This is a genomic window from Haemophilus sp. SZY H53 (genome assembly GCF_054332375.1).
The window spans coordinates 1-57671 of sequence record NZ_JBTGNV010000006.1 but is presented as its reverse complement, the minus strand read 5'-3'; the positions used below and the strand labels follow the sequence as shown (position 1 = coordinate 57671).

The following is a 57671-nucleotide window of genomic DNA, read 5'->3' as shown; positions in this document are numbered from 1 at the left end:
CAAGCGAGTCTTAAACATCAAGAAAGCAAAATTAACAGTGTTGTCGGTGAATTACGCGAAACAGAATTAAGCTTAAAAGAAATTCGCAAGCAAATGGCGGAAACCGAAAAGCAAATCAAGCAATTAGAAAAGCAAGAGCGTGCGCAAAAAGTGAAGCTCGCACAGCAAATAGACGCTATTTATCGCTCAGGTGTAAATCCTTCTACCTTAGAAAGAATGCTTTCAGAAGATGCGAAAAAAGCGGAACGCATGAAACTGTATTATCAGCACTTAAATCAAGTTCGCATCGATATGATCAACAATCTGAAAGCGACACAAGAGAGTTTAGCGAAACAGCGCGAAGCGATTTCAGGGCAACAAAAAAATCATCGCGATCAACTTTCTACGCAAAAGAAACAGCAGCAAGAATTACAAAAAGCGCAGCAAGAACGCCAATCTACGTTAAATGAACTCAACAAAAACTTAACGAAAGATCAGAATAAGCTGGAAACGTTGAAAGCGAACGAAAATGCCCTTCGCCAAGAAATTCAACGTGCAGAACAAGCCGCTCGCCAACAAGAACAACGTGAGCGTGAAGCCCTTGCACAGAAAAAACAAGCAGAAGAAAAACGGACCTCAAAACCTTACCAACCAACCGATCAAGAACGTAAGTTGATTAATAGTACCAGTGGTTTAGGTAGCGCCGCTCGTCAATACAGTCGTCCAGTTTCTGGCCCAACGTTGTATTCCTTTGGCTCAATCCAAGCAGGCGAAGTGCGATGGAAAGGTATGGTTATCGGCGCACCAATGGGGACCGCAGTAAAAGCCATTGCAAGTGGTCGTGTTATTCTCGCCGGCCATCTTAATGGCTATGGTTATATGGTGATTGTGAAACACGGCGATAGCGACTTGAGTCTGTATGGTTTCAACCAAGCGGTATTTGTAAAACAAGGTCAGCTTGTTTCTGCGGGACAAACCATCGCACAAGTGGGGAATACGGGTGAGCTCTCTAAACCGGCACTTTACTTTGGTATCAGCCGTAAAGGGGTACCTGTGAATCCGGCTGGGTGGATTAAATAATGGCAAGGTTCTTTCAAAGTGCGGTCAAAAATACAATTATTTTTTCAACCGCACTTTTCTCTACTTTTAGTTTTGCACAAGGCAAGCTGGCTATTGTGATCGATGACATTGGCTATCATCCGAAAGAAGATGCAGAAATTTTAGCGATGCCAAAGGAAATCTCTGTCGCCATCATTCCTGCTGCACCCTATGCCAAAATTCGCAATCAACAAGCGAAAACGCAAAATCACGATATTCTCATTCATATGCCGATGCAGCCAATCAGTAATATTAAAATTGAGGAAGGTGGTTTGACTTTAGGGTTATCTGAAGCGCAAGTAAATGAACGAGTGAAAAAAGCTAAATCTATTGTGCCAAATGCCATTGGAATGAATAATCATATGGGCAGTGCAGCCACAGCCGATGCCACATTAATGACCTATTTAATGACCGCACTTCGCGAGCAACATTTATTCTTTTTAGATAGCCGAACGATCGGGAAATCAGTTGCGGGAAAAATAGCAAAAGAACAAGGCGTACGTGTATTAGATCGCCATATCTTTTTAGATGACAGTGATAATTTAGTGGATGTGCAACGCCAATTTCAAAATGCAATCCAATATGCACGTAAACATGGCACAGCCATTGCTATTGGGCACCCTCGTCCAAATACCGTAGCTGTATTAAAATCAGGAATAAAAAATTTACCCGATGATATTCAATTAGTGGGTATAGGCAGTTTATGGCGAAATGAAAAAATCTTGCCACCTAAATCATTTATCTTAATTTTTAATGATATTCCTGCACCAACCTCGGTTGCACCGTTTGAGCCAATTCCTTTATTACGGGGCGTGCCAAGATAACAAAAAAGAGCGGTTGAAAACTGCTCTTTTTTATCGTTTTAAACTTGCCTATCGACCATTTCGTTCAAAGAACAAGACAGTTGCCGCAACGCGTGAGTGAACGTTGAGTTTACGAAGTAAATTACGAATATGCACTTTAACTGTTTCTTCAGAAATAAAAAGCTGACCCGCAATTTGTTTGTTCGATAAACCTGTCGCAATTAAACGTAATACATCCATTTCTCGATCGGTGAGTGAATCAATGGGATCAACCGTATGTTTACGCTCTAAAAGTAAATTCTTAATCGAATCGCTTAAAATTACTTCACCTTGTGCAATACGTTTAATTTGCTCAAGTAACACATCTGGCTCAGTATCTTTCAATAGATAGCCATCTGCACCCGCATCGATGAGCGTGAAAATATCATTTTTCGCATCAGACACAGTTAAGATCAAAATTCGTGCGTCAACACCCTCCGCACGCAACCCTTTAAGGGTATCTAAACCAGAGAGGCCTTTCATATTCAGATCTAAAATAATTAAATCTGGGGATTCTTGAATCGCAATGGAAATACCTTCTGTACCGCTTCCTACATCAGCGACAACTTCAAAATTCTCTTCTAATTCCACTAATTGTTTGATACCGCGACGCATCAATGGATGGTCGTCGATAATTAATACTTTTAACTTTTCTTGCATAATTTTCTCCAAGAGATGAGAGGGCGCACATCCTATCGCCTGAAGGCGAAAACGTCCACAGCCTTAGATTATTTCTCAATAGATTTTCAAACGAGGGATTCTATCGGGATTTTGCCTATCTTCCAATGCATAGTTGCAGATATATTTGATTTATCTCAAATCATGCTTGTTTTGATTTAGCTAGTCGCAAGTCCTTTTGCTTTTAAATTTGAACGGCATAATACGCATGCCGCTTTCTGTCGAGTGCAATTGATAAAATTGCGGGTAATTAAAATTCCGTTGCACCATTTTATACGGATTTTTACAACCTTTCGAGCCGAGTGACTGATAAATCTGGTTCACTTCACGCACTTTATCATCTTTTAAGCCCTCGCATTGACGATAAATCTCGAGGCGATTCTTTTCATCTAACAAATAAACATTAAAGCTATTATCGGTATTATCTTCAAAGAAGAACTGTAAAAATCCTTCACTAGCAAATAAATCAATTTCAGGTGGATATCGGCGTGTTTCAGGAATAGTTTCTTTCTCTTCTAACTGAGTTGGTAAAACGTCTTCAAAATTGACCGCACTTTCTTTTCCATCGTCAATCGGTTGTAAGCTAATCCCTTTTTCTTCAAAGAAGAATTGCCAGTTTTTCCCAGCCACTCGTAAACGGGAATGCGTTGTTGGGCGACTATCACCTAATTGAATACTAATGCAACGATTAACCAAGGCACTTACTAAATTTCGTAATGTACGATTATAATGTTTACTGTAACAAAAAATCTGTACAGAACGAGGTTTATTTACGCCTTGATAAATTTTATTAGAAAGCACCTTTAAAGCTAGCAAAATCGCATTTTGGCCTTCAAAATGTAAGGTTCGAATTTCATTCCACATATTACGGTAAGTGAAATCAATGCTACCGACCAAGCTCTGCTCTAATTGACCAAAACTGAATAAATCACTTGGCGAGATATTGGATTTAAGTTCTTCCACTTGTGCTGTTGGATCATTCACCAAGTTCACCGCAATGAAAAGATCTCGGATTTCACATTGCGAAGAAAGTGCCTCATTTGTCGGTACTTGACCATTTGTATGGGGGAAAAACAATCGTAAATCAGCGACAAAATTACGTAAAGTGAGTTGGTCGATATTTTGACTAATTAAATGTAAATGCGTTTCTGCCGTCAACAAGCGATTAAAATAAGCCCATGAAACAACCTTATTTAAACTTTCCCCATATTCCATTACACGTTCTTTCGAAAACATAATATGATGTGGCGGTTGATTGACCACATACCAACCATCTTTAAAGTGTTTATTGCCATGAATTTCAATGAATGTAAGATGATCTTCCGCTAAATTATGCGAAATTTGAGGATTCAGTAGTGTAATTTTACCGGGTAACTCTTCAAATGCCGTATAAAGTTTACGAGAAAGTACCGTGATATCTTGTGGGATCACGCTAGAATTAATTTTATGTTTGCGTGCAAAATCAACCAGGTTTCGATAACTCATCATCAAGAAACTCACCAAATTATTGTGACTTTCTTTCACCCGTTTGATTTTCCAAGTTGGGCGTTGGTCCAATTCTTCAATACGTTCTTTCGACCACCCCCATTCTTGGGCCATCATTTTCATATAAGAAATACGCCAATTTGATGCGTGGTATAATGCAAAATCTTCCGTCGCTTTCACATAAAAACAAGAACGCACAAAATCAAGACGCTTAAATTCTGAATGTGCGGTCAAATATTGGCTAATTCTCTCTAAAATCGCAATATAAGGATCGAAATGATGTATAGCGGTGCTATGGCCAGAAAGCAAATCCTCTTTAAATTGGCGAGCAATTAACTGGGCATTTGGGTATTCTTGGGCATAAGTTTCTAACAATAAGATTTTCATCACCGATTTATAAGGCGAATCAATACCTTTATAAAGTTGCCACAAGCTTGCGCCAAAATATTCACTGGCTGAGAATTGCCCTAATCCACCAAAATCCACCCAATCATTTAAATTAAGCTCACCTGTCGCGACTAAACGCGCAACTTCGGCCTCATATTGCTTTTCATCTTCCACCCACAAGTGCAGCCACAATAATGGTTTACCCGCAAGGCGTACCGCAGAGCGATAAAATTCTTCCAACAGCAACATATATTGCGCAGAACCACTGTTTTCTTTAGTTAGCGGATCGGAATAACGTTCGTTACGGAAACGCTGTTGCGTCATTAAATAGAAGTGCATTTCTACATGAAATGTCGATGCCCATTGGCTGATTTTCTTCGTTTTTTCCGCTAAGCGCTGCTGATCTTGTTTAGACAAATCATCTTGATGGCAGATCCAAATATCTAGATCCGAAGCTGAAGTTTGGCTAATGGAGCCAAAACTTCCCATCACATAAATACCTAAAATCGGTGCAAAAACAGCATCAGAATTGACCGCGCTTTGCACACTTTCTGCAAGTTCAGAATGTTCTTTTGAAAGAAAATCTTGCTGATAATTGGAAAAAATAAAATCGGCGATGCCTGCGGGGGCATCTTCCACATAACCCGGTAGAGTGGGATGATTAAGATGCAACAATAATGGCATCAAAGAGACGATGTGTCGGAAGGCATCTCCAGAGCCCAATAGTGCTCGCTCCAAACGACGTTTGTCTAGTGCGTCAATACTTTTTCGAGCTTCATTGAGATCGTATTTCAAGGCTTCCTACCCATGGCCAAATAACTGGTGTTAATGTATCACTTACCTAATCGGAAATCAAAAATTTAAATGATCTGACTTTTTGCCCTAAAAATGGTAGCATAGGACACATTTCTATTTAAAATCAGCGGTATTTATGGCAGTACTTAAAACCTTAAAAATTGCGACTCGTCAAAGCCCTTTAGCACTTTGGCAAGCAAATTTTGTAAAAGATCAATTAGAAAAATTTCACCCAACACTTTCTGTTGAATTAATTCCGATGGTGACAAAAGGCGATGTCATCCTAGATTCCCCTTTGGCTAAAATTGGTGGGAAAGGCTTATTTGTTAAAGAGTTAGAAAATGCTTTACTCGAAAAACGTGCCGATATTGCTGTTCATTCAATGAAAGATGTGCCGATGGAATTTCCAGAAGGTTTGGGCTTAAGTGTGATCTGTAAACGTGAAGATCCGCGCGATGCTTTCGTGTCTAATACATACCGTTCATTAGATGAATTACCCCAAGGTGCTATTGTTGGGACATCAAGCTTACGTCGTCAATGCCAATTAAAACAATTACGTCCTGATCTTGATATTCGCTCCTTACGTGGCAATGTGGGAACCCGATTAAGTAAATTAGATAATGGCGAATATGATGCCATTATTTTAGCCTCAGCTGGCTTAATTCGTTTAGAGCTAGCAGAACGCATTGCCTCGTTTATTGAAGTGGAACAGTCATTACCGGCTGCTGGGCAAGGCGCAGTAGGCATTGAGTGCCGTGTTGATGATGAAGAAGTGAAAGCATTGCTTGCTCCACTTGCCGATGCAACTACGACGACTTGTGTTTTGGCTGAGCGTGCAATGAATACCCGCTTACAAGGCGGCTGCCAAGTACCAATCGGTGGCTATGCGATTGCGCAAAATGGCGAAATTTTCTTGCGTGCACTCGTCGGAGAAACCGACGGCTCTGCGATTATTCGTGCGGAAGGTAAAAGTGCGGTTGAAAATGCCGAAGCATTAGGCGTGACCATTGCTGAACAACTCCTAGCACAAGGCGCTGATAAGATTCTAGCAAAGATTTATTCAGCATAGGGAATCACCATGGCTGTACTAGTCACTCGCCCTGACGAACGAGGAAAAACCCTAGTTGAGCAGCTGAATCAAGCTGGTGTGGTTGCCTTGCATCTGCCTTTGCTTTCTATTGAAGCGGGTGCCGAGTTGGCACAATTACCGACGAAACTTAATCAGCTAAAACGTGGTGATTATGTGTTTTTGGTTTCAAAAAGTGCGGTCGATTTTGCGGATAAAACCCTGAAAGATATTGGCTTTAGCTGGCGTCAAGATTTACAATACTTTACAGTTGGACATAGAACGGCACAGCATTTTTCCTGTCAAACTGAATGTACTGTTCGTTATCCAATCACGTCGGAAAATACTGAAGGTGTATTAAATTTACCGCAAATGGCAGAATTAACCGATAAGAACTTGTTAATTTTACGTGGCAATGGTGGACGAGAATTATTACGCGAACAGGCCACACTACGCGGTGCAACTGTTGAGACAGTCGAATGTTACCAACGAGTACTGATTAGTTATAACAACGAAGAGCAGACCAGTATTTGTATTCGTTCCGGTGTACAAACCTTGGTGGTCACAAGCCTTGAAATTTTGCAGGCGTTAATCGAATTTGTACCTGAAAATGAACAAAGTTGGCTAAAAAATTGCTGTTTAGTCACGGTAAGTCAACGCATTGCGGATGTTGCAATACAACAAGGTTGGCATCATGTGGTGGTTTCCGCCGGTGCGGATAATCAAAGTTTACTTAATACCTTACTAAATGAAGTAACTCCCCTTTCTCACTAAGGAAAAGATATGGCGAAAGAGAAATTAACCCCAGAAACAACAGATGAAATCCAAGCAACAGATGCAGTGGAAATTCAAACTGAAGATCATGAACCTGTTGCACCTCGTACACAAACCGTTGTGAAGAAAAGTGGTACAGGATTAAGTTTATTGGCTATTCTCATTGCACTTGGCGTGGGTGGTGCAGGTTATTATTTTGGCCAACAAAAAGTGGATGAATTCCAACAAAAATTGACCGCACTTGAAGCTCAAATTAATAATAAAACAGTGGTTTCAGCACCTACTCAAGACGTAAAATTTGATACCACGCAACTTGCTCAATTAGAGTCAGCGAATAAAGCAACGCAAGACAAAATTGCACAAGTAGAAGAGCTCATCAATGCCAAATCACATGAGTTAGTTGGCTTACAATCACAAATCAATAAAGTGAGCGCGCAAGCTAATGCTCAACAACCTACTGATTGGTTATTCTCAGAAGCTGATTTCTTGCTCAACAATGCATTGCGTAAATTAGTGTTAGATAATGATGTGGACACATCGGTTTCACTCTTAAAACTCGCTGATGAAACCCTTGCGAAAGTGAACAACTCACAATCCGCGGCTATCCGTAGTGCTATCAATCAAGATCTGAAACAACTTCTCTCCGTAACTGGCGTGGATCAAAATGCGGTCATGCAAAAATTATCACAATTAGCTAATACGATTGATGAGTTACCTGTGTTGGATGTGAATTTCGGTGATGATCAAAATGCAACAAAATTATCAGATTCCCTGTCTGACTGGGCGGAAAATGCAGAAAAAAGTGCGACCTCATTCTTAAATCACTTTATCCGTATTTCACCGAAACATGGTGCGGATCGCAAAGAATTATTAGCGCCAAACCAAGATATCTACTTGCGTGAAAACATTCGTTTACGCTTACAATTAGCGATTATGGCGGTGCCTCGTCAGCAAAACGAACTTTATAAACAATCTTTAGAAGCTGTTGCATCTTGGATTCGTAGCTATTTTGATACCAATGCTGAAGTGACTCAAAATTTCTTAAAATCAGTGGATGAATTATCTGAAGTATCCATCTATGTGGATGTGCCAAGCCAATTACAAAGCTTAAGTATGCTTGATAAGTACTTAAATCGTACACCTTTAGATGTTCAAAAAGTGGAAATTGAAGCAGAAAAAGCGGTTGATAATTCACCAAGAAAAGAAGAAGTAAAACCAGCACCTGAAGCGAAAGCGGAAGAGCCAAAAGCTGAAGAAAAACCCGCTGAAGCACCAGCTGCACAACCGGCAACTGAACCCCAACAATAAGGATAGATAATGTTTAGAGTTCTCTTTTTAATGATCGCCTTACTTGCCGGATTGATTGCAGGCCCTTACCTCTCCGGTCAGCAAGGTTATGTCAGAGTTGAAACGGCAAACACCGTATATGAAATGTCACTCACCACATTAGTGATTCTCTTTGTAGTTACACTTGCAGTGATTTATTCGTTAGAGTGGTTGGTGACCCGTTTCTTCCGTTTAAGTAGCAATACCTATAACTGGTTCTCTCGCCGTAAACGCGTGAAAGCACAGCGTCAAACCCTTGAAGGCTTGATGAAAATGAATGAAGGCGATTATGCCAAAGCAGAAAAACTGATTGGTAAAAACGCAAAACATTCTGCCGAGCCAGTATTAAATCTGATTAAAGCCGCTGAGGCTGCTCAGCAACGCGGTGATGAATTCAGTGCAAACCGTTATTTAATTGAAGCGACGGAGCTTGCAGGTTCAGATAACCTGGTCGTTGAAATTGCTCGTACCCGTATTTTATTACAACAAAATAAATTACCGGCTGCGCGTAGTTCCGTCGATAGCTTACTTGAAATGTCAGATCGCAACAAAGAAGTATTAAAACTTGCTGCTGAAATTTATAGCCGTTCTAAAGCTTATCAAGCTTTAGATGAAATCTTAGATTTAATCGAAGGTTCAGGCTTATTCTCAGCAGAAGAATTTAAAGCGCTTCAACAAGAAACAGAAAATGGCTTGTTAGATGAGAAAATGAATGAAGAAGGCGTTGAAGGTCTGCTTGCTTGGTGGGAAGCTCAACCACGCCGCCGTCGCAATGACTTAGAGTTAAAAACCGCTTTAATTCAACGTTTGATTGATTGCAACGACCATGAGTCAGCTTATGAATTCACGCTTGAAATTATGAAAAAATTGGGTGATAACACTCCAATCAGCCCTGAACTTTGCACGCAAATCACTCGTTTACAAGCGGAAGATAACAGCAAACTGCTCAAGTTAGTGGAAAAACGTGCAAAACGTGCCGATGAAAGCCAACGTTGTTGCCTCAATCGTGCATTAGGCTATCTTTATGTGCGTAATAACGAGTTTGCTAAAGCAGCAGAAGCATTTAAAGAAGTGACTGCTTGCCCAACCGAACTTCAACCAAATGATGTCATGATGGCGTCTTATGTGTTTGAACAAGCTGGCGACAAAGCAGCAGCGGAAAAAATTCGTCAAGACAGTTTAAAATCAGCCATGTCTATTCAAGATAAACCTGCTGAAATACAAGATGAACCAAAAAAAGACGAAGAACCAACCGCACTTATTGCGAAACGTGATTAAAATAAACAAAGACGGGGCTGAATAAAGCTCCGTTTTTTATTCTTTCTCTCTTGCAGATCTTATTTGAAACGTATCTCTTATTACATTTCATTATAAATAATGCATTTCCATTCTTTTCTCACCGATTCAAAATTTTTTACTATATCGTTACGCAAACGATTAAATTATAAAAAATGAATTGGGATTATATTTTAAGCGTCACCCCACGTTTTATTCACGCCACGCTGATGACGCTTCATCTTGCCTTTTGGGGCATTTTATTGTCGCTAGTGATTGGTGTGATTTGTGCGGTGATTACCACCTACAAAGTCAAATCATTAACTTGGTTAGTAAAAGGCTATATTGAACTTTCTCGTAATACGCCTTTATTAATTCAAGTATTTTTTCTCTATTTTGGGCTGTCTAAAATCGGCCTAAAATTAGATGGGTTTACTTGCGGCATTATCGGCCTGGCATTTTTAGGTGGAAGCTATATGGCAGAAGCCTTTCGTGGTGGTCTGGAAGCAGTATCAAAAGGACAAATTGAATCTGCCTTAAGTATTGGTCTCACCCCTTTTCAAGCTTTTCGCTATGTGATTTTCCCGCAAGCCTTTGCGATTGCTACACCTGCAATCGGAGCAAATTGCTTGTTCTTAATGAAAGAAACCTCAGTGATCAGTGCCGTTGCCGTAGCCGAACTGATGTTTGTAGCGAAAGAAGTCATCGGGCTCGATTACAAAACCAATGAAGCCTTATTTTTATTAGTGGTGTTTTATTTGATCATTCTATTACCGATGTCTCTGTTCATCGGTCATTTAGAACGCCGTACTCGGAGAGCAAAATATGGGGCTTGAGTTATTATTCCAAGGTAGCAACATTGAACGCTTGCTTAACGGTTTATGCGTGACGGCTGAAATTGCGTTCATTTCTGTCTTCTTCGCCTGTATTTTAGGCGTGATTTTTGGCGTAATCATGACGAACAGAAACCCAATTATCAAAGCCATCTGCCGCTTTTATTTAGAATTTGTACGTATTATTCCATTATTAGCCTTACTTTTTCTCGCGTATTTTGGTTTGGCAAAATGGTTTGATATTCACTTAGATGGCATTTCTGTATGTATTTTGGTGTTTATTTTCTGGGGAACAGCAGAAATGGGGGATTTAGTGCGTGGTGCATTAACTTCCATTGAAAAACATCAAGTGGAATCAGCCTACGCTTTAGGTTTAACGCCGTTTCAAACCTTTGTGTATATTTTACTTCCACAAAGTTTAAAACGTGTGACACCAAGTGCGATTAACCTCTTTACCCGCATGGTAAAAACCAGTTCCTTGGCAATGTTAATCGGTGTAGTAGAAGTGATAAAAGTCGGTCAACAAATTATCGAGCATTCATTATTTAGTAATCAATCGGCGGCGCTTTGGATTTACGGTGTCATTTTTAGTTTATACTTTGTGATTTGTTACCTGCTATCCTTATTTTCCCGTTATTTAGAAACCCGTTGGGAAAGTTAATTTTTATTAGGAAAACACATGGCGTTATTAGAAATTAAAAACCTCGTCAAAAATTACGGTGATGTAGAAGCACTCAAATGCATTAATCTTTCTATAGAGAAAGGCGAAGTTGTCGTTATTTTAGGTCCATCGGGTTGTGGTAAAAGTACTTTTTTACGCTGCCTAAATGGATTAGAAGAAATAAAGCGCGGTCAGATTTTGCTGCAAAATGCAGGAGAGTTAGGTAAAGACATTCCTTGGGTCAAAGCACGTCAACGCATTGGGATGGTATTCCAAAGTTATGAACTCTTCGCTCATTTATCAGTGATTGACAATATTTTGCTCGGTCCTTTAAAAGTACAAAAACGCGATCGCGCAGAAGCTGAAAAACAAGCCGATGAGTTACTTAAACGTGTAGGTCTATATGACCGAAAAAATGCCTATCCGCGTGAATTATCAGGTGGGCAAAAACAGCGAATTGCTATTGTGCGTTCACTTTGCATGAACCCTGAAATTATTCTGTTCGATGAAGTCACTGCTGCCCTTGACCCTGAAATGGTACGCGAAGTACTTGATGTGATTTTAGGTCTTGCCAAAGATGGTATGACGATGCTCATCGTTACCCATGAAATGAACTTCGCCCGTCAAGTCGCTAACCGCATTGTGTTTATGGATAAAGGGCAAATCATTGAACAGGCAAAACCGGAAGATTTCTTCACGAATCCAACCACGGATCGTGCGAAAACATTCTTAAATATCTTAAATTATGAACCGAGAGGGACAAACTATGAAGAAAACATTTAAAACATTGACCGCACTTTTAGCCACTGCCACCTTAGCATTTGGCTTAACCGCGTGTAATGATAAAGAGCCCGCTAAAGACGGAGCAAAAACGGTTTCAAGCCTTGAGCAAATACAAAAAGATGGCAAAGTGCGCATTGGTGTATTTAGCGATAAACCACCATTTGGTTATGTGGATGCGCAAGGTAAAAGCCAAGGCTTTGATGTCGAAATTGGTAAAGCGATCGGTAAAGACTTATTAGGTGACGAAAACAAAGTGGAATTTGTTTTAGTGGATGCCGCAAACCGTGCTGAATACTTACTTTCTAAGAAAGTTGATATTATCTTAGCTAACTTTACTGTGACACCAGCTCGTAAAGAAGTGGTAGATTTTGCTAATCCATATATGAAAGTGGCACTCGGTGTCGTTTCAAAAGATGGCTCAGTCATTACTGATCTTGAACAATTAAAAGGAAAAACTTTAATTGTAGATAAAGGTACCACAGCTGATATTTTCTTTACCAAAAACTATCCAGATGTGAAATTATTGAAATTTGAACAAAATACAGAAACCTTTGAAGCCTTACGTGATGGTCGTGGTGATGCATTATCTAACGACAATACCTTCTTATTCGCTTGGGCAAAACAAAATCCAGGTTATACTGTGGGCGTAAAAAACTTTGGCGATCAAGATGTTATTGCACCAGCTGTTCGCAAAGACGCACCTGAATTGTTAAATTGGTTAAATAACGAAATCCAAACCTTAGGCAAAGATGGTCGTTTAAAACAAGCTTACGAAAAAACTTTATTGCCAGTTTATGGTGATACCGTCAGCGAAAGCGATATCGTGGTTGAATATAAATAATTTAACCCCATTCACTTCCCCTGTAATTTCCCCACAGGGGAAGTGAAAAACGCTTTATTTTTGATCGCTCTTTGAAAGATGTGGTGTAAATCTCGCCTTTAATGGCATTCTTTCTTGAATACGTTCACGATTAATCTGTAACGCCGCCTCTGTGGCTTCATAGTCCAACCATAAACTTGGATCATCAGGTAACGTTTCATTCCAAATATACTGCACGTTAAAGCCTCGCGCCTTACATTCCGCATGCAATGCATCATAGCGTTTCTTTAAAAACGCCAATTTATTAAAGAAAAAGCGTACATGCCCTTCACCTAACTTATATTCTGCAGGCTGTCCTTTTAAGTGATATTTACCTTTCGCCACGGCGTTAGGAATGCGGGTTAATTCACGATGCTCCGCTAAAAGATGCTGATCACAAAGCTCCTCAGGTGGAACAAGATTAATTCGAGTCATAAGAGATACCAAATAAAAAGGAACATAGTACGGGGCGTAAAGGTATTTGTCTATCTCATAATAAATACGACTCAAAAGATTAATTATTTTTCTTTGATTTTCACATGAATCAACCTTTGTTAAACTCATTAAAAATATCGCTATTGAAGGAACCCGCATGTCTGTCAAAACATTTGAAAAATTGACCGCACTTTTAGATGAGCATCAAGCACGCTATCGTGTCGTTGAACACCCCACAGCAGGAAAATCAGAAGAAGTGGCTAAAATCCGTGGTACAGAATTAGGGCAAGGGGCAAAAGCGTTAGTATGCAAAGTAAAGGGAAATGGCATAAAACAAGCGGTATTAGTGATATTGCCAGCTGATCAACAATCTGATTTAAGCAAAGTGGCGGCCTATTTAGGTGGCACGAAAGCCTCTCTTGCTAGTCCGGCAGAAGTAGATACCTTAACTGACTGTGTATTTGGTGCAATTCCGCCTTTTAGCTTTCATCCTGATTTGTTTCTAATTGCTGATCCTAGCTTACTGTCTCGTTATGATGAATTGGCATTTAATGCAGGTACGTTAGAACGCTCTATTATTCTCAATACACAAGATTATGCCTCAATCGTTCAGCCCACATTAGTGGATGTAATAAAAACCAAATAGAGAAAAGATTGGTTGTCTTTCATTTGATTGATACAATGCTTCCGTTTTTCTATTAATTGGACATCTCATGAAAAAATATCTTAAAGCATTTATTCTTTTTCCGTTGATTATTCAAATTATTGGCACTGTCGCCTTAACATTCTCGAATAATGATACTGATCAAATTCAGAGCTCGGTGCTTTCTGTCTTTATTGTCGCTGCAGTGCCGACTTTTCTCATTACGCTTTGGGCGGCATTTCACCGTTATGCAAGCTACAACGTGAAAGCTATTGCATTAATTGCAGGATTAATCGGATTTAGTTACACAGTCGTGGCAGGATTCTTTTATGCCACACTCGTTAATGACATGGGATTTGGCGAATGGTTACGCGCAGGAGGATTAGAAATTACCTGCTTAATGGCTGCAGGTTTGGCACTTTATTCTGTTATGGTATTACCGCTCTTGTTACCGAAAGAACGCCCACTATAAGGCGATTTGAGGCGAATATTGAGCAGTTAAATCCACCAAATCTGCTAATGAAATTGACCGCACTTGATTGTTTTCTGGCAAAAGTGCGGTTAAATTTCTAGCTAAAATATCCTGCTCCAACACAAAACATTGCCCTTTGCATTGAGTAAACATTTCCCCATACTTCACAGCTAACAACACGCCATCTTGCCATAAAACCACCGCATCATTTTCCGTGATTTCAGTCAAATAACGTTGAAGGTCTGTCTCAGAATAATGAGCTTGAGAAAAGGTATAAAGCATAATATTCCTTAAAACGTAAACACTTTTTCTGCTTGGCTAAGTTTCTTGATCAACGAAGTGCGGTCAATTTTTTCAGCAGAAATAATGAGTTGTTCTGTTTGCAAATTGTATTGGTCGAGCGAATCGGCACAGACAAAGCGCTGTTCAATATCGTATAAATCTAATAATTTAAAGGTACGAATAAAATCTTTTTGTAACAATAACTCAGGATTTTGCCCATCGAGTAAATTTAATACGCCATCATCGATAAAAAAGACACCAATTTCCTCTTCATCACAAAATGCTGTCGCAGCAAGCAAAGCATCTAAACCTTCACGAGAAATCGCGTTTCCATGCGGTGCGGTACGAAATAAGAATGCTAGCTTCACAATGTCACCACCCGATCCGCTTTTAATGCCATCGCCATAAACTCGCCTAAGCCTGTAATCTCAAAACCTTCTGCAAGATTCGTATGATCCGTATCTTTTGCCGTAAGCGCATCCACTACGCCACGACGTTGTGAAGCCGCCACACATAAATGCAAAGGGATATGATGCTGCGCTGAAAAGGCTTGCCAAGCTTGCGTGAGATTAAATTCATCATTGGCAGGATAAACCAAGCCATTGCCATTACTCACACCGTCTTGGAAAAAGAAAATTTGGCTAATGGCATGCCCTTTTTCGAGTAACGCTTGGGCAAATTGATAGGCAAGAAAAGCCCCTTGTTTTCCATAAACGGGACTTTTCACGGCGAGAACATAGTTCATTATTCTTGCTCTTGTTTGATTTGACGAATATACAAATACACGGTGTGGCGAGAAATCGCGAGGCGATCAGCCACTAAATTGATCGCATCTTTAATATCAAAAATGCCTTTTTCGTAAAGTGAAATCACAATCTGACGGTTCTTATTATTATTCGAAACCGAGCGATCTGCATTCACTTCTTCAATGGTTTTTTCTACCGTTTGTGCCACCAATTCTTCCACTGAACTTGCAAAATTGACGGAAGAGGTTTCATTTTGTTCCTGCGTTGGCATAAAGGCCTGCATAAATTGAGAAACCGGCACATCCAAATTAATATTGATACAAAGTAAACCAATAATGCGTTGTTTGCTATTTCGAATGGCGATAGTCACAGACTTCATCAACACATTGCCCTTCGCACGCGTGAAATAAGGCTTAGACACACTCTCACTTTGCATATTACGCAAGGATTTCAAGGCTAAATCCGTAATCGGTGAACCCACTTGGCGATTGGTATTATGCCCGTTGGCAATACAAATGGCAGAATGCTCAATATCTTCCAAAGAGTGTAATACGATTTCACAATGCTCGCCAATCAACGCGCTCACGCCATCAACTACTGCTTTATAGGAAATCAGAATAGCACGATCTTCATCGGTGAAAGGTTGTCTATCGGTTAGTATCATTTTTCAAATCTGGTAGGGAAAATGACCGCACTTTGGACAAAGTGCGGTTAAATTAAGGCTTATTTTTTAGGATTAACGTCTAATACTTCAACGTCGAAGTAAAGCGTTGCATCAGGTGGAATTGAATCGCCTGCACCTTGTTTGCCATAAGCTAATTCAGGTGGAATCACTAATTCGATTTTACCGCCTTTCTTCACTAACTGAAGGCCTTCAGTCCAACCTTTAATCACTTGGTTTAATTTAAACTCAACCGGTTGACCACGTTCAACAGAGCTATCAAATACTTTACCATCTGGTAATTTACCGGTGTAATGTACTTTCACAGTATCTGTTGCTTTAATCGCATCACCTTTACCTGCTTCAGTGATTTTGTAAAGTAAGCCATCTTTGGTACTTTTCACGCCATCTTTTTTCGAAAATTCAGCGCGGTATTTATCACCTTCTTCTTTTGCGGCTTTCGCTTGTTGTTCTACTTTTGCTTTAGCAGCAGACACTAATTGCTCTTGAATGCCATCTAAGGTCTTTTGAATTTTTTCGTCTTTACGAACATCAACTTTACCTTCTAATGCATCTTTTAAGCCATCTAAAATACGCGCATTGTCGTATTGAATGACTTCTTTTTGAGCATCCACTAAATCTTTTACTTGGTTACCCATTAACGCACCCACAGCATAAGACGCATCACTTGCGCTTGGCGCGGCTTTATCTTCTGCAAAAACAGAACCTGAAACGACCGCACTTACCATAAGTGCAGCAAGAGAAAGCTTTTGAATTTTCAACATTTTGCTTGATCCTTTATAATAGAAACGGAATAGTGAATAGGTTAAATCGGATTGACCAAATTCACAACATTTTTTTAGAAATTAGAGAAATTTTATGCAAAATCAACAAATTTTAGAAGATCGCATCGCTGAACTTGAAATGAAAATTGCTTTTCAAGAACAACTTTTAGACGAACTCAATCAAGCATTAGTTCAACAACAGTTTGATATGGATAAAATTCAACTTCAACTCCGCTATCTCGCCGGTAAATTAAAAGATATGCAACCTTCTAATATTGCTAGCCAAGCAGAAGAAACGCCGCCTCCGCATTATTAAACAACAAACCGCACCTAAAAGTGCGGTCTGTTTTGCTTTCGTTTTTTATTATTGCATACGAGCTTGAATACGTTCTGGCAATCTTAATCCAACGAGAGCAACAAGGACAATTGTCCAGAATAAGGTCACATACACAAGGGCTGAACCCAGTCCTACTCTTTCGCTAAGTGCGGCGGCAATCACAGGAGACACCCCTCCACCGATCGCAGCGAAGTTATAGATGAAACCGATACCTGTGCTTCGCATTTCAGCCGGGAAGAAAGTCGCCATATATTTTGGTACTAAACCGGCAATCCCTAAGTTAGTTGCAAGTAAGAAGAAGAGCAATGCACCAAGGGCTAACACATTATTTTCTGGCAAATAGAATACTGGGAAGAGGAAGAAAAGTGATAACAATAAGCTATATACAAAGGTTTTCTTCTCACCCAATTTATCACCGATAAAGCCTGCAATTAAGGTACCGATGAGGATACCAAAGCCTGCCCAGAACATCAGTGATTTCACATTTTCAGCATAGCCGTTTTCTTTGAGGTAAAGTGGAAGCAAGCCTACTACCAGCCAGTTTACGGAGAAAATTGAATAACAAACTAAGAAAATAATTAAGGTAATTGGTAATTGTTTTTTAGTAAATAGGTCAGTAAGTGGCACTTTATTCACTTTACCCGCAGCTTTCGCTTGCGCCCATTCTTCACTTTCAGGTGCATGGCGACGAACATAGAGTACTAAAGCAACTGGAGCTAAACCAATAAAGAAAGCCATACGCCAACCATAAGTTTGAGATACCCAAGGAATCACTTGAGAGGCAAGAATATTACCAATGGAAAAGCCACTCACTAAGAATGCGCTGGCTTTTGTACGTAAATGTTGTGGCCAGCTTTCAATGGCATAAGAGGAAGAACACGCATATTCACCTGCCATCCCCATACCGATAATCATACGGAAGATGAAAAGCCAAATATAACTGGTGGATAAGCCGCACAAGAATGTGCCAACGGAATACGTGATAATGGAAACAATCATCGCCAAACGACGACCATATTTATCGGCAAAACTACCAAAAATCGCCCCACCTAATGGACGTGCGACGAAGGCCGCAAGTAATAGTGTGGATGTTTCCGTTGTGCTCATGGCGAATTCCTTTTGAATATCCAAAAGCACATAAGTGATAAGCATATAATCGAAGCCATCAAAAACATAACCTAACCAAGCCGCAAATAACGCTTTTTTTTGCGTAGGACTGACTTCTTTATACCATGGTAGTGATGTTGTCATAACAACCTCCTTTCCTTGTATTTGAGAATTTTGTGGTTTAGATCACAGAATTTAAAATCACTGCTAATTTCTGCTTGCATAACCAAAGATAAGACGTATGATGTCTTATGTCAATTGGAGAGAATGAGAGCTGGATCACAAATTCAGAAAATAGATTAGAAAATGAGAACAGAAATGAAAAAAACAAGTAAAAAAGAAGCAAGTCTCGTTTTGCAGGATAAAATCAAATCGCTCATCATTAAACAAAATCTCAAATCTGGCGATTTGATGCCAACAGAAAATGAACTGATTGAACAACTTGGTGTAAGCCGTTCCAGTTTACGTGAAGCCATTAAATCTTTAGAGGCGCTACACATTTTAGACATTCGCCATGGTGTTGGTACCTTTGTGAGTGAATCCTCTCTTGTACCAATGATTCGTGGATTAAGTTTTCACACTCAACTGAATTTGCATAATGATCATAATCAGCTGATTAATATTTTGGATATTCGGGAAATTTTAGAATACGGTTTTGCCCCGATGGTGTTGGGAAAAATTAGCCAAGAACAGACCGTACTTTTGCAAAAATCAGTGGCCAACATGGAAAAAAATGCCCGTGAACAAAAATTTTCCCCTAAAGATGAATACCACATTCATTTAAAACTTTATGAACCATTAAATAACCCATTACTGATTCAATATTTAGATGCGTTTTGGCAAATTTATCAGCAAGTAGAAAAAAGCTTACCACCACCAATACTTTCTCCTGAAAAATTAGCTATGCAACACCGTGAATTAATTGATGCCGTGGAAGCACATGATTTGGTACGGATGCAACGCGCGATCTTGCAATATTTCCAAAGTATTCGCCAACGCTTACAACAAGGAGGGCATGATGCAAACTAATGGATTAAACATCGCCTTAATCGGCTGCGGCTTTTTTGGCGTTCAGTTGGCTTCAGCATTTGATAAAGCCCAAGCAAACTTAATTGCAGTGGCCGATATCAACCCTTCTCTGGCACAAAAACTCGCAGACCAATACGGCAGCCAAGCCTTTTTTAGTGAGGAAGAAATGTTGGCTAAAACTAAACCGGATTTAGTGGTCATTGCCACACCAAACTATGCCCATTATTCCCCCGCTATCTTAGCGTTAAATGCAGGCTGTCATGTCTTTATTGAAACGCCTTTTACCTTAAGCTCTTCTCAAGGCCAACATTTACGCCGTCTTGCTGAAGAAAAAGGTAAAGTCATTTTTGTGGGCCATTTGGAACGTACGTTACCTGGCATGTTAAAAGTCAAAGCGGCTTTAGAACAAGGAAAATTAGGTCGCATTACAGTAGCACGTGCTATGCGTCAGCGTTGGATTGAAAACCTACCAAACAAAGAATGGTGGAAATTAGATGCCAATCTTACGGGTGGTGAGCTTTTCCACCTCATTCATGAACTGGATTTACTCTGTTGGTTATTAGGCGATATTGAGGCGGTCTTTGCTCAAGCCGCTAATCAAGCGCATCACGATACGCCAGACAGCCGTGATGTGTTGCAACTGTTACTACGTTTTGAAAATGGCGTGTTAGGTTCGCTCGAAATGGGTACCGCTTATCGATTACACCAATGGGGCATTCAAATTCATGGTGAAAACGGTGTGATTGAAGTCAATTTCTTTACCTCAAGTGTCACATTTAATTATCTAGATGGAAAAATAGAACACGTTGATTTATTTGATGAATTTGAGGCTGATTTATCTTTACGCGAAAGTGCAAAAGGCACTCAGCAATATAATGTCACCCACGCACCCTGCCAACTTTGGTTAAGCCGAGCGGCTGAAATCGAAGTGCAAAGCGTGGTAGAGCACTTAACGCAAGGAAAAACCAGCCCATTAAGTCTATGTTTAACTGAAGCCATCGAAGTTGCAGAAGCAGCGAAGCAATCCATGGTAACGGAAAAACAAATCTCAGTGAAAAAATAAGGAGTTTATTATGATGCGATATGGTGTTGTTGGCGTTGGCTATTTTGGTGCAGATTTAGCCCGTTTCATGAATGAATTTGATGATGCACAAATTACCGTAGTATATGACCCTGAAAATGGTGAAACCATTGCTCAAGAATTACAATGCGTAGCGGCAAAATCTCTTGAAGAATTAGTCACTTCACCTGATGTGGATTGCGTAATTGTCGCCACCCCAAACTACTTACACAAAGAACCGGTCATCCTTGCAGCAAAAAACAAAAAACATGTTTTCTGTGAAAAACCTATTGCCTTAAGTTATCAAGACTGTGATGACATGGTGCGTGCTTGCGAAGAAAATGGCGTCACTTTTATGGCTGGTCATGTGATGAACTTCTTTAACGGTGTTCACCATGCCAAAGAATTAATCAATCAAGGTGTGATTGGTAAAGTGCTTTATTGTCATACTGCACGTAATGGCTGGGAAGAACAACAACCAACCATTTCATGGAAAAAAATCCGTGAAAAATCTGGCGGTCACTTATACCACCATATTCACGAATTAGACTGCGTACAATTCATTATGGGTGGTATGCCAAAAACCGTTACCATGGCAGCTGCCAATGTTGCCCACAAAGGCGAAAAATTCGGGGATGAAGATGATATGATTTTTGTCACCATGGAATATGATGACAATCGCTTCGCTGTTCTCGAATGGGGTTCGGCTTTCCGTTGGGGGGAACATTATGTATTAATTCAAGGGGAAAAAGGTGCGATCAAACTGGATATGTACAATACCAAAGGCACCCTTCGTGTGGATGGAAAAGACACTTATTTCCTCATTCACGAAACCCAAGAAGAAGATGATGACCGTACCCGTATTTACAACAGCACAGAAATGGACGGCGCGATTCAATACGGTAAACCGGGCAAACGCACACCACTCTGGTTGAGTTCTATCATGAAAAAAGAAATGCGTTATTTAAACGACATTCTGCATGGTATGGAACCAACTGAGGAATTTGTAAAATTACTCACCGGTGAAGCAGCCCGAGCTGCCATCGCCACTGCCGATGCGTGTACCCGTTCTCGTTACGAAAACCGCAAAGTTGATTTATCAGAAATCATCGGTAAATAAAAACAATGTAAAAAAACAACCGCACTTTGGTTGAAAAATCAAAGTGCGGTTGTTTTTTACATATTTTTGAAGAAACTTACGGTGATAACCGCTCTATTTCCCATTTTCCATCATTGAATAAATAACAAATTCGGTCATGCAGTCTACTTGGGCGACCTTGCCAGAATTCGATACGATCAGGAATCACAAGATAACCGCCCCAATGTGGTGGGCGTGGGACGTTTAATGGGTGTTTTGCTGCAATCAGAGCAGCTTTTGCTAATAAAGATTTGTGGCTAGAAATGACCGCACTTTGCTCGCTGGCCCAAGCGCCAATTCGGCTGGTGTAAGGGCGAGTCGCAAAATATTCATCTGATTGTTCAGGCGAGATTTTTTCGGCTTTGCCCTCAATACGCACAGAACGTTCTAATTCAGGCCAAAAGAATGTCAGGGCAACGAAAGGATTATGTTCTATGGCACGACCTTTTCGGCTGTGATAATTCGTGAAAAAGACAAAGCCTTGTTCGTTCACTTCTTTTAACAGTACCATTCGACTTGTTGGACGACCGTCTTCATTGACCGTCGCAACATTAACACCTGTCGGCTCATTGACTTTAGCCGTAATCGCTTCGTTGAGCCATTTTTCAAATTGTTTTATTGGATTGGGATCGCAATCATGCTGAGAAAGCGCCTGTTTGCAATAATCCTCACGAATATCATGTAAGTCCATTTTCTTTCTCCTTTTGCTTGAAAACAAAAAGCCCTTGCAACTGCAAGGGCTAGTATAGTCCGTTAATTATTTACTATCAACACTCACGCCATAAAACGCATCGTAGCCGAATGGGCTTTGTACGTAACCTTTTACGCGAGGGCTAAGTGGTGCAAAACCAACTGAGTGTGCAACTGGAATCCATGGCGCTTGCTCATGGAAAATCACTTGTGCTTTTTTATAAAGTGCCGCACGCTCATCTTTATTGGTTAAGCCAATCGCTTTATCTAATAAGGCATCAAATTCTGCATTTTTGAAACGAGCAAAGTTTGAGTTGCCAGCGTTAGCACTTGCAAGTAACGGAGAAAGGAAGTTATCCGGATCACCGTTATCGCCTGACCAACCAAAGATACCCGCCGTTAATTCACCTGCTTTAGCACGTTTTTGATAGTCAGCCCATTCAAACGTGACTGGATTTGCTTTTACGCCCACTTTCGCCCAGTCTGCCATCACAAGTTCAGCCATACGTTTTGGATTTGGGTTAGACGCACGTACCACCGGTTGAATCCAGAAGTCCGTTTCAAAACCGTTTGGATAACCTGCTTCTGCTAAAAGCTGTTTCGCTTTCTCTGGATCATACGGATAATCTTGGATTTCATCGTTATAACTCCAAATTGTTGGCGGTAGTGGGTTTTTCGCTGCAGTGCCCGCACCTTGATAAACCGCTTCAATAATTGCTTTTTTGTCCACCGCATAGTTCAATGCTTGGCGCACTTTCACGTTATCAAATGGCGCTTTCTCTGTATTGAATGCGATATATGCCACGTTCAAACCTTTTTGTTCCAAAAGTTGTACTTTCGGATCAGTTTTCATCTTGGCTAAATCCGCCACGTTCGGGAAGAGAATTAAATCACAAGAACCCGCTTGTAACTTCGCATAACGCGTCGTCGCATCTGGTACGATACTGATCACTAAACGATCAAGCGGTGTACGACCTTTCCAATAGGTTTCATTCGCTACGTATTGTGCCGCTTGGTCAGTTTTGTAATCCACAAAAATAAACGGACCTGTACCCACTGGTTTGTTATCAATCGTTTCTGGTTTACCCGCTTTCAGCATCGCATCTGCATATTCAGCGGAATAAATAGAGATAAAGTCCATTCCCAAGCTTGCTAAGAAAGTCGCATCTTTTTTATTCAAGGTGATACGAACGGTGTTGTCATCCACTTTCTCAACTGATTTTAATAAATCTGGGAATTTCATCGCTTTGAAATATGGATAAGTCCCTTTCGATACGTTGTGATAAGGGTGGTTAGGATCTAACTGACGTTGGAAAGAAAAGATCACATCATCCGCATTAAAATCACGTGTTGGCGTAAATTCTTTTGTCGTATGGAACTTCACTCCTTTACGTAAATGGAACGTATAAGTTAAACCATCGTCACTGATGTCCCAGCTTTCAGCCAAGGCTGGCTCAAGGTCAGTTGAACCTTTTTTAAATTCAACCAAACGGTTATACACTTGTTGTGAACTCGCATTGTAGGATGTGCCTTCCATTACCAATGCCGGGCTAAAGCCAAGTGGTGCTTTTGCCGTACAGTACACAAACGTGTTATTGCCCGAAGGTTTTGCTGTTTCTGCTTTCGTACTTTCTTTTGCAGCAGAACCAGATTGATCACAAGCCGCTAAAAACAAACTCGCTGCAATAAGAGTTAAGGTCGCTTTTAATTTCATTAGTTGTCCTTCTTTAATCGGGTCAGATACCCAAATATGAATATAAAATTTTACTTAAGATATAAGCAAATCAAACTTTTACGAAATAAGAAAAAGATCTTTCTTATAACAAATTAAACTAAGGTATTCAATATCATCGTTTTTTCCGCAAATGATCCCCGTCTGTTTTGTGCAAATAGCTCAATATCCAAACTAATGCGATCGCAAAAACAGAAGTGGTCAGAAACGTGTAACTGAAAGCATGTTGTAATGCTTCACCTTCGTTACCAATGAATTGACGGTATAACGTTAAAATAATAGATGCTACGGCGATACCAAAACCAATACCCACTTGTTGCACAATGCTCAATACCGTCGAGCCTACACCGCCTTGTTCCTGTGATAGATCCCCGACTGTGAGTGTATTAATTGAGGTAAAAATCATCGACATACAGGCACCGTACCACATCAGATTACATATAATCCATATCGTTGATGATGAGGAATCAAGCCATGACATAGAAACCGTTGAGCCAGCCATTAAAACTGACGATAAAATTAATGTCGTTTTATAACCTAGCCTATTTAAAATACGCCCAATAAAGCGTTTAAATACGACGGACATTAGCGCAATAGGTGCAAGCAACCAGCCTGACACTTCAGCTGAATAACCAAAGGAAAGTTGGAACATTAATGGCAATAAGAATGGCACAGCCGAACCGGAAAGACGGATAAAAATATTGGCTGTAATGCCTAATCGGAATGTTCTTGTATTGAAAAGAGATAACGGCAAAATGGCACGATCATTACCCTTCGCATAAAAATAATAAGCCATCAATAATGCCATGCCAATCGCTAATGCACTGTACGTGGTTATGCGATCACTATGACTTTCACCGAGTAAATCAAGCCCGAGCGTTAAACCCACTAAACCAAATGCAAAGAGTAAAAAGCCCGTCCAGTCTAACTTAGACGCATTACCCTTATGATTTCCCATCACTTTAGCCGCCGTCCAAAAGCCTAACATACCAATAGGAATATTGATTAAGAAAATCCAATGCCATGAGGTATGCACCACAAGCCAACCACCTAAAATCGGGCCAAGAATCGGACCAATGAGTCCTGCTGTCGCCATTAAATTCCAGGCATTAATTAATTGATTTTTCGGTACGGTTTGAATAATCGCAAGGCGAGCGACAGGCATCATAAATGCCCCGCCAATACCTTGGATAATTCGTGCGAGCACAAGGGTTTCAAGAGAGATTGACATCGCACAAGCTACCGAGCCGAATACAAAGGTAAAAACAGCAGAACGGAAAACAGTGAGCGTACCGAATTTCGCTGCCGCCCAAGCAGTTAAAGGAATAAATAAAGCAACCGCAAGAGAATAGGCGATAATCGCCATTTGCATTTCAAAGACAGGGGTTTGAAGATCTGTTGCAATAGTTGGTAAGGCAGTATTTAAAATAGTCGCATCCAAGCTTTGCATAAACAAAGCCATGGAGGCCACCCAAGCCAGCCCTTTATAGTGCTGACGTTCTATTACTGCGTCTTTTTCCACCATTGATAAATAAACTCAACGATCTGTTCAATGTGATTAATATCTAATAAAGTGTGGTCAGTTTCAAGAGAATAATTCGTTGCTAAAGCCAACACGTTTTCATCTAATTCCGGCAAAGGTTTTATCATCTCTTGTCGATGCAACAGAATCTTTGGAATAGGTTCTTGTTTAAAGCCTTCCACCAAAACCAAATCTGTTAAATGACGATCAAATTGTTGGCTTAAATAGGCTAATGAAACCGGCTCTTGAGGCGTTTCTGTCATTAATGCCCAACGAGTATCACATGCCATAATAACTTGTGCAGAACCCGCCTCTTTCATTCGCCAACTATCTTTGCCCTCTTTATCCACCTGAGCGTTGTGATGGCTGTGTTTAATCACTGAAACATGTAGGCCTTTTTTAATTAATTGAGGAAGCAATTTTTCCAGCAATGTGGTTTTGCCACTACCGCTGTAACCCGTAATACCAAGAAGAGGAAGGGGATTATTCATTGTAAAAACCTTAAGAAAAATGACCGCACTTGATAAAACAAAACCCCGCAGGACGGGGTTTAGCTATCAAAATCCATTAGGTGAAGAAAGTATAGCAAGGGGAAACAAAATAGCAACTTTCTTACGTCTACTGAATTATTTTAGGAATGTCACGCCTTGTACAATTTGCTTAGCCGTAGCGATTGGAAGCTGACCAATAAACGTAATTTCTTTATCACCTATTACTTTACTATAAATCGTGTAAGCGCCCTGTCTCCACGTATTTTCTTTTGCTGCAATACGATCTGCTTTATTAACATATAATGTAAAAGTAAAAAGCCCATCACTAAATAACGCATTTTCAATCACTTCTTCATTCATAGAATCTTGATTCTGACTCACCAACTCAAATCCTTGTGGTAACCAATCAGGTTTCCAATTTATTCTAAAGGATGATTCCTGCTTACTTTCATGTAAAAACGGAGGAGTGGAAACTTTATTAAGGTAATCGGTTAAACCACGTAAACGATTATCAATATACAAGGTGACAACACGAAATTGATCTAGTAAATTTCCTTCTCTATCCAACATATCTGCACGTAATAATAATCCATTATCTTCATCTAAAAAAACAAGATATTGATAGCGAAAATCATCTTTAGGCACAATACGAATTGTATCGACAAATCGGCCTGCAATTCGGTCTTTTCCAAGCTTAATAAAATCATAATACTGATTGAGTTTATTAAAATCAGTACGAATAACGGCAGGAAGCGCATCAACAATATATCCACTATTAATCGTAAACGCTTGGGAGCCAGGTTGAAAATAGCTAACTAAATTATCCCGTTGGATAATTTCTTGCTGTTCCCCATCGAGAGTGACTAGCTGAGCATAGACTTTTTGCTCTTGTTTAATATGACGATAACGAAACGAATCCATATTGGTTGGCGATGTTTGTACAAAAGCAACTTCATAATTTAAATCGCTCATAGCTTGTGACATCTTATTTAATGCCTGAAGAGAATCTTCAGCTAATACCGCAAAAGGCAATAAGCATAAGCTCAAAAGAGTCGTCAATTGAGAAGACATTTTCTTCATAAATAAACCTATCCATAAAAAAATTCACCACGCCTAAGGTGGTGAATTCAATTCATTGCAACAACTATTTAGCTTGATTACTACCTACATTTAAACTATCTGCATGAATGCGACGCTGTAATTCATAGTTTTGTAACATCGTACCAATACGGCGATTTTTTTGCTCAACCTGTTCCGAAGTCGCTACATCTTTGGTCGGAGCGTTGTAACTTACTTCTTGAACAGAATTGTTAAATGGTAAGGTTTGTAAAACTGGGTTTTCAGGTGTAACCGAGGTGCTTTTTGCATTGAATGATTGCACACCTACTACTGCCACTAAACACACGCCTGCCGCCACAGCAATTTGTGTCATTGGTGCAAAGAATGCTTTTAATTTTTGCACAAATGGTAAGCTGTCTGCTTCTTCTGGTGTTGGTTGAGAGACAGTAATCTCTACGTGTTTTACTTCTTCTAATTCAATTAAGTCCGCCATTTTCGCCGTAAAATCAGCACCTAATAACACTGGTGACTCTTTACGCATAACCGATCTTACTGTGTGATATGCCGCCCAAGATTTTTGTGAATCTTTATCCTGACAGAGTTGTTCCGTCAACTCGGCACTGACTTCTTCTCCATCCATGTAGGCTGAAAGTAACTCTTTTTGCATTTTATAAACTCCGACTTTATTTTAACGTTGCATAAGCGGTTGTATTTTGTTCTCAATCACTTCCCGAGCGCGGAAAATGCGAGAACGTACAGTGCCTACTGGGCAATCCATTATTTCTGCGATTTCTTCGTAACTTAACCCTTCAAGCTCGCGCAAGGTAATCGCAGTTCTTAAATCTTCTGGCAAACTGTGAATAGTATCAAACACCACTTTTTCTAATTCGCTAGATAACATTTCGTTTTCAGGGGTATCTACATCACGTAGATGAGTTCCCACATCGTAGCTTTCGGCATCTTCCGCCAAAATATCTTCTCTCGGTGGACGGCGCCCCTGTGCCGTTAAGTAATTCTTTGCCGTATTAACGGCAATTCGATATAGCCAAGTGTAGAATGCACTATCGCCCCGAAAGGATTCAATGGAACGATAGGCCTTAATAAAGGATTCTTGTACAACATCTGGAATGTCGTTATGAGAAATGTAGCGGGTTAAAAGTCCGGCTACTTTGTTTTGATAACGAGAAACCAATAAATTAAAGGCTTTTTTATCGCCTTGCTGCACTCTTTCTACCAAAGCCTGATCTGTTAGCTGTTCAGCCATATATCTCCTATGCTACGTCTAACACGCCTTCATATATTCAAGACAGCAAGCTATTGTTGCTTTATCAGACAGAGTTAAAATTGAAAAGTTCCTTATGTATAAAAATTTCAAAAAATTAACGGACATTCGTTTTCTGCACATCTTGGATATATTCAACCATCGCTTGCACTTCAGCATCGTCTGATTGACTGCCATTAAAAAACCACGAAAAAAGTTGTAAATCCGTGGCGGCAAGTAAACGAATAAAAATATCTTTTTTGTCGTCAGTCAGTTGGTCAAAATGCGCTTTATAAAAAGGCATGATGATTTTATCCAGCTCAAGCATACCTCGACGACAATCCCATTCAATGCGGAGTTTATTGTATTTATCCATAATTTCTCCCTAAATCATTGTAATTATACTTGATAAATGAAAAGTGCGGTTACAGATTACCGCACTTTTTAATCAACGAATCTATTATTCTGTCGCCTTCGGCTTAATCACCGCATAAACCACACCGGTTAATAATGCCCCCGTTGCAATTGCACCTAGGTAGAGTAATGGTTCAGAGACAAATGGAATCACAAATAAACCACCATGTGGTGCTTGCAGAGAAATATTCAATGCCATTGAAATCGCACCCGCAGTTGCACCACCGATCACCGAGCTAATAATCACACGCAATGGATCGGCAGCTACAAACGGTAATGCCCCTTCAGAGATAAAACATAAGCCTAAGACAAAAGAGGCTTTACCTGCATCACGTTGATTACTGGTAAATTTACTGCGAGCAATCCAAGTGGCAATCGCCATACCAATTGGCGGCACCATACCGGCTGCCATGGCGGTTGCCATTGGTGTGTGAACTTGAGAAGCTAACATTCCCACGGAGAACGTATAAGCCGCTTTATTTACTGGACCGCCCATATCAATACACATCATGGTACCGATAATCGCGCCTAACACCATCGCATTGACTTCCCCCATGGATTTTAACCAATCGCTTAAGGTGGTCATAATTTGTGAAACCGGTGGGTTAATCACATAAATCATGGCGAGGCCAACAATCAAGGTACCAAAGAGCGGGAGAATTAGAATCGGTTTTAAGGAAGTTAAACTTGCCGGCAATTTAATGGTTGCATTTAATCCTTTCACCACATAACCCGCTAAGAAACCGGCGATAATCCCACCTAAAATCCCGGCGCCCGCCGTGGTGGCTAACATACCGCCAATAAGACCTACTGCAAGCCCCGGACGGTCTGCGATAGAAAAGGCCACATAGCCGGCAAATACCGCAATCATCAAGTGGAATGCTGCGCCACCGCCAATATCCATTAAGGCTTTTGGAATACCATGAAAAATTGTTTCATCTTTGAAGGCTTCGATACCAAACATGAAGGAAATCGCAATTAATAGGCCACCGGCAACCACCAATGGCAACATGTGCGATACACCTGTCATCAAATGTTTATAGACACCTTTTTTCTCACCACTTTCTTCAGATTTTGCAGAAGATTTTGCTGTGCCACCTTCGTAAATTTTCGCTTCTTTAAATGCCTTATCGAATTCCTGTGCCGTTTTCTTTAAAGCCAAACCCGTTGATGTACGATACATCGGTTTACCTTGGAATTTATCTAACGGCACATCAATATCGGCCGCAACAAAGACTAAATCTGCTGCAGCAACTTCTTCAGGGGTAATTTCATTACCTGCGCCCACTTGGCCACGGGTTTCTACTTTGACCTGCCAACCTTGTTTTTTTGCATAGGTTTCAATGGCTTCAGCAGACATAAAGGTGTGTGCCACACCCGTTGGGCAAGCTGTAACCGCAACAATATTTTTGACGCCAGAAACGCCGCCAAATCCAACCGCACTTTGAGCCGGTTGAACATAGTCCACTGCTTGATTGAGTGCATTCGTCAGCGTTGCCTCAGGTGAAGCAATCGCCGTGTCTTCATTAGCTAAAAAGACTTTTTTGCCCACAAGTTCAGCAGCGTTTGGCAAACTGGATCCGAAAGCAATCACTAAATCTGCCTCTTTGGCTTGTTCAACCAGAGTATGATCGGCTTTTTTCGCTGCAACGCTCAATGCTTGGCGAAGTAAATAGGCTTTTGCCGCACCCATTTGCGGAGATTGAGTTAAAAACAAATTCATTACATTATCCTTCAATCACAGAAATTTTGACATTCGCCAGAATTGGCTCAAGCAAGGCGATATCGCTCACGCCCACATTACTTTGTGAAACGGCAAAAGCGGAAACGGCACTTGCAAACGCTAAGGTTTCCGCTTGAGACAAGCCTTTTTCAATACCGTAAATTAAGCCTGCCACCATAGAATCGCCTGCGCCTACAGTGCTCACCACATTTTCACATTTAGATGGTTGAGCTTGAATCACAGCTTGATCACTCAGCCATAAAGAACCGTTCGCTCCCATCGAAATAATGACGTTAGCAATGCCTTCTGCTTTAAGTTTTTTTGCCGCCGCAATAATTTCATCAAGAGAATTTAACGGATGACCAATCCACGCTTCCAATTCGCGATGATTTGGTTTCACCAACCAAGGATACGCTTTCAAACCAGCCGTGAGTGCGGCATTACTGCTATCTAATACGACTTTCACACCAGCTTGATGCAACTGATTAAGCCAATCCGCGAACAATTCAGGACTCACACCACGCGGTAAGCTGCCGCAGACTGCAACGATGTCAAAATTTTGGCAGTACGCTAATGAATCTGCTGTAAATTGCTGCCAAGCTTCTGGAGTGATTTGATAACCTAAGAAATTTAAATCTGTTACATCCGCTTCAGTTTCAGTAATCTTTACATTAATACGAGTTTTGCCCGCAACACGATGAAATTTGTCTTCCAATCCCTGTTTTTTAAATAAGGTTTCAAAATCACCGACGTTGTCTTCCCCTAAGAAGCCACCAACGGCCACCTCTACGCCCAAATCTTTTAATACCTTAGCGACATTGATGCCTTTGCCTGCAGGGAAAATACCGAGCGTTTCAACGGTATTCACTTCGCCGATTTCAATACGCGGCAAACGCCCAACTAAATCATAAGCAGCGTTTAAGGTAATTGTTGCTACTTTTGCCATCACTTACCCCCGACCTTCACCTAAACCACTTTCAATCACTGCACCAATACCCTCAATCGCTTGCTGAGCTTCTTCACCGCTCGCGACGAAACGTAGGCGATGACCTTTCACAACACCAAGTGCCACAATTTTCATCAAACTTTTTGCACTGACTAATTGGGTATCACGATCTAAGTTTTGTACCGCAACCGACGCATTATATTTTTTCACTTCATTAACGAGCACGGCACTTGGACGAGCGTGTAAACCGTGTTCATTACGAATCATAAATACCGCTTCAATGGCATCGGCTGGTAAGCCCGTGTTTTCTTCGTGGATTTGTGGTGCATGCTCGCGGCTTACTTCAATGGTATCCGGTTCAGCCGGTGGTACAGCAGATACGCTTTCGCCAAGTCCACTCGCAATGATCTTACCTAAGGCTTCAATAGCTTGTTTCGCATCATCCCCTTCCGCAACAAAACGTAAACGATGAGCTTGAGTCACACCTAATGCCACAATTTTCATCAAGCTTTTTGCACTAACTGGTGCGGTTTCTCGAGTAAGATTTTGTACCGTGATCTTGGATGTGAATTTTTTCACCTCATTGACGAGCACCGCACTTGGGCGAGCGTGCAAACCATGTTCATTACGAACAGTAAAGGTACCAATCACTGCACCTGTCGCAATTTGGTCTTCAGATTGAGCAGCAGCTGTAACAGGCACTTTACCGCCATTAAGTGCGGTCAAAATTTGCTGCACATTACCACTTAATAAAATATTTTGGACTTCATCATTCAATAAACGCGCTAATGTCTCATTGATTTGGTCACTGACAGCCGAAATCGTCAACACGCCTTTCACCGCTTTGCCATTATGATTAAAAATGGTTTTCGCACGACTGAATGCCAAGGCATTTTTCACATTACCTGAGACGGCATCTGTTACCCATAAACCTTTACCAAGTGGCAAAGCAGAATTGGATATCACTTCAGAAACAAAGCTATTTTCAACCGCACTTTGCTGTTGTAATTTACCTGCATTGATGGCGGTAAGAGTGAGCAAACTTTGTGTTTCAATATCTAAACTTAATGTTTCGTCAGTCATGCTAAAAGAATCACTTTCACCCAACAAAATCGCACGGAATTTTTCAACATCTGTTAATGTCGCTAATTGAGCTGCGGTGTCCTCACCACCTAAAACATGTGTTAATTGACGAAGTAGAGCAAGATGCTCATCAGAACGGGCAGCAATACCGATCACAACATAGACAATATTGCCCTCACCCCACTCAATACCTTGTGGAAATTGGAAAACTTGTACACCGGTTTTTGTCACCATTGAACGGGTTTCTAATGTACCGTGTGGAATCGCAATTCCATTACCTAAAAAAGTAGACGTTTGTTGTTCTCGTCCAAGCATACCTTGCAAATAGCCTTGTTCAACATTGCCAGCTTGCTCTAATGCACTCGCGGCCATTTCAATAGCTTGCTGCTTATTTGTTGCCGTAGCATTTAAATGAATGTTGCTTTCCGAAAGTTCTAACATTCTTGCTCCTTCACATTGATAATTTTCAAAAAAGAAAAACTGCTGATGAGATCGCTCATCAGCAGCTCAAATAAATTATTGGCTAGTACAGGCTTTAAGTAACATTTCGCTACCTTGAGAAATATAGACGTCATTCTCACCTCGCTCTTTGCCATTTTGCAAATCTCGCATTGCATCGTAAATTCCTTGTGTCACACTCAGTGAATCCACTTTTTGCCAACAATTTGCACTTAAACGACTGAAATTAGCTTGCAATGCCTCTGCATGTAGCACACCGCTATAGTAAGCATACACATCTGATTCATGACCACCCGTATAAAGTTTCTCTTGAATTTGTTTAATTGGCACAACGATACGACCGAGATACCAATCATTTGCACCACTTGCAAAATTATCCACAAAGAAATGTTTCGTTACACGACCTTTATACGTTGCTACAGTCGCTTCATAAGAAGCTGCATAAGATTTTTGGTCAATTTTATCTTTATCTAAATCAATAACCTTCTTGTCTTTGCCTATAAACGGAATGTTAGAGGTCATATCTGAAATCGAAGAACAACCTGCTAGCATTACTGCCACAAAGAATACCGAGATTTTTTTAAACATTAAATTTTCCTTATTTATAGGCGATTAAAACCGCCGCTAATTATACTTAGAATGAGGGATTACGCAAGGTAGCACCTAGCACTATACAGATTCTTTAGTCATGCCATTATCTTTGATAATAGAAACTAGAATTTGATCAATTTTAAAATTTTCGGTATCGATGACTTCAAATTTATATTTATCGTATACGACAAAATCGGTTTTTTTGGGGATTTTGCGTAACATATACATCATAAATCCACTGATAGTTTCATAATTTTCTTCATCAGGAAAAGATTCAATATCCAAGACACGCATCACATCTTCAAGCGGTGTTGCCCCATCAATTAGCCAAGAGTTTTCATCTCTGCTCACAATTTGTTCTTCTTCGTTAGAAACCAATTCGCCCATTACAATGCTCATCACATCGTTTAAGGTAATTAAACCTACGACAAGTGCATACTCATTGACGATAATCGCAAAATCTTCACCTGTAGATTTAAATAATTCCAATACTTCATATAATGACAGCGTATCCGGAATGAATAACGCTTTTCGTAATAAACGGTTATCCGTTAAATCCACGACTTCCTGTTGAAGATAGAGCGTCAACAAAGTATGTGATTCTACATAACCTAAAATTTTGTCCAAACCATTATCACAGATCACTAATTTAGAATGAGAATCTGCTGATAAAGTATTCAAGACTTCTTGACGAGTAAAAGTGCGGTCTAAAAACACAATATTTTCACGGGTCGTCATGGTTGAAGACACGGTTCGCTCTTGCATCTCAAAGATATTTTCAATTAAATAATGCTCTTGTGTTTTTAACACGCCTGCTTCTGCACCAGCTTCCACTATCGCGACAATATCTTCGGATGTCATATTATCTTCACGCGTAGTGGAAACTCTCATAAAACGAAATAAGACATTAGAAATACCGTCAAAAAACCATACAATAGGTTTTAAGAAAAAAATAAAGGCTTGCATAATGCCCACTGTCCGAAGCGCCACAGTTTCAGGGTTAATTAGCGCAAGGCGCTTCGGAATTAAATCAGCTAATAAAATAAATGTCGTGGTGACAATAAAAAAGGCAATCCATGATGAAGCCGGCTCAACCCACTCTGCCTTGGTATATTCATACAAAAAGTTTTGTAAATGAAGACTGATCGTCGCCTCACCAATCACACCACCAAGTACAGCGACCATATTTAACCCAATTTGCACTACCGTAATAAAACGGCCTGGATGCTCTTGTAGCTGTAAAACCTTTGCAGCATTGATATTGCCTTCATTTGCTAAAGTTTGTAATTTAATGCGTCTTGCCCCTGCAAGAGAAATCTCTGCTGATGACATAATTGCACTAATAATAATTAACACGATTAAAATAAAAATCGCGGCGGATAAACTCATAATATTCTCTTTATTGATTTAAAAGAGTGGTCAATATACCACCTGTTTTTGATTCGAAATGTATTTAGGGCGCAACCTGCGCCCTGATAATTGATAGGTCTAGTTTTCGCTGTCAAACCAGCCACGCACAAATTGTACGGAAAGGAAAAGGGTAACTAATAAGAAAGCATAGAATACCCAAGATAAAATTGGATAGCTTGGTGTAATATCTCCACTAATTTCTTTCACCGAAACCGCGTTGCGATATTCATCAAACATCGTCATACGCCAACCGTAATACTTGATTTGTACCAATTTGTTTTCATTACCCAAAGCTTGTACTTGAGCCTGCAAGTTGGCAGAACCAAATTTAAAATAGAATGGGAAACCCCAACGAGTATCTTCATTACGATACACCATGATTTTGCCATCATCATTTTGTGTATTAATAAAATACACATCGCGCGTTGGGCCATCCGCTGGATTTACCTTAGTAATCGGACCATCTTTATCGACACGTTTGACCTCAACCCCAGTGACTCGAGTAACATCATAGTGGGGAAAAACATAGTTTACTACCGCAAACATCACACCATGAAAACTAAACACGACTAAAAATAAAAAATACTTTAAAAATTTCCGCATAAGACTCCCTTATTTATAACGAAGATTTATTGTACATTAATTTTAAACAAACGCTCGAAGTTTTGTGTACTAATTTGCGCAAATTCTTCTGCTGATAGCCCTTTTAACGCTGCCACATACTCACACACTTCACGTGTATAGGCAGGTTGGTTCTCTTTGCCACGATAAGGCACGGGTGCTAAGTAAGGTGAATCGGTTTCAACTAACAAACGATCTGCCGGAACATAACGAATGGCTTCACGAATACTTTCCGCATTTTTAAAGGTAATAATGCCAGAACAGGAGATGTAAAAACCTAGATCAAGTGCCTTTTTCGCAAAATCCAAGGTTTCCGTAAAACAATGAATTAATCCACCGCACTTTTCAGCATGATGCTCACGCAACATGGCAATGGTATCTTCTGGCGCTGAACGAGTATGAATAATCACGGGTTTATCCACTTCATTAGCAATTCTGATTTGATCCGCAAAAACCATTTGCTGCAATGCCTTATTATCTGCACTGTAATAATAATCCAAACCAATTTCGCCAATTGCAATCACTTTTTTATCTTGGGATAAACGTAATAAACGCTCGGCATCGTAAGGTTCTTCTTCAAGATCTAATGGATGCACGCCGCAAGCTAAAGACACATTCGGAAATTTGGCTAATTCAGGATACGCTTTTTCAAAACGGCTTAATGTTACGCCAATGGCGAGTAAATGCTTCACATCTCGTGCGTGGGCTTTGGCCACCACATCAGCAATATCTTTGTGTAAATTTTCATAATCCAATGCATCTAAATGGCAATGGGAATCTACGATAAACATAATTTATTTAGTCCTTAAATACGTCAGTAATTAATTTTGTTAAACCATCCAATAACATTAATTCAATATTAACGCCATTAATAGTGAGTAAATCCGATCTTACTTTGTGCATAATTTTATTTGCAGTTAATAATTCAAGGATCGTTTGCTCATCTGCAAATTGCGTTACACCTGTTTTAAGATCGAGTGTTTGCCAGCCACTTTGTATTTCGAGTTTGTATTTAATGGCATCGCTTAAAAACGCTAAAATCCAATCCACTTGCTGTAAAGTGCGTTCTTTTTCAAAGAAAGGCAAAATTTCCAAAGGCGAACGACGACGATAAAACAGCCAAAATTGACGTAGGAAATTCTTCCGTTGTTCAATTAGTCCTTGCTGAAGTGTGTCTAATGCTAACAGTGGACGCCCCAAATTCATCGCAAGTGCGGTTAATAATTCTGATGTTTCTGCCTGAAATTGAGAAGAAAGCCAAGTTAAGGCTTCCGCTTCCGTTGGCAAACTCACATTCCACACTTGGCAACGGCTGTAAATAGTTGCTAATAATGAAGAGGAAGGCTCTGTTTGCAACAAGAAATACGTGTTCGGACGTGGCTCTTCTAAGGTTTTAAGCAATGCATTCGCTGCCGCTTCCGTAAGACGTTCTGCCTCTTGAATATATACTAATTTATTGCCGTTTTGTTGCGCATGTTGGCTGACAATCTCATTAATCGCCCGTACCTGATCAACCCCAATGTCTTTGCCTTCTTGAGAGGCTAAAACATGAAAATCAGGGTGACTGTGCGCTGCTATTAAATGGCAAGCATGGCAATGGCCACAAGGTGCATTACCTGGCGTTTGACACATAATGCGTTTTGTTAAAGCCTCAAACAAACCTTCAGCACCGAGACCTTGATCAGCTTTAATCAATAGTGCATGATGCCCCAAACCTTCGCTAAAAGTTTGGCTGATTTTGTGATAAGTAGGCACTAACCAAGGATAAAGTTCGCTCATTTTGTTTGTGAAACCCACCAATTTTTGACCGCACTTTGAATGTCTGCTTGTACTTGTGCCAAAGGCTGACCCGCATTAATAATGGCGGCTTTCGGGTTGTTCTGCACCAATTCCAAATAACGTTGGCGAGTACGATGGAAGAAATCCAGTCCTTGTTGTTCAATGCGGTCTAATTCTCCACGTCCTCTTGCACGAGCTAAACCTTCAGCTGGATCAATGTCTAAATACAGTACAAAATCAGGCTCAAAATCGCCTAATACCATATTTTTTAAATTCGCCATCAGCGTTTGGTCAAACTGACGTCCACCGCCTTGATAAGCCTGTGAAGACATATCGTGACGGTCACCTACCACAATTTTGCCTTCTGCCAATGCCGGCTTAATCACATTTTCTACCAATTGAATTCGTGCCGCATAAAGCATCAATAATTCTGCTTTATCCGTAACAGGTTCTTCTGTTTCATGTTTAATTAAATGGCGCAATTTTTCTGCTAAAGGGGTACCACCTGGTTCCCGAGTAAACACAATATCGCTTACACCAAGGGATTTTAATGTATCCACCACCGTTTGCATGGCAGTACTTTTACCTGCGCCTTCCAACCCTTCAATCACGATAAATTTGCCTTGCATTAGTGGACTCCTTTTTGTTGGTTACGATACCAACGTAAATATTCTTGTACTGCTTTATTATGCTCATTCAGATTACGAGTAAATTTATGGCCACCACTTCCATCGGCAACAAAATAATAAAAGTCCGTTTTAGCGGGATGCGCAACAGCCTGCAAAGCGCTCTCACTCACCATCGCAATTGGCGTTGGTGGTAGCCCCTCAATCATATAAGTATTGTAAGGAGTTATCGTTTCCAAATCTTTCTTACGAATATTTCCGTTGTAACTCTCACCCATTCCATAAATCACGGTTGGATCAGTTTGTAGTTTCATATTGGCTTTCAAACGATTAATAAATACGGAAGCCACTTGTGGACGCTCCGCCGCAATCCCCGTTTCTTTCTCTACAATAGAAGCCAAAATCAGCATCTGATATGGATCCGCTAACGGAAGATTTTCATCGCGTTCACTCCATGCTTTATCCAAGGCTTTTTGTAGACGAGTAGTTGAACGTTTTAATAATTCAAGATCAGTCGAATTTGGGGTGTAATTATAGGTATCTGGATACAACCACCCCTCTATGTTATTCCATTCGTAAACGGCTTTTGTAACGGCTGGAATATCCAATAGAGCCATAATTTCTTTATCACTTTTACCTTGCAAGGTTTGTTTTAAGTGCGGTGCATTTTCAAAGTTTTTACGCCATTCCTTGAACGTTTTACCTTCAATAAACTTCACACTAAATTGCGCTTCCTTGCCAGAATTAATCATATCCAATAAATCCTGCAACGTTTTCACGTCTGTTAAAGAATAAGTCCCCGCTTTTACTTTGTTGAGTTGCGGTTGTAATTTCAATAACCAAGGTAATAAATCGGCATGCTCAAGAATTTTTTCCTGCTCTAATAACGCAGCAAGTTTACTACCCGTAGTGCCTCGGTCAATTGTAAGCAATTGATCTTGTGTGACATTCACCGGCGTATGAACAAACTCCGTTAGTTTTTGATAACCCCAAAAACCAACACCGCCAAGAATAAGCAGAAGAATCAATAAAAAGACAAAAATTTTTTTCATGCGTCACTCATTTTATAAAAACGACAAAAGGGGCAAAATGCCCCCCTTATTCTAACGGTTTCTGTTATTTATCGAAATATTGAATATCAGCATTTTTACGTAATGCCTTCACCCAGTCTTTGGTCGCTTCTTGTAATTGACTATTCACAATCTGTTCATAAGCTTTTTGGCGATACGCATCTTCTGTTTTATCGCCATCACGACTGCCCACTACTTCTAAAATATGCCACCCAAATTCAGATTTAAATGGTGCTGAAATACTACCCTGTCGTGTAGTTTCAACTGCTTTTGCAAATGGACCTACATAAGCTTCAGGGAAAGCATAGCCCAAACTGCCGCCATTCGCACCAGATAAATAATCTTTAGAGTATTTTAATGCCGCATCAGCAAATGTCATTTTGCCGGAAATGATATCACGGCGAATACGCTCTAATTCTGCTTTTGCTTGCGCATCATTCAGTAATGGGTTTAATTTTAATAAAATATGACGAACTTTATACTCTTTACCCGTTACTTTCTTTGCATTACCTTTTGCCTTTGCCTCATCGAGCATTTGCTTACCTAGTGCATCCACTTGTTCACGGGTGACATCAACACTATTTTGAATGGCATGATTACGCACACCCGCCATTAACATTTGACGAGAGATTTGTTGTTTAAATGCATTTAGAGAAATACCTTGATAATCTAATGCATCTAAGAATTGACCATAAGTTAAACCATTTCTTTCGGCAATATCTTCCACAATGCGATTTACTTCCGCTTGGTTGACTTTTACTCCCGATTCTTTGATAGCCTTATCTGTCAGTATATCATCAATAATCTTATCTAATGCTGCTCGTTGACTACCTTTTTTACCCATTACTGCGTTTACTTGACTTTGTAAAATGGGTATACCATTTACTGTCGCCACAACGCGTTCTTCTGCTTGTACTTGTGAGAAAGCCAGTAAGCCGATCATCGCAAATAAGAAAGATTTTAACATTGATTTTTCCATTTTAGTTGTCTTTAAAAATAATAGGATAACGTTTCTTAGATTATCAATTTTATTAAAGGTTCACAATAGGCTAACCGCTATTTAGCCAATAGTGCTACACCATAACAACCATCAAGCTTTAATGTACGAACTTGAACTTGCTCATCTCGAGAAGTCGGCACATTTTTACCCACATAATCTGCCCGAATCGGTAATTCACGGTGCCCACGATCGACTAAAATCACCAATTCAATTTTAGACGCTCGCCCAAAATCCGTTAATGCATCCATTGCTGCACGAATCGTTCTCCCAGTAAATAACACATCATCAATTAAAATGACTTCTTTACCCTGAATATTCATATAACTTGATGCACCACTATACACTGGAGTTGGATTTTCAGGTTCGACATATTCTAAATCATCGCGATAAAACGTAATATCCAATTCCATCATTGGCAAAACTACGCCTTTTAATTCCTCAATACGACGTTGAATTAGTTCAGCAATTTCTGCTCCTCGACGTTTAATCCCAACCAAAATCACATTATTGAAATCCTGGTGCTTTTCAATAATTTCATGGGAAATCCGAGAAATGGTGCGTAAAAATCTATCTGCATCAATAATGATTTTTTCCATTTTATCCCTCACTTTTTTTACACGCTAAAATGTCATAAAAGTGCAGTCAGAAAAATACACATTTTTTAACCACACTTTTAATAGAATACTAACTAAACTCTAATTCTACCGCATTCTCACCCAACAAATTCACTAATTCTGTCAAAATCTCATCAGTTGGCATAATTGACCATTGAATTCCTAAACGCAGTAAGGCGCGACCTTTGGTACTTTGATAATATACGTTAATTAGTAAAGTTCCGCCACTAACAGGCGCTAACATTTCTTTCAGCTTTTTAATAAAACTTGAGCTAATCTGCTCCTCGGACAAGCTTACCGCCAAAGATTTCGCATAACGGGAACGCGCCTCATCTAAGGTCATTAGATCCCGTACTGACATTTTTAATCCGCCTGAAAAATCGTCAAAACTGACCTGGCCAGATACCACCACAACTGTATCTTTTTGCAGTTTTTCACCGAATTGCTCTAAGCTTTCGCCAAACAGAGTTAGGTCTAAACGCCCTGAACGGTCATCAATGGTTGCGATACCGATGCGATTGCCTTTTTTCGTTGTTGCAAAGCGAGTTGATACTAACAAACCAGCTGCTGTGCTAATTTGTCCACGGCGATTCGGTGTCAGATCTTTTAATCGTGTAGAGCTGTAATGAGAAAGCTCTTTCAAATAACGACTCACCGGATGGCTACTTAAATACAAACCTAGAGTTTCACGTTCACCATCTAAAATTTGTTTTTCTGTGTAAGGTGGCGTGTGGGCATAAGCATTTTCCACTTCTTCGTGTGTTTCTGTCAGCACACCGAACATATCGGCTTGCCCCATGGCTTCATCTTTTGCATGCTGATCAGAGGCTTTAAGCGCATCTTCTAGGTTCTTAGATAACGCCGCACGATGAGGTCCTAGCTTATCAAATGCGCCCGACATAATCAGACTTTCAAAGGTCCGACGGTTAATTTTCTTCAAATCAACGCGAGCACATAAATCAAATAAGTCTCTGAAAATCCCACCTTCATTACGTGCGGTAATCAATGCATCAATCGGACCTTCCCCAACCCCTTTAATGGCGCCGATACCGTAAACAATCTCACCATTTTCATTCACGCTGAAATGATATTTTCCTACGTTGATATCCGGTGCAGTGACTTTTAAGCCCATACGTAAACATTCATCGTATAAGCCAACAATTTTATCCGTATTATCCATTTCCGAAGTCATTACTGCTGCCATAAACTCAGCAGGGAAATGGGTTTTCAGCCAGAGGGTTTGGTAAGATACCAATGCGTAAGCGGCAGAGTGCGATTTATTGAAACCATAGCCCGCAAATTTTTCCACTAAGTCAAAAATCTTCATGGAAAGCTCACCATCAACGCCATTTTTTTCCGCACCTTCTTTAAACACGGAGCGCTGTTTCGCCATTTCTTCCGGTTTTTTCTTACCCATCGCACGACGTAATAAGTCCGCACCACCAAGAGTATAGCCCGCTAGCACCTGAGCAATCTGCATCACTTGTTCTTGGTATAAAATAATACCGTAAGTGGGTTCTAAAATCGGTTTAAGGCTTTCATGTTGATAGTTTGCGTCAGGATAAGACACTTCTTCTCGACCATGTTTACGGTCAATAAAGTTATCCACCATGCCCGATTGCAATGGACCTGGTCGGAATAACGCCACCAACGCGATAATATCTTCAAAACAGTCTGGCTGCAGACGTTTAATCAAATCTTTCATCCCACGCGATTCCAACTGGAATACTGCAGTCGTTTCAGACCGTTTCAATAAATCAAAAGAATCGGGATCATCTAATGGAATAGCGGCAATATCGACTAGCGGTTTACCTTCACGAGCAAGGCGGGCATTGATCATATCGAGTGCCCATTTGATAATGGTGAGTGTGCGCAAACCTAAGAAGTCAAACTTCACTAAACCGGCATATTCCACATCATTTTTATCAAAGTGAGTAACCGGATGAAGCCCCTCGTTGTCACAATAAAGTGGTGCAAAGTCTGTAATCAAAGAAGGCGAAATCACCACGCCACCTGCGTGTTTACCCGCATTTCGCGTGACACCTTCTAGCTTACGCGCCATATCAATTAGGGCTTTAACTTCTTCATCTGAATCATATGCCACTTGTAACTGTGGTTCAGCCTCAAAAGCCTTGGCTAAGGTCATGCCTGGATCCGGTGGAATCATTTTCGAAATACGATCCACAAAGCCATAAGGATGGCCTAACACGCGACCTACATCTCGAATTACCGCTTTCGCCGCCATAGTACCAAAAGTGATAATTTGTGATACCGCACCACGTCCATAGGTTTCTGCGACATGATCGATAACGCGATCGCGTCCATCCATACAGAAATCCACGTCGAAATCGGGCATGGAAACACGTTCTGGGTTGAGGAACCGTTCAAAAAGAAGATCGAATTCAAGGGGGTCCAAATCAGTAATTTTTAGTGCATAAGCGACCAATGAACCCGCACCAGAACCACGTCCAGGTCCAACAGGAATATCATTATCCTTTGACCACTGAATAAACTCCATGACGATTAAGAAGTAACCCGGGAAGCCCATTTGGTTTATCACTTCGAGTTCGACTTGAAGACGCTCATCATATTCGGGTCGTCTTTCTGCCCGCACTTTTTCATCGGGGAATAAAAACGCTAAACGCTCTTCCAAACCTTCTTTGGATTTCATCACCAAATAATCTTCCGTACTCAGATCGCCTGTTGGGAATTTTGGAAGGAAATACTCACCCAAACGCAAAGTGACATTACAGCGTTGCGCAATTAATATCGTATTTTCAAGCGCAGAAGGAATATCCGCAAATAATTGGCACATTTCTTCTTCTGAGCGGAAATATTGTTGTTCGGTATAACGTTTTGGACGTTTCGGGTCGTCTAGGGTGTAGCCATCATGAATAGCGACACGAATTTCGTGCGCCTCAAAATCATCAGGTCTAAGGAAGATAACATCATTGGTCGCGACAAGCGGTAAATCACGCGCCTTAGCCAGTTTTAATGCGGCTTGAATATAACGTTCCTCATCTGGACGACCTGTTCGAGAAAGCGAAAGGTAAAAATGGTCAGGAAAAAATTCTTGATAAAAACTGACCGCACTTTCAATTTCGGAGAGATTTTCTTTTAGCAGTTTTTTACCCACATCACCCTGTGTGCCACCGGATAAAACAATCACACCTTCACGGTGTGCAATCAACCACTCCTGGTCAATATAAGGTAGATCCACATAGCCACGTTGATAGGCTTTTGAAAGCAGTAATGTGATGTTTTTATAACCTTTATTGTTCTTAGCAAGTAAAGTGAGCGTGAATAATTCCTCACCACATAACTCACTTTTAACATGTACATCAGCACCAATAATTGGCTTAATTCCTGATGAAAGCGTTTCGCCGTAAAAACGCACCACACCACAAAAATTGGTAAAATCTGTTAATGCCAATGCGACCATGTTATCTGCTGCACACGCCTTGACTAATGGTTTCACTTTCGCGATTCCATCAATCATAGAAAAATCAGTGTGCGTACGAAGATGCACAAAACGCGGTTTGGCTGACATTCAAATTCCTTGTTAAGTAAAAGTGCGGTTAATTCTAACGGGGTTTTGCAATTGGCTCAATAAAACAAAATGCGAGGCTAAACCCCGCATTTCCAATTCATATTTGTAATTATTTTCTTGCCAATGGTGGCACGAAAGTTAAACCTAAATCCCAAGGTTGTTCAATCCAAGTATTTTGTGGAATATCAATCACGTAATCATCCACTAACTCAGCACCTGCAGGTTTTGCGAATACCGTGACAAATTTCGCTTTTGGATACATTTCACGAATTGCACGAGCGGTATTGCCGGTATCCACTAAATCGTCTACCACAATCATTCCCTCGCCATCACCATCTGCGCGGTGTAATACTTTTAATGCGCCTTGCTGATCATGATCGTAACTGGCAATACAAACCGTCTCTACAAAACGAATATTTAATTCTCGAGCGAGTACCGCTGCAGGAAATAAGCCACCACGACTTACGGCTATAATTCCCTTCCATTGCGTAGCAGGAAGTAAACGCTCCGCTAATTTGCGGGCATGCATTTGGAACATATCCCAAGTCACAACATATTTTTCGCTCATAACAAATACCTTAAACTTTGTCGCTAAATAAAAAATTGTGGCGAATGATAACCTGAAATGGCGTTTTATGCTATGATTTCCGCAAAAATTTTAATGAAAAAAGGAGTTCATTATGTCAGCAATTACCACATTACAACCGCAATTACTTTGGAAATGGTTTGATCAAATTTGTGCAATTCCGCATCCTTCTCATCACGAAGATGCGCTCGCGACCTTTATTGTCAACTGGGCGAAAGAAAAACAATTTTTTGCCGAGCGTGATGAAGCCGGTAATGTATTAATTCGTAAACCTGCCACAGCAGGTATGGAAAACAGCCAACCTGTTGTGTTACAAGCACATTTAGATATGGTTCCGCAAGCGAATGAAGGCAATCCACATAACTTCGTTCAAGACCCAATTCGTCCTTATATTGATGGGGATTGGGTAAAAGCACAAGGCACCACACTTGGCGCAGATAACGGCATCGGTTTAGCGTCCACTTTAGCGGTATTAGAAAGTACCGATATTGCACATCCACCACTTGAGGTGTTACTCACCATGACTGAAGAAACCGGCATGGATGGTGCCGTACACCTTCGCCGTAACTGGTTAAAATCAGAAATCTTAATTAATACCGATACCGAAGAAATCGGTGAAATCTATATTGGTTGTGCTGGTGGGGTAAATGCTAATATTGAGCTACCTGTTCACCGTGAAACCAATTCATTCAATCATACTTTGCAAATTAACTTAAAAGGTTTACGTGGTGGTCACTCTGGTTGTGATATTCACACCACTCGTGCGAATGCAATTAAAGTATTGGCACGCTTATTAGCAAAACTTTCACAAAATCAACCGCACTTTGCCCTTGCAGAAATTCGCGGCGGTTCAATTCGTAATGCGATTCCACGTGAAGCGGCCGCAACCATTTGCTTCAATCATGATGTAGAAAGCGTAAAAAGCGCGGTCAAGAATTTTGACGTTTTATTGAAAGAAGAGCTTGCTATCGCTGAACCAAACTTAACCTTAACCGTTGAGCAAGTTGAAAATCCACAACAAACCTTCACGCTTGAAACCACCCAAAAAGTGATTAATTTGCTGAACATCTTACCAAATGGCGTAATCCGCAACAGTGATGTCATCAAAAATGTCGTGGAGAGCTCGTTGAGCATTGGTGTATTAAAAACCCTTGAAGATAAAATCAAAGGCACGATTCTTATTCGCTCATTGATTGAAAGCGGTAAAGAATATGTAAAAGAAACCTTAACTTCACTCGCCAAACTCACGGGTGCAACGGTCGAATTCTCAGGTTCTTACCCGGGTTGGAAACCGGTAAACGACACGGCAATTTTAGCCTTAATGAAAAAACATTATGCAGAAGTGCTTGGCAAAGAGCCTGAGATTAAAGTAATTCATGCGGGTCTTGAATGTGGCTTATTAAAAGAACATTATCCGAACATTGATATGATTTCTGTGGGGCCTACTATTCGTAATGCGCATTCGCCAGATGAAAAAGTCCAAATTTCAACCGTACAAACATACTGGGAATTACTCACAAAAGTTTTAGCGGAGATTAAATAATCTCTCAGCAAAAACAGAATACTTATCTGCTCCCCAAAGGTTGAACTAAGCTTCAGCTGATTAAGGAGCGGTTTTTTTTCACTAGTTCAATGTATTTAACACTAACTAGCTAAACACATTATGCATGTCGTTTTGCGGTTGAGATAAACGCAATTTTATCTGGTCGGTAGCTAATACTCCCATATTGAAACGGTCGACCATCAGCCAAATAAGTCGTGCTCGTCACATTTACGACCATGTCATACTCATCAAGATTTATCGCATTTTTTTCTTCTTCATTTGCATAACGAAAGACAATTTTTCGTTGTGAGTGGCTAATTTTTAATTTTAATTCGTTTTCTAGATAGTGATAAATAGAGTGTTCTGCGATTTCTCGGCTAATAAACGGCACGATACGGCGATCAAAATAAGACACTTCATGCTCAACCGCTTCACCATCAATTTCACGGAGACGAGCAATGCGGTAGAAATCGATCTGATCGTTGACGTTAAAAATATCCATCAATTCTTCTTCACCTTGCACAATATACAAGCTGGTTAATGTGGTTTTTACTTGGTGTGTAGAGGCACTGTTTAATTCGCTAACGGTTTTAATTTCAGAAAGCATTTGTGGCTTAGATAAGTCATGCTCTAAAACAATTGAATTTCGGCCTTGTTGCTTTTGAATATAGCCATCAATTTCAAGTAAAGAAAGCGCTTTTCGAATGGTGTCTTTAGAAAAACCATAACTCTGCATGAGTTCATTTTCACTAGGAAGCTCTTGTAACGGTGTAAAATTACCATGGTTAATTTGGCTTTTTATATCGTTATAAACCTTCTTGTACTTGCTCATTTTTAATCCTTTTATCTACCATTCGTTCCATAGGTATAGCTATAGCATATCATAAAACCCAAAATGTTATACGTATAAAATGTGACAAATATCACTCTTTTACGAAAATGATTTAAACTTTTACGTAAAAGTTATTGCGTTAAAATATGTTTAGGTTAGAATGAGCCAAAATCATGACTTCCTAGAGGATATATTATGCTGACTCGTTCAAGTGGTGTTCTTATGCACATTACTTCTCTACCAAATGCATTTGGGATTGGTAGTTTTGGGCAATCTGCTTATGACTTTGTCGATTTTTTAGTTGAAACTAAACAAACTTATTGGCAAATTCTTCCACTTACCACCACCAGTTATGGAGATTCTCCTTATCAATCTTTTTCTGCGATTGCAGGCAATACTCACCTTATTGATTTTGACTTATTAACTCAAATGGGCTTGTTGAAGAAAGCTAATTATACATCAGTCAATTTTGGTGATGATCCAACTAACGTGGATTATGAACGCATCTTCTATGCGCGCCGTCCAATTTTAGAAATCGCCGTGAAAAATTTTTTAGCGAATCAATCATTCCAAGCGGATTTCCAAAATTTTGAAAAAAACAACCGCTTGTGGTTAGACGATTTTGCTGAGTTTATGGCTATTAAAGAACATTTTGGTAACCAAGCGTTGCAAAAATGGGATGATAAAAAAGTCGTGGCGCGTGATCCAAACACGCTAGAAAAATATCGCACGATGTTATCGGATCAAATTCAGTACTTCAAAGTGACGCAATATTTCTTCTTTAAACAATGGGGCGAATTAAAACATTATGCGAATCAAAAAGGTATTCAGATTATCGGTGATATGCCAATTTATGTGGCAGCAGATAGCGTAGAAGTTTGGACCAAACCAGAACTTTTCCAATTAGATAAAGAACGCAATCCGCTTTTTGTTGCCGGGGTTCCAGCTGATCAGTTCAGTGCAACTGGGCAGCTTTGGGGTAACCCGCTTTACGATTGGGAAGTGCATAAAAAACAAGGCTACACTTGGTGGATTCACCGTATTGAAGAAAGCTTCAAGATTTATGATGTACTGCGTATCGACCATTTCAAAGGTTTCTCTGATTATTGGCAAGTGGACGGAAAAGCAGAGGTTGCTAAAGATGGTAGCTGGCAGCCAGGCCCTGGTTATGACTTATTTAAAGCCGTTAAAGAGCAACTAGGCGATTTACCGATTATTGCCGAAGATTTAGGTAATATTGATGATAAAGCCAGAAAACTGCTTGCAGATTGTCATTACCCAGGTATGAAGATCCTACAATTTGGCTTTGAAGATGTTAGCGGAAAAAGCTTAGATAGCCCGCACTATTGCATTCCACATTCCATTGTTTATACCGGCACACATGATAATGATGTGACTAATGGTTGGTATAACAGCCTGACTGAACAACAGCAGCAATATATTAATGATTATACCCACCGCCGTGAGGATGAATCCATTTGCCAAGCAATGATTCGTCAGCTTTTTGCGACGGTGAGCAATACGGCGATTGCCACAATGCAAGATGTTTTAGACTTGCCTGCGAGCTCAAGAATGAATGTTCCTTCAACAATTGGTGGAAACTGGCAATGGAGAATGCAACAATCAGATTTAACACAAGATAAAAAAGACTTTTTAGCAAAAATGACCACGTTATATCAACGTGTGAATCAGGAAAAACATAATGATGAAATTTAGTACATTTGTAAAAAACGAAACCAATAAATCGCTTGAACAATTAAGCGATAAAGAAACTTATATTCAATTATTAAATTACGTAAAAACACTCTCAGCAGATAAACCGAAAAACACAGGTAAACGTAAGGTTTATTATATTTCTGCAGAATTCTTAATTGGTAAATTACTTTCTAATAACCTGATTAACCTTGGTGTGTATCAAGACATCAAAACGGAATTAGCAAGTGCGGGTAAATCATTAAGTCATATTGAAGATATTGAGCCAGAACCGTCTTTAGGAAATGGTGGTTTAGGGCGTTTGGCTTCTTGTTTTATTGATTCCATGTCTACGCTTGGATTAAATGCGGAAGGGGTCGGTTTAAATTATCATTATGGCTTATTTAAACAAGTCTTTAAAAAGAATGAACAACATGCCGAGCCTAATGATTGGATTGAGGATAACTCTTGGTTAATTCCAACAGATATTAGCTATGAAGTACCATTTAAGAAATTTACGTTAACCTCTAAATTAGATCGCATTGATATTTTAGGTTATAAGAAAGAGACGAAAAACTATCTCAATTTATTTGATATTCAATCAGTAAATTCAAAATTGATTAAAAAAGGGATTGAGTTTGATAAAACTGCGATTGAAGAAAATCTGACTTTATTCCTTTATCCAGATGATTCAGATAAAAATGGGGAATTACTGCGTATTTATCAACAATACTTTATGGTATCAAATGCGGCACAGTTATTAATTGATGAAGCGATTGCTCGTGGCAGTAATTTACATGATCTAGCCGATTATGCCTATGTACAGATCAATGATACACACCCTTCAATGGTGATTCCTGAATTAATTCGCTTATTAATGGAAAAACATCAGATTAAATTTGCAGAAGCGGTTGAAATTGTACGTAATATGGTGGGCTATACCAACCATACGATTTTGGCTGAAGCGCTAGAGAAATGGCCACTCGATTATCTCGATGAAGTGGTGCCACATTTAGTGGTGATCATTAAAAAATTAGATGAATTAGTGCGTGCGGAATATCAAGATCCAGCCGTACAAATTATTGATAAACAAAAACGTGTGCATATGGCGCACATGGACATCCACTTTTCAAATTCTGTGAATGGTGTGGCGGCATTACATACGGAGATTTTGAAAAATTCAGAGCTTAAAGCGTTCTATGCGTTATATCCTGAAAAATTCAATAATAAGACAAACGGTATTACATTCCGCCGTTGGTTAGAGTTTTCTAACCAACCATTAGCGGCTTATATTAAAGAATTGATTGGTGATGAGTATTTGCATGATGCAACGAAATTAGAAAAATTGTTAGCCTTTAAAGATGATAAAAAGGTTCACCAACAATTAGCGAAAATTAAGTTTGAAAACAAATTGGCATTAAAAACCTACCTTAAAGAAAATAAAGGTATTGATTTAGATGAAAATTCAATCATTGATACGCAAATTAAGCGTTTCCATGAATATAAACGCCAACAAATGAATGCACTTTACGTGATTCATAAATACTTAGAAATTAAAGCAGGTAAATTACCAAAACGTAAAATTACCGTGATTTTCGGTGGAAAAGCTGCACCTGCTTATATTATTGCTCAGGATATTATTCACTTAATTCTTTGTTTATCTGAGTTAATCAATAATGATCCTGAAGTGAACAAGTATTTAAACGTGCATTTAGTGGAAAACTATAATGTGAGCGTGGCGGAAAAGCTGATTCCTGCAACCGATATTTCAGAACAAATTTCACTTGCCTCTAAAGAAGCTTCTGGCACAGGGAATATGAAGTTTATGCTGAATGGCGCGTTAACACTAGGCACAATGGATGGTGCTAATGTTGAAATTGCAGAATTAGCAGGCACTGAAAATATCTATACTTTCGGTAAAGATTCAGAAAGCATTATTAAACTTTATGAAACAGCGGGTTATGTTTCAAAAGCGTATTATGAAAACGACAAAGAGATTAAAAGAGCGGTCGATTTTATTCTAAATCCTGCCGTGGTGAAATTAGGGAACAAAACACGTTTAGAACGTCTTTATAACGAATTATTGAATAAAGACTGGTTTATGACGTTAATTGACTTTAATGCTTATGTCGAAGCGAAAGAACAAATCTTAGCTGATTATGAAGATCAAGATAGCTGGAATGAGAAAGTGGTTCACAATATCGCAAAAGCGGGCTTCTTCTCATCAGATCGCACTATCGCTCAATATAATGCAGACATCTGGCATTGTGAGGGCTAAGGGGGAAAGCAATGAAACTACTTACCCTGAATGTACACGCTTGGTTAGAAGCTAACCAAGCGGAAAAAATAGAGATTCTTGCTGAGACGATTGTGGAAAAGGGCTATGACATTATCGCCTTACAAGAGGTTAATCAATTGATGTCGGCTCCTGCTATTTCGCCGACATTAAAGCAAGATAACTATGGTGTCATTCTGTTGAATAAAATCAATCAACGCGTTGCACAAAAATATTCGTTTTTTTGGAGCAATTCGCATATTGGTTACGATAAATATGATGAAGGCATTGCGTTTTTAACCCGTTTGCCTGTCTATGATGTTGATGCATTTTATTGTAGCCAACATCAACGTATTGACTCGATTCTCTCGCGTAAAATCATTGGTTTGACGGTGGAATATCAAGGTCAGTTAATTGAATGTTATTCTTGCCATATCAATTTGCCAAATTGCGATGGGGAAAACCAACTCGATAATGTTCGTTATATTGTAGAACGGAGTCAAAGTGCGAATCTTAAAATCTTGATGGGCGATTTTAATACCGATGCAATAAGCGATCAGCAAGCTTATCAACAAATTAAATCCTTAGGTTTATTTGATACGTTTGAAATGGCAGAGCAAAAGGATAGCGGCATCACTGTAGAGAAAGCGATTGATGGCTGGAAAGGCCATAGTCAAGAAAAGCGATTAGATTATTTTTTTTTAAACCAAGCAAAAAGGGTTTTATCCAGTCAGGTTATTTTTAATGGAAAAAATAAACCGATTGTTTCCGACCATTTTGGCGTAGAAGTAGCTCTCATCTTGTAGGAGAATAGATATGAAAAAAATGCTCAGTTTTGAGTTTTGGCAAAAATTCGGTAAATGCCTAATGGTGGTGATTGCCGTTATGCCAGCAGCAGGTTTAATGGTGAGTATTGGCAACTCACTGCCTTTGATTAGTGACACAGAATGGCTAGTACGTGTCGGAAACATTATCGCTCAAATTGGTTGGGGGATTATCGGTAACCTTCATTTATTATTTGCTTTAGCGATTGGTGGTAGCTGGGCAAATGAGCGTGCAGGTGGCGCATTTGCAGCGGGTCTTGCTTTCATTTTAATTAACTTAATCACTGGTAACTTTTTCGGTGTGAAACTTGAAATGCTAGCGGATCCAAATGCACACGTAAATACCGTATTTGCAGGCGAAATCCCAGTTGCACATTACTTTGTGAATATTCTAGGGCAACCTGCATTGAATATGGGGGTTTTCGTCGGTATTATTGCGGGTTTTGTGGGGGCAACAACCTTCAATAGTTACTACAATTTCCGTAAGTTACCTGAAGTACTCACCTTCTTTAATGGTAAACGTTTTGTTCCTTTCGTTGTTATTTATCGTTCTGTATTAGTCGCTATCGTCTTATCGCTATTCTGGCCTTTAGTCCAAACCGGAATTAACCATTTCGGTCAATGGATTGCTAATTCACAAAACTCAGCGCCAATCTTAGCACCATTTATTTATGGTACCTTAGAGCGTCTATTACTTCCGTTTGGTTTACACCACATGTTGACTATCCCAATGAATTATACGTCATTAGGGGGTACTTATGAATTCTTAACAGGTGTACAACAAGGTAAACAAGTATTTGGTCAAGACCCGCTATGGCTTGCATGGATTTCTGACTTAATTAACCTTAAAGATGCGGGTAATGTAACCCAATATAACGAGCTACTTTCAACCGTGACACCCGCTCGATTCAAAGTAGGGCAAATGATTGGTTCAAGCGGTATCTTAATGGGTTTGACACTTGCGATGTATATCAACGTAGATGAAGATAAGAAAAAACTCTATAAAGGTATTTTCCTTTCATCAGCACTTGCGGTGTTCTTAACAGGGGTAACAGAGCCAATCGAATACATGTTTATGTTTGTCGCATTACCACTTTATATTGTTTATGCGTTAGTACAAGGTTCTGCTTTTGCCATGGCAGATATCGTGGACTTACGTGTGCATTCCTTCGGTAACATTGAGTTCTTAACCCGTACACCAATGGCGATTAAAGCCGGCATTGGTATGGATGTAATCAACTTTATTTGGGTATCTATCCTATTTGCCGTTGCTATGTTCTTTATCGCGAACTTTATGATTAAGAAATTTAATCTTGCCACAGCAGGCCGTAATGGTAACTATGATGCAAAAGGTTCAGATGAAGCTTCTAGCGATGAGCCAAAAGTGGCAAATGCTAGCGCGCAAGTTATTCAAATCATCAACTTACTTGGTGGACGTAATAACATCGCAGATGTTGATGCTTGTATGACACGTTTACGTATTACCGTACATAACCCAGACTTAGTGGGTGATAAAGCAAGCTGGAAACAAGCGGGCGCAATGGGCTTTATCGTGAAAGGCTCTGGTATCCAAGCGATTTATGGGCCAAAAGCAGATGTTTTAAAATCGGATATTCAAGACGTGCTTTCATCAGGCATTAACATTCCTAAAATGTAATTCTACTTAAATATTGATTTTATCCCCGCTTTCAAAAGTGGGGATAATCGACTAATCACCCATAGCAACAATAAGGACAGTGCTACTCAATTGTTTTAAGAAATGCAAAAAATTGTTTAGATACCGACTCAAACATAAATGGCTTGACCGCCTCAATTAATTTCTTTCGATAAGCGGTACTGATGATATCATTCGTTAAAAATTGATAAGCTTGTTCAATAAACGCTTTCTCATCACCTAATGGTATTAACATACCAAATTTACCATCATTTAATATTTCTCTCGGACCTGTTGGGCAATCAAAAGCAATGATTGGTGTACCACATATCATACTTTCAATAAATACTGTCGGAAGCCCTTCTAAACGAGAAGTATGCATAAATAACTTCGCATGCTTCATAAACGGAAAAGGATTATCACGGCTTCCTAATAACAAGCAATCATCTTGTAAACCTAAGTGATGAATTTTGTCTACTAATTGTGCTTCGATATGTTCATGCCCTTTACCGATAATATAAAGTTTTTCTTTACAGCCACGTTTTTTTAACTCAGCATAAATATCCAACATCTGTAAATGATTTTTATATTCGAATAACCTTGCTACCGAAAGAATAAAAGGTTGTGCAAATAAGGCTTTATCCTCTGGATTGATTTCCTCGGCCAAGCGACAAATTCTAAAATTATCTACAGGGTTATAAATCATCTGAGTTGGTAATGCTAAATTCATTTTAGCAAAAGAAATTTTGGCCAAATGATCCATATCATGAGAAATTGTAATTGCGGCACAATGTTTAGCCAAAATAGGATAATACTGTGTGGCATTCTCTCGATATCGATCAAGATCATCTTTAATATGTACCCAACGAATAATTTTACTTGATACATCGTATTGAGAAAGAAAATCATCTAAATGCTGATTAAAATTCACAATAATGTCAAAATGATTTTGGGTTAAAAAATCTAAGATCGCATTATTTGTTCTTATCTTTATTCCGTTTTGCCAACTAGAGAAATAATGTCTCTCTTTTTCTGTTAATTGATCTTGTAATTTCCAATATAAAAAAATATTAAACTCAGACTCTACTTCCGTTAGAATAAAGGAAACTTTCACGGAATCTGGAATTAGCGAATTAATTCTTGATATAGGTGCTTCATTTAAAAGAAGTAGTTCAACCTCATAATTGGGATTTAATGCCAGTATCTTTAAGTAATTTAACAGAATCGTTTCTGCTCCACCAATGATCAATGATTGATGAACAAACAAAATCTTTTTCTTTTTATTAGGTAAATCTCTATCCCAAATATAAGAATCGCTCCATTCTGTAATCGACCCTAATAAAGGATTTGCAACCGTAATATGATTACTCTCACAAAATGCGGTAAAAATATCTGCCAACCAAAATGGTTTGATCCTTTGGCATTTTTCCGTCATCTTTTTAGCAAATGATCTACGTATTAAATAAAGTGATGCCCCGTCATTGTCATATTCATTATGATTTAAAAACACAACTGGCTTAATTTCTTCATCACCTGTTGAAATTGCACTTTTCCAAAAAGGAATTCGCCCGCCAATTTTATGTAAAAGAACAATATTCGACTCACTCTTTCTCATATTATCAATTAATTGACGAACGGAATAAGAAAAACGAGGTGCCAAGATAATGTCATCTTCAGCGACTACAGCAAAATCGTCATCATTAAGTGATTGATCTTCAGCGATCATTTTCCAAGCTTTAATATGTGAAAGGGTACAACAGATTTCTCCTAAACTCACTGATGCTCTATGATAATGAGATTGAACAAATGTTTGATCAAACAATAAATTTTCCACATTCGAAATATGCTCAAAATCATTTTTATCGATTGCTTCTAGCCTCGTAAAAAATTTTGCATCTGGATGTTGATTAAATCTATAGAGTCTTTCTTTACTTCGGGTTAAGTTAATTACATAGCCTTTAAACATAACAAACCTTATTATTCAAATAATCTTTTTAATTCTTTCTCGTATAGGTATATATTAACTGGGTTAGTGGGCAATAAAGAATCCAAATACTCATTTGCGCGTTTTACATATTGAACATGATTTTTATCATGATTCTCGATCACATCTAATAGCACTTTTGCGCCATTAAAAGCATCAAATTCATCATAGTAATAGCCAACACCTTTCGGTAATAATTTAGAATTGTGAATGAATGGATATCCCCCGTACAATGCATCATTATAGGCATAATTTAATCCATTTTCCCATTGGTGACTGAGTACTACATCAACATATCTTGTTAAAAAATCTGGCATCTGATAACGACCTTCAACAGTCATTATTCCTTTTCCTACAATTTGTGTTCTACCGATAAAGTTAAAAAATGTCGGGTTATCTTTTTTATGATAAGTATTACAAGCATAAAAATGCTTAATTTTACTTGGATCAGTTCGGTATGCCTGTTCACAAATTAAAATCGGAATAAAGCTCGTTTTTACAATATTCATATTAGCTTCAAACGAAGCAATGCGCTTACCTTTTTCAACAAAATTTGGCTTATAACCAAACTCCAGATTATGATCTTTTTTTAATCGTTCAATTACTTGATCACAAAATATTGGAGACCAAATAGCTGGTACAACATAAGAATCGCAGTCATACATAATTGAAAGATAAGAACGACAGGTATTTTCATGCTGAGGAATCATCCATACCTTATCAAACATCGTACCATTAAATACACGACCGGCTTTCTTATCAAAAAGAAAATATTCCATATCCATCACAAAATCGTTACCCATTTTATAACAGACTACTTTCCCACCATGTTCATGCATACGTGTTACTTGAGGCGGTTCAACGGTTAATGATCCCTCAATAAGAACATCCAACTCATCAATCACATCGTCAATATAGGCAAATTTTAAGTTAAGGTTATCTAGCATAAAACCTTTCGGTGGTGTTGTTCGCTTCTCAGGCCCCCAGGAAACCAATACAACATCTTGCACAATATCAGAATGTTTAAATAGTGTATAAAGATGAATCACATTTTGATTTGCGCCATTTGCCCAGATATCTGCAACTTGCGCTTCTAAATTAAAAGTAATCCCAATCTTATATTTTTTCACGTTATATCCTTGTTATATAAATCCTCTAAAAAGAGCGGTTAAACTTTAAGGTATTTTATTTATCATACTTGAAGCCATATAAAAATGACTCAGGAATTTCCTGAGTCATTTCAACTTAATGCATCAATTCATTACCATTGGTAACCGATACCGGCTCCAATATTATAATCACCTTGAGTTGTTGCTCCACCGGTTACTTTGAAGATAATCTTATTATTATCACTCATTCTCGAATAACCTACGGCAACTGCGCTTTGACCTTTATAATTGCCAACACCAGCACCAACCATTGATGCACCAGGACGCGTCACTTGTGGAATATTGGCAATAGCTGTTGCACCGGCAATACCACCACGAAGTTTCTTATCCGTTTTTCTCAGATCACTACGTACTGAATTCACATCATTACGAACCGAACTCACGGCACTATCAACATATTGTTTATTTGCCGCATCAGTCGCATGAACAGGATTCGCAACATTAGTAATACGACGTTCATGATTTTGGCGTCCTACAGATACAGTATCTTTCTCATGAGCCTCAGATCCCTGACCAATCGCCACTGCATTTTCTGCTGTTGCTTTAGCATCTTGACCTAATGCTGTTGAGTTTTTACCTGATGCTTCCGCATTATTACCAATAGCTGTTGCATTTTCGCCACTTGCATTTGAACCATACCCCATAGCTGTCGCATCTTTACCTTTCGCTGATGCACTATTTCTATCACTAGTATTATCTGCTGCAATTGCCGTACGACCTTTGCTATCAACAATTCCTGCGTCTTCAATACGTCTTGCCGTGCTTTCTGCTATTGAGGCAGAAGATGCTGCTGAAGATGCGCTGTTAGACGCTGCTGATGCAGAAGAGTCCGCTGAGCTTGCACTGTTAGATGCCGCTGAAGCTGAACTGTCCGCTGCAGATGCGCTATTAGATGCTGCTGATGCTGAACTATCCGCTGCGCTTGCACTATTGCT

Annotated in this window: 56 protein-coding genes (1 of these 56 running past the window's edge); 21 read left to right on the top strand and 35 right to left on the bottom strand. The window is 39.6% G+C overall.

Annotated elements, in window-relative coordinates:
- Positions 1-1059, top strand: the 3' portion of a protein-coding gene (envC, locus tag ACXVWB_RS07035; RefSeq protein ID WP_289902415.1) for a murein hydrolase activator EnvC. Its footprint begins 174 nt before the window's first position; 1059 of the gene's 1233 nt are visible here — the last part of the coding sequence; its start codon lies beyond the left edge, outside the window; its stop codon occupies positions 1057-1059.
- On the top strand, positions 1059-1901 hold the full coding sequence (locus ACXVWB_RS07030; protein WP_128787852.1) for a divergent polysaccharide deacetylase family protein: 843 nt from the start codon (positions 1059-1061) through the stop codon (positions 1899-1901). The genes envC and ACXVWB_RS07030 overlap by 1 nt, the downstream gene beginning before the upstream one ends.
- 48 nt (positions 1902-1949) lie before the next feature.
- Here the strand turns inward: ACXVWB_RS07030 and ACXVWB_RS07025 are convergent, their stop codons facing one another.
- Entirely contained in the window at positions 1950-2579 is a 630-nt protein-coding gene (locus ACXVWB_RS07025; RefSeq protein WP_049364186.1) for a response regulator, read from the bottom strand.
- Positions 2580-2759: 180 nt separating this feature from the next.
- On the bottom strand, positions 2760-5264 hold the full coding sequence (locus tag ACXVWB_RS07020; protein ID WP_289902414.1) for a class I adenylate cyclase: 2505 nt from the start codon (positions 5262-5264) through the stop codon (positions 2760-2762).
- 136 nt (positions 5265-5400) lie between these two features.
- On the opposite strand from ACXVWB_RS07020, the gene hemC reads away from it, so the two are divergent.
- The 8 genes from hemC (at position 5401) to ACXVWB_RS06980 (ending at position 12823) form a co-directional block, all read left to right on the top strand.
- Complete coding sequence (gene hemC, locus ACXVWB_RS07015) at positions 5401-6333, top strand: hydroxymethylbilane synthase (protein WP_289902413.1); 933 nt, start codon at positions 5401-5403, stop codon at positions 6331-6333.
- Positions 6334-6342: 9 nt separating this feature from the next.
- On the top strand, positions 6343-7104 hold the full coding sequence (locus ACXVWB_RS07010; RefSeq protein WP_289902412.1) for a uroporphyrinogen-III synthase: 762 nt from the start codon (positions 6343-6345) through the stop codon (positions 7102-7104).
- Positions 7105-7113: 9 nt separating this feature from the next.
- The gene (locus ACXVWB_RS07005) at positions 7114-8412 is read left to right on the top strand and encodes a uroporphyrinogen-III C-methyltransferase (protein WP_289902411.1); all 1299 of its coding nucleotides are present in this window, start codon (positions 7114-7116) and stop codon (positions 8410-8412) included.
- Positions 8413-8421: 9 nt separating this feature from the next.
- On the top strand, positions 8422-9708 hold the full coding sequence (locus ACXVWB_RS07000; protein ID WP_289902410.1) for a heme biosynthesis protein HemY: 1287 nt from the start codon (positions 8422-8424) through the stop codon (positions 9706-9708).
- A 173-nt stretch (positions 9709-9881) separates the two neighbouring features.
- Complete coding sequence (locus ACXVWB_RS06995; RefSeq protein WP_049364192.1) at positions 9882-10541, top strand: amino acid ABC transporter permease; 660 nt, start codon at positions 9882-9884, stop codon at positions 10539-10541.
- On the top strand, positions 10531-11199 hold the full coding sequence (locus ACXVWB_RS06990) for an amino acid ABC transporter permease (protein WP_289902409.1): 669 nt from the start codon (positions 10531-10533) through the stop codon (positions 11197-11199). Before ACXVWB_RS06995 ends, ACXVWB_RS06990 begins: the two co-directional genes overlap by 11 nt.
- Before the next feature lie 18 nt (positions 11200-11217).
- Positions 11218-11982, top strand: a complete 765-nt coding sequence (locus ACXVWB_RS06985) for an amino acid ABC transporter ATP-binding protein (protein ID WP_289902408.1) — start codon at positions 11218-11220, stop codon at positions 11980-11982.
- Positions 11966-12823, top strand: coding sequence for a cysteine ABC transporter substrate-binding protein (locus ACXVWB_RS06980; RefSeq protein ID WP_054420144.1), 858 nt, complete (start codon positions 11966-11968; stop codon positions 12821-12823). The genes ACXVWB_RS06985 and ACXVWB_RS06980 overlap by 17 nt, the downstream gene beginning before the upstream one ends.
- A 54-nt stretch (positions 12824-12877) precedes the next feature.
- Here the strand turns inward: ACXVWB_RS06980 and ACXVWB_RS06975 are convergent, their stop codons facing one another.
- The gene (locus tag ACXVWB_RS06975; RefSeq protein ID WP_289902407.1) at positions 12878-13276 is read right to left on the bottom strand and encodes a pyrimidine dimer DNA glycosylase/endonuclease V; all 399 of its coding nucleotides are present in this window, start codon (positions 13274-13276) and stop codon (positions 12878-12880) included.
- A gap of 157 nt (positions 13277-13433) precedes the next feature.
- Between ACXVWB_RS06975 and ACXVWB_RS06970 the strand changes: the two genes are divergently transcribed.
- Together ACXVWB_RS06970 and ACXVWB_RS06965 are read left to right on the top strand one after the other, a co-directional pair.
- A complete protein-coding gene (locus tag ACXVWB_RS06970) occupies positions 13434-13922 on the top strand; it encodes a YbaK/prolyl-tRNA synthetase associated domain-containing protein (RefSeq protein ID WP_128787861.1) in 489 nt (162 codons plus the stop codon).
- 67 nt (positions 13923-13989) lie between these two features.
- Positions 13990-14391, top strand: coding sequence for a hypothetical protein (locus ACXVWB_RS06965; RefSeq protein ID WP_005694870.1), 402 nt, complete (start codon positions 13990-13992; stop codon positions 14389-14391).
- Here the strand turns inward: ACXVWB_RS06965 and tusB are convergent.
- Genes tusB through fkpA form a run of 5 tightly spaced genes read right to left on the bottom strand, consistent with a single transcriptional unit; the run spans position 14386 to position 16865 of the window.
- Complete coding sequence (tusB, locus tag ACXVWB_RS06960) at positions 14386-14673, bottom strand: sulfurtransferase complex subunit TusB (protein ID WP_128787862.1); 288 nt, start codon at positions 14671-14673, stop codon at positions 14386-14388. The two genes, ACXVWB_RS06965 and tusB, sit on opposite strands and share 6 nt — an antisense overlap.
- An 8-nt stretch (positions 14674-14681) precedes the next feature.
- Positions 14682-15041 carry a sulfurtransferase complex subunit TusC gene (tusC, locus tag ACXVWB_RS06955; RefSeq protein WP_049364201.1) on the bottom strand — a complete coding sequence of 120 codons (360 nt, stop codon included), beginning with the start codon at positions 15039-15041 and terminating at the stop codon, positions 14682-14684.
- Complete coding sequence (gene tusD / locus ACXVWB_RS06950) at positions 15038-15418, bottom strand: sulfurtransferase complex subunit TusD (RefSeq protein ID WP_128787863.1); 381 nt, start codon at positions 15416-15418, stop codon at positions 15038-15040. The genes tusC and tusD overlap by 4 nt, the downstream gene beginning before the upstream one ends.
- Positions 15418-16083 carry a helix-turn-helix transcriptional regulator gene (locus ACXVWB_RS06945; protein WP_075875883.1) on the bottom strand — a complete coding sequence of 222 codons (666 nt, stop codon included), beginning with the start codon at positions 16081-16083 and terminating at the stop codon, positions 15418-15420. The genes tusD and ACXVWB_RS06945 overlap by 1 nt, the downstream gene beginning before the upstream one ends.
- A 59-nt stretch (positions 16084-16142) precedes the next feature.
- Positions 16143-16865: an FKBP-type peptidyl-prolyl cis-trans isomerase gene (gene fkpA / locus ACXVWB_RS06940; protein ID WP_128787865.1), complete on the bottom strand. Its 723-nt coding sequence runs from the start codon at positions 16863-16865 to the stop codon at positions 16143-16145.
- Between the two features lie 94 nt (positions 16866-16959).
- Between fkpA and ACXVWB_RS06935 the strand changes: the two genes are divergently transcribed.
- Complete coding sequence (locus ACXVWB_RS06935; protein WP_005699194.1) at positions 16960-17181, top strand: SlyX family protein; 222 nt, start codon at positions 16960-16962, stop codon at positions 17179-17181.
- Positions 17182-17229: 48 nt separating this feature from the next.
- Here the strand turns inward: ACXVWB_RS06935 and ACXVWB_RS06930 are convergent, their stop codons facing one another.
- A complete protein-coding gene (locus ACXVWB_RS06930; protein WP_289902406.1) occupies positions 17230-18453 on the bottom strand; it encodes an MFS transporter in 1224 nt (407 codons plus the stop codon).
- 174 nt (positions 18454-18627) lie between these two features.
- Between ACXVWB_RS06930 and ACXVWB_RS06925 the strand changes: the two genes are divergently transcribed.
- Genes ACXVWB_RS06925 through ACXVWB_RS06915 form a run of 3 tightly spaced genes read left to right on the top strand, consistent with a single transcriptional unit; the run spans position 18628 to position 21518 of the window.
- The gene (locus ACXVWB_RS06925) at positions 18628-19338 is read left to right on the top strand and encodes a FadR/GntR family transcriptional regulator (RefSeq protein WP_289902405.1); all 711 of its coding nucleotides are present in this window, start codon (positions 18628-18630) and stop codon (positions 19336-19338) included.
- Positions 19328-20401 (top strand): Gfo/Idh/MocA family protein, encoded by a 1074-nt coding sequence (locus tag ACXVWB_RS06920; protein ID WP_289902437.1) that lies wholly within the window; start codon positions 19328-19330, stop codon positions 20399-20401. Before ACXVWB_RS06925 ends, ACXVWB_RS06920 begins: the two co-directional genes overlap by 11 nt.
- 10 nt (positions 20402-20411) lie before the next feature.
- Positions 20412-21518, top strand: coding sequence for a Gfo/Idh/MocA family protein (locus tag ACXVWB_RS06915; protein ID WP_049371401.1), 1107 nt, complete (start codon positions 20412-20414; stop codon positions 21516-21518).
- 76 nt (positions 21519-21594) lie between these two features.
- On the opposite strand, the gene pdxH is transcribed toward ACXVWB_RS06915, so the two are convergent.
- The 22 genes from pdxH to gpt form a co-directional block, all read right to left on the bottom strand.
- Entirely contained in the window at positions 21595-22227 is a 633-nt protein-coding gene (pdxH, locus tag ACXVWB_RS06910; protein ID WP_049364208.1) for a pyridoxamine 5'-phosphate oxidase, read from the bottom strand.
- 66 nt (positions 22228-22293) lie between these two features.
- A complete protein-coding gene (locus ACXVWB_RS06905; protein WP_128787869.1) occupies positions 22294-23940 on the bottom strand; it encodes an ABC transporter substrate-binding protein in 1647 nt (548 codons plus the stop codon).
- A gap of 133 nt (positions 23941-24073) precedes the next feature.
- Positions 24074-25483, bottom strand: a complete 1410-nt coding sequence (locus tag ACXVWB_RS06900; protein ID WP_128787870.1) for an MDR family MFS transporter — start codon at positions 25481-25483, stop codon at positions 24074-24076.
- Positions 25462-25971, bottom strand: a complete 510-nt coding sequence (mobB, locus tag ACXVWB_RS06895) for a molybdopterin-guanine dinucleotide biosynthesis protein B (protein WP_128787871.1) — start codon at positions 25969-25971, stop codon at positions 25462-25464. The genes ACXVWB_RS06900 and mobB overlap by 22 nt, the downstream gene beginning before the upstream one ends.
- Before the next feature lie 135 nt (positions 25972-26106).
- The gene (rseB, locus tag ACXVWB_RS06890) at positions 26107-27051 is read right to left on the bottom strand and encodes a sigma-E factor regulatory protein RseB (RefSeq protein WP_049356887.1); all 945 of its coding nucleotides are present in this window, start codon (positions 27049-27051) and stop codon (positions 26107-26109) included.
- Positions 27052-27115: 64 nt separating this feature from the next.
- Positions 27116-27697: a sigma-E factor negative regulatory protein gene (locus ACXVWB_RS06885; RefSeq protein ID WP_128787872.1), complete on the bottom strand. Its 582-nt coding sequence runs from the start codon at positions 27695-27697 to the stop codon at positions 27116-27118.
- Between the two features lie 21 nt (positions 27698-27718).
- Complete coding sequence (gene rpoE, locus ACXVWB_RS06880; protein WP_128787873.1) at positions 27719-28294, bottom strand: RNA polymerase sigma factor RpoE; 576 nt, start codon at positions 28292-28294, stop codon at positions 27719-27721.
- A gap of 115 nt (positions 28295-28409) precedes the next feature.
- Positions 28410-28667, bottom strand: coding sequence for an FAD assembly factor SdhE (locus ACXVWB_RS06875; RefSeq protein ID WP_014064432.1), 258 nt, complete (start codon positions 28665-28667; stop codon positions 28410-28412).
- 84 nt (positions 28668-28751) lie between these two features.
- Entirely contained in the window at positions 28752-30428 is a 1677-nt protein-coding gene (locus tag ACXVWB_RS06870) for a fructose-specific PTS transporter subunit EIIC (protein WP_329505989.1), read from the bottom strand.
- 4 nt (positions 30429-30432) lie between these two features.
- Positions 30433-31374 (bottom strand): 1-phosphofructokinase, encoded by a 942-nt coding sequence (gene fruK, locus ACXVWB_RS06865; protein WP_297568923.1) that lies wholly within the window; start codon positions 31372-31374, stop codon positions 30433-30435.
- Between the two features lie 3 nt (positions 31375-31377).
- Positions 31378-32898, bottom strand: a complete 1521-nt coding sequence (fruB, locus tag ACXVWB_RS06860; protein ID WP_458485250.1) for a fused PTS fructose transporter subunit IIA/HPr protein — start codon at positions 32896-32898, stop codon at positions 31378-31380.
- Between the two features lie 75 nt (positions 32899-32973).
- Positions 32974-33504: a hypothetical protein gene (locus ACXVWB_RS06855; protein ID WP_128787876.1), complete on the bottom strand. Its 531-nt coding sequence runs from the start codon at positions 33502-33504 to the stop codon at positions 32974-32976.
- 81 nt (positions 33505-33585) lie between these two features.
- On the bottom strand, positions 33586-34896 hold the full coding sequence (locus ACXVWB_RS06850) for a polyamine export protein PaeA (protein WP_049356900.1): 1311 nt from the start codon (positions 34894-34896) through the stop codon (positions 33586-33588).
- A 99-nt stretch (positions 34897-34995) separates the two neighbouring features.
- Complete coding sequence (locus ACXVWB_RS06845; RefSeq protein ID WP_049356902.1) at positions 34996-35520, bottom strand: DUF1523 family protein; 525 nt, start codon at positions 35518-35520, stop codon at positions 34996-34998.
- 26 nt (positions 35521-35546) lie between these two features.
- Positions 35547-36329 (bottom strand): YchF/TatD family DNA exonuclease, encoded by a 783-nt coding sequence (locus tag ACXVWB_RS06840; protein ID WP_128787877.1) that lies wholly within the window; start codon positions 36327-36329, stop codon positions 35547-35549.
- 7 nt (positions 36330-36336) lie between these two features.
- Positions 36337-37317 carry a DNA polymerase III subunit delta' gene (locus tag ACXVWB_RS06835; protein WP_128787878.1) on the bottom strand — a complete coding sequence of 327 codons (981 nt, stop codon included), beginning with the start codon at positions 37315-37317 and terminating at the stop codon, positions 36337-36339.
- Complete coding sequence (gene tmk / locus ACXVWB_RS06830; protein WP_128787879.1) at positions 37314-37946, bottom strand: dTMP kinase; 633 nt, start codon at positions 37944-37946, stop codon at positions 37314-37316. Before tmk ends, ACXVWB_RS06835 begins: the two co-directional genes overlap by 4 nt.
- Positions 37946-38995, bottom strand: a complete 1050-nt coding sequence (gene mltG / locus ACXVWB_RS06825; RefSeq protein ID WP_128787880.1) for an endolytic transglycosylase MltG — start codon at positions 38993-38995, stop codon at positions 37946-37948. Before mltG ends, tmk begins: the two co-directional genes overlap by 1 nt.
- Before the next feature lie 64 nt (positions 38996-39059).
- A complete protein-coding gene (locus tag ACXVWB_RS06820) occupies positions 39060-39992 on the bottom strand; it encodes a peptidylprolyl isomerase (RefSeq protein ID WP_128787881.1) in 933 nt (310 codons plus the stop codon).
- Between the two features lie 77 nt (positions 39993-40069).
- A complete protein-coding gene (gene pyrR, locus ACXVWB_RS06815; protein ID WP_289902401.1) occupies positions 40070-40609 on the bottom strand; it encodes a bifunctional pyr operon transcriptional regulator/uracil phosphoribosyltransferase PyrR in 540 nt (179 codons plus the stop codon).
- A gap of 88 nt (positions 40610-40697) precedes the next feature.
- Positions 40698-44177, bottom strand: coding sequence for a DNA polymerase III subunit alpha (dnaE, locus tag ACXVWB_RS06810; protein WP_289902400.1), 3480 nt, complete (start codon positions 44175-44177; stop codon positions 40698-40700).
- 109 nt (positions 44178-44286) lie between these two features.
- Complete coding sequence (gene gpt / locus ACXVWB_RS06805) at positions 44287-44745, bottom strand: xanthine phosphoribosyltransferase (RefSeq protein ID WP_128787884.1); 459 nt, start codon at positions 44743-44745, stop codon at positions 44287-44289.
- A 112-nt stretch (positions 44746-44857) separates the two neighbouring features.
- Here gpt and ACXVWB_RS06800 point away from each other — a divergent pair, with 112 nt between their 5' ends.
- A complete protein-coding gene (locus tag ACXVWB_RS06800; protein WP_289902399.1) occupies positions 44858-46306 on the top strand; it encodes an aminoacyl-histidine dipeptidase in 1449 nt (482 codons plus the stop codon).
- Between the two features lie 118 nt (positions 46307-46424).
- On the opposite strand, the gene ACXVWB_RS06795 is transcribed toward ACXVWB_RS06800, so the two are convergent.
- Positions 46425-47138, bottom strand: a complete 714-nt coding sequence (locus ACXVWB_RS06795) for a UTRA domain-containing protein (RefSeq protein WP_128787886.1) — start codon at positions 47136-47138, stop codon at positions 46425-46427.
- 195 nt (positions 47139-47333) lie between these two features.
- Between ACXVWB_RS06795 and malQ the strand changes: the two genes are divergently transcribed.
- From malQ to ACXVWB_RS06775, 4 genes are read left to right on the top strand one after another with little or no spacing between them, the layout of a single operon-like run.
- Entirely contained in the window at positions 47334-48854 is a 1521-nt protein-coding gene (gene malQ, locus ACXVWB_RS06790; protein WP_289902398.1) for a 4-alpha-glucanotransferase, read from the top strand.
- Entirely contained in the window at positions 48841-51108 is a 2268-nt protein-coding gene (gene glgP, locus ACXVWB_RS06785) for a glycogen/starch/alpha-glucan family phosphorylase (protein WP_289902397.1), read from the top strand. The genes malQ and glgP overlap by 14 nt, the downstream gene beginning before the upstream one ends.
- Before the next feature lie 11 nt (positions 51109-51119).
- Complete coding sequence (locus tag ACXVWB_RS06780) at positions 51120-51911, top strand: endonuclease/exonuclease/phosphatase family protein (protein ID WP_289902396.1); 792 nt, start codon at positions 51120-51122, stop codon at positions 51909-51911.
- Between the two features lie 10 nt (positions 51912-51921).
- A complete protein-coding gene (locus ACXVWB_RS06775; protein WP_289902395.1) occupies positions 51922-53586 on the top strand; it encodes a PTS transporter subunit IIBC in 1665 nt (554 codons plus the stop codon).
- A gap of 82 nt (positions 53587-53668) precedes the next feature.
- On the opposite strand, the gene ACXVWB_RS06770 is transcribed toward ACXVWB_RS06775, so the two are convergent.
- The 3 genes from ACXVWB_RS06770 to ACXVWB_RS06760 all read right to left on the bottom strand — a co-directional run.
- On the bottom strand, positions 53669-55549 hold the full coding sequence (locus ACXVWB_RS06770) for a glycosyltransferase (RefSeq protein ID WP_289902394.1): 1881 nt from the start codon (positions 55547-55549) through the stop codon (positions 53669-53671).
- A gap of 11 nt (positions 55550-55560) precedes the next feature.
- Positions 55561-56697 carry a DUF2827 family protein gene (locus ACXVWB_RS06765; protein WP_049356931.1) on the bottom strand — a complete coding sequence of 379 codons (1137 nt, stop codon included), beginning with the start codon at positions 56695-56697 and terminating at the stop codon, positions 55561-55563.
- 131 nt (positions 56698-56828) lie between these two features.
- Positions 56829-57671: YadA family autotransporter adhesin (locus ACXVWB_RS06760; protein WP_458485248.1), on the bottom strand; the 843-nt coding region annotated here is incomplete at its 5' end.

Coding starts and splice junctions, on each gene's coding strand:
- ACXVWB_RS07030 (WP_128787852.1), top strand. CDS start 1,059: ATGGCAAGGTTCTTTCAAAGTGCGGTCAAAAATACAATTATTTTTTCA.
- ACXVWB_RS07025 (WP_049364186.1), bottom strand. CDS start 2,579: ATGCAAGAAAAGTTAAAAGTATTAATTATCGACGACCATCCATTGATG.
- hemC (WP_289902413.1), top strand. CDS start 5,401: ATGGCAGTACTTAAAACCTTAAAAATTGCGACTCGTCAAAGCCCTTTA.
- ACXVWB_RS07010 (WP_289902412.1), top strand. CDS start 6,343: ATGGCTGTACTAGTCACTCGCCCTGACGAACGAGGAAAAACCCTAGTT.
- ACXVWB_RS07005 (WP_289902411.1), top strand. CDS start 7,114: ATGGCGAAAGAGAAATTAACCCCAGAAACAACAGATGAAATCCAAGCA.
- ACXVWB_RS07000 (WP_289902410.1), top strand. CDS start 8,422: ATGTTTAGAGTTCTCTTTTTAATGATCGCCTTACTTGCCGGATTGATT.
- ACXVWB_RS06995 (WP_049364192.1), top strand. CDS start 9,882: ATGAATTGGGATTATATTTTAAGCGTCACCCCACGTTTTATTCACGCC.
- ACXVWB_RS06990 (WP_289902409.1), top strand. CDS start 10,531: ATGGGGCTTGAGTTATTATTCCAAGGTAGCAACATTGAACGCTTGCTT.
- ACXVWB_RS06985 (WP_289902408.1), top strand. CDS start 11,218: ATGGCGTTATTAGAAATTAAAAACCTCGTCAAAAATTACGGTGATGTA.
- ACXVWB_RS06980 (WP_054420144.1), top strand. CDS start 11,966: ATGAAGAAAACATTTAAAACATTGACCGCACTTTTAGCCACTGCCACC.
- ACXVWB_RS06975 (WP_289902407.1), bottom strand. CDS start 13,276: ATGACTCGAATTAATCTTGTTCCACCTGAGGAGCTTTGTGATCAGCAT.
- ACXVWB_RS06970 (WP_128787861.1), top strand. CDS start 13,434: ATGTCTGTCAAAACATTTGAAAAATTGACCGCACTTTTAGATGAGCAT.
- ACXVWB_RS06965 (WP_005694870.1), top strand. CDS start 13,990: ATGAAAAAATATCTTAAAGCATTTATTCTTTTTCCGTTGATTATTCAA.
- tusB (WP_128787862.1), bottom strand. CDS start 14,673: ATGCTTTATACCTTTTCTCAAGCTCATTATTCTGAGACAGACCTTCAA.
- tusD (WP_128787863.1), bottom strand. CDS start 15,418: ATGAACTATGTTCTCGCCGTGAAAAGTCCCGTTTATGGAAAACAAGGG.
- ACXVWB_RS06945 (WP_075875883.1), bottom strand. CDS start 16,083: ATGATACTAACCGATAGACAACCTTTCACCGATGAAGATCGTGCTATT.
- fkpA (WP_128787865.1), bottom strand. CDS start 16,865: ATGTTGAAAATTCAAAAGCTTTCTCTTGCTGCACTTATGGTAAGTGCG.
- ACXVWB_RS06935 (WP_005699194.1), top strand. CDS start 16,960: ATGCAAAATCAACAAATTTTAGAAGATCGCATCGCTGAACTTGAAATG.
- ACXVWB_RS06930 (WP_289902406.1), bottom strand. CDS start 18,453: ATGACAACATCACTACCATGGTATAAAGAAGTCAGTCCTACGCAAAAA.
- ACXVWB_RS06925 (WP_289902405.1), top strand. CDS start 18,628: ATGAAAAAAACAAGTAAAAAAGAAGCAAGTCTCGTTTTGCAGGATAAA.
- ACXVWB_RS06920 (WP_289902437.1), top strand. CDS start 19,328: ATGCAAACTAATGGATTAAACATCGCCTTAATCGGCTGCGGCTTTTTT.
- ACXVWB_RS06915 (WP_049371401.1), top strand. CDS start 20,412: ATGATGCGATATGGTGTTGTTGGCGTTGGCTATTTTGGTGCAGATTTA.
- pdxH (WP_049364208.1), bottom strand. CDS start 22,227: ATGGACTTACATGATATTCGTGAGGATTATTGCAAACAGGCGCTTTCT.
- ACXVWB_RS06905 (WP_128787869.1), bottom strand. CDS start 23,940: ATGAAATTAAAAGCGACCTTAACTCTTATTGCAGCGAGTTTGTTTTTA.
- ACXVWB_RS06900 (WP_128787870.1), bottom strand. CDS start 25,483: ATGGTGGAAAAAGACGCAGTAATAGAACGTCAGCACTATAAAGGGCTG.
- mobB (WP_128787871.1), bottom strand. CDS start 25,971: ATGAATAATCCCCTTCCTCTTCTTGGTATTACGGGTTACAGCGGTAGT.
- rseB (WP_049356887.1), bottom strand. CDS start 27,051: ATGAAGAAAATGTCTTCTCAATTGACGACTCTTTTGAGCTTATGCTTA.
- ACXVWB_RS06885 (WP_128787872.1), bottom strand. CDS start 27,697: ATGCAAAAAGAGTTACTTTCAGCCTACATGGATGGAGAAGAAGTCAGT.
- rpoE (WP_128787873.1), bottom strand. CDS start 28,294: ATGGCTGAACAGCTAACAGATCAGGCTTTGGTAGAAAGAGTGCAGCAA.
- ACXVWB_RS06875 (WP_014064432.1), bottom strand. CDS start 28,667: ATGGATAAATACAATAAACTCCGCATTGAATGGGATTGTCGTCGAGGT.
- ACXVWB_RS06870 (WP_329505989.1), bottom strand. CDS start 30,428: ATGAATTTGTTTTTAACTCAATCTCCGCAAATGGGTGCGGCAAAAGCC.
- fruK (WP_297568923.1), bottom strand. CDS start 31,374: ATGGCAAAAGTAGCAACAATTACCTTAAACGCTGCTTATGATTTAGTT.
- fruB (WP_458485250.1), bottom strand. CDS start 32,898: ATGTTAGAACTTTCGGAAAGCAACATTCATTTAAATGCTACGGCAACA.
- ACXVWB_RS06855 (WP_128787876.1), bottom strand. CDS start 33,504: ATGTTTAAAAAAATCTCGGTATTCTTTGTGGCAGTAATGCTAGCAGGT.
- ACXVWB_RS06850 (WP_049356900.1), bottom strand. CDS start 34,896: ATGAGTTTATCCGCCGCGATTTTTATTTTAATCGTGTTAATTATTATT.
- ACXVWB_RS06845 (WP_049356902.1), bottom strand. CDS start 35,520: ATGCGGAAATTTTTAAAGTATTTTTTATTTTTAGTCGTGTTTAGTTTT.
- ACXVWB_RS06840 (WP_128787877.1), bottom strand. CDS start 36,329: ATGTTTATCGTAGATTCCCATTGCCATTTAGATGCATTGGATTATGAA.
- ACXVWB_RS06835 (WP_128787878.1), bottom strand. CDS start 37,317: ATGAGCGAACTTTATCCTTGGTTAGTGCCTACTTATCACAAAATCAGC.
- tmk (WP_128787879.1), bottom strand. CDS start 37,946: ATGCAAGGCAAATTTATCGTGATTGAAGGGTTGGAAGGCGCAGGTAAA.
- mltG (WP_128787880.1), bottom strand. CDS start 38,995: ATGAAAAAAATTTTTGTCTTTTTATTGATTCTTCTGCTTATTCTTGGC.
- ACXVWB_RS06820 (WP_128787881.1), bottom strand. CDS start 39,992: ATGGAAAAATCAATGTTAAAATCTTTCTTATTTGCGATGATCGGCTTA.
- pyrR (WP_289902401.1), bottom strand. CDS start 40,609: ATGGAAAAAATCATTATTGATGCAGATAGATTTTTACGCACCATTTCT.
- dnaE (WP_289902400.1), bottom strand. CDS start 44,177: ATGTCAGCCAAACCGCGTTTTGTGCATCTTCGTACGCACACTGATTTT.
- gpt (WP_128787884.1), bottom strand. CDS start 44,745: ATGAGCGAAAAATATGTTGTGACTTGGGATATGTTCCAAATGCATGCC.
- ACXVWB_RS06800 (WP_289902399.1), top strand. CDS start 44,858: ATGTCAGCAATTACCACATTACAACCGCAATTACTTTGGAAATGGTTT.
- ACXVWB_RS06795 (WP_128787886.1), bottom strand. CDS start 47,138: ATGAGCAAGTACAAGAAGGTTTATAACGATATAAAAAGCCAAATTAAC.
- malQ (WP_289902398.1), top strand. CDS start 47,334: ATGCTGACTCGTTCAAGTGGTGTTCTTATGCACATTACTTCTCTACCA.
- glgP (WP_289902397.1), top strand. CDS start 48,841: ATGATGAAATTTAGTACATTTGTAAAAAACGAAACCAATAAATCGCTT.
- ACXVWB_RS06780 (WP_289902396.1), top strand. CDS start 51,120: ATGAAACTACTTACCCTGAATGTACACGCTTGGTTAGAAGCTAACCAA.
- ACXVWB_RS06775 (WP_289902395.1), top strand. CDS start 51,922: ATGAAAAAAATGCTCAGTTTTGAGTTTTGGCAAAAATTCGGTAAATGC.
- ACXVWB_RS06770 (WP_289902394.1), bottom strand. CDS start 55,549: ATGTTTAAAGGCTATGTAATTAACTTAACCCGAAGTAAAGAAAGACTC.